63 protein-coding genes and 7 tRNA genes (2 of these 70 only partly in view) are annotated in these 56467 nt (G+C 37.2%); 32 read left to right on the forward strand and 38 right to left on the reverse strand.

Annotation, left to right across the window (positions count from 1 at the left end; genetic code table 11):
* From rpoB to WC707_00345, 12 genes are all read right to left on the reverse strand, one after another.
* Positions 1–537 carry the 5' portion of a DNA-directed RNA polymerase subunit beta gene (rpoB, locus tag WC707_00290; GenBank protein ID MFA6065608.1) on the reverse strand. 3789 nt of this gene lie to the left of the window's left edge, so the window shows 537 of its 4326 coding nt (coding positions 1–537); the start codon lies at positions 535–537; its stop codon lies beyond the left edge, outside the window.
* Positions 538–595: 58 nt separating this feature from the next.
* Positions 596–985 (reverse strand): 50S ribosomal protein L7/L12, encoded by a 390-nt coding sequence (rplL, locus tag WC707_00295; protein ID MFA6065609.1) that lies wholly within the window; start codon positions 983–985, stop codon positions 596–598.
* A gap of 61 nt (positions 986–1046) precedes the next feature.
* Positions 1047–1532: a 50S ribosomal protein L10 gene (gene rplJ, locus WC707_00300; protein ID MFA6065610.1), complete on the reverse strand. Its 486-nt coding sequence runs from the start codon at positions 1530–1532 to the stop codon at positions 1047–1049.
* A 22-nt stretch (positions 1533–1554) separates the two neighbouring features.
* Positions 1555–2247 carry a 50S ribosomal protein L1 gene (gene rplA / locus WC707_00305; protein MFA6065611.1) on the reverse strand — a complete coding sequence of 231 codons (693 nt, stop codon included), beginning with the start codon at positions 2245–2247 and terminating at the stop codon, positions 1555–1557.
* A 20-nt stretch (positions 2248–2267) separates the two neighbouring features.
* Positions 2268–2690 carry a 50S ribosomal protein L11 gene (gene rplK / locus WC707_00310; GenBank protein ID MFA6065612.1) on the reverse strand — a complete coding sequence of 141 codons (423 nt, stop codon included), beginning with the start codon at positions 2688–2690 and terminating at the stop codon, positions 2268–2270.
* A gap of 24 nt (positions 2691–2714) precedes the next feature.
* Entirely contained in the window at positions 2715–3242 is a 528-nt protein-coding gene (gene nusG / locus WC707_00315) for a transcription termination/antitermination protein NusG (GenBank protein ID MFA6065613.1), read from the reverse strand.
* Between the two features lie 36 nt (positions 3243–3278).
* Entirely contained in the window at positions 3279–3488 is a 210-nt protein-coding gene (gene secE / locus WC707_00320) for a preprotein translocase subunit SecE (GenBank protein MFA6065614.1), read from the reverse strand.
* A gap of 56 nt (positions 3489–3544) precedes the next feature.
* A tRNA-Trp gene (locus tag WC707_00325) sits at positions 3545–3620 on the reverse strand.
* Between the two features lie 203 nt (positions 3621–3823).
* Positions 3824–3900: transfer RNA gene (locus tag WC707_00330), tRNA-Thr, on the reverse strand.
* Between the two features lie 79 nt (positions 3901–3979).
* Positions 3980–4055 (reverse strand) — tRNA-Thr (locus WC707_00335).
* 27 nt (positions 4056–4082) lie between these two features.
* Positions 4083–4158: transfer RNA gene (locus WC707_00340), tRNA-Gly, on the reverse strand.
* A 12-nt stretch (positions 4159–4170) separates the two neighbouring features.
* Positions 4171–4256: transfer RNA gene (locus WC707_00345), tRNA-Tyr, on the reverse strand.
* 259 nt (positions 4257–4515) lie between these two features.
* Between WC707_00345 and WC707_00350 the strand changes: the two genes are divergently transcribed.
* From WC707_00350 to WC707_00360, 3 genes are all read left to right on the forward strand, one after another.
* Positions 4516–5295: a hypothetical protein gene (locus WC707_00350; GenBank protein ID MFA6065615.1), complete on the forward strand. Its 780-nt coding sequence runs from the start codon at positions 4516–4518 to the stop codon at positions 5293–5295.
* 90 nt (positions 5296–5385) lie between these two features.
* The gene (locus WC707_00355; GenBank protein ID MFA6065616.1) at positions 5386–6210 is read left to right on the forward strand and encodes a S49 family peptidase; all 825 of its coding nucleotides are present in this window, start codon (positions 5386–5388) and stop codon (positions 6208–6210) included.
* A gap of 109 nt (positions 6211–6319) precedes the next feature.
* The gene (locus tag WC707_00360; protein ID MFA6065617.1) at positions 6320–6925 is read left to right on the forward strand and encodes a hypothetical protein; all 606 of its coding nucleotides are present in this window, start codon (positions 6320–6322) and stop codon (positions 6923–6925) included.
* Between the two features lie 96 nt (positions 6926–7021).
* On the opposite strand, the gene WC707_00365 is transcribed toward WC707_00360, so the two are convergent.
* Positions 7022–8377, reverse strand: a complete 1356-nt coding sequence (locus tag WC707_00365) for a hypothetical protein (GenBank protein ID MFA6065618.1) — start codon at positions 8375–8377, stop codon at positions 7022–7024.
* A 94-nt stretch (positions 8378–8471) separates the two neighbouring features.
* On the opposite strand from WC707_00365, the gene pheT reads away from it, so the two are divergent.
* The 6 genes from pheT to WC707_00395 all read left to right on the forward strand — a co-directional run bounded on the left by pheT (position 8472) and on the right by WC707_00395 (position 14393).
* The gene (pheT, locus tag WC707_00370) at positions 8472–10799 is read left to right on the forward strand and encodes a phenylalanine--tRNA ligase subunit beta (protein ID MFA6065619.1); all 2328 of its coding nucleotides are present in this window, start codon (positions 8472–8474) and stop codon (positions 10797–10799) included.
* Positions 10796–11266 carry a signal peptidase II gene (lspA, locus tag WC707_00375; protein MFA6065620.1) on the forward strand — a complete coding sequence of 157 codons (471 nt, stop codon included), beginning with the start codon at positions 10796–10798 and terminating at the stop codon, positions 11264–11266. The genes pheT and lspA overlap by 4 nt, the downstream gene beginning before the upstream one ends.
* Entirely contained in the window at positions 11253–11717 is a 465-nt protein-coding gene (locus tag WC707_00380; protein ID MFA6065621.1) for a phosphatidylglycerophosphatase A, read from the forward strand. Before lspA ends, WC707_00380 begins: the two co-directional genes overlap by 14 nt.
* A complete protein-coding gene (locus WC707_00385) occupies positions 11707–12372 on the forward strand; it encodes a phosphoribosyltransferase family protein (GenBank protein MFA6065622.1) in 666 nt (221 codons plus the stop codon). The genes WC707_00380 and WC707_00385 overlap by 11 nt, the downstream gene beginning before the upstream one ends.
* Before the next feature lie 80 nt (positions 12373–12452).
* Positions 12453–13487, forward strand: coding sequence for a hypothetical protein (locus tag WC707_00390; GenBank protein ID MFA6065623.1), 1035 nt, complete (start codon positions 12453–12455; stop codon positions 13485–13487).
* Between the two features lie 30 nt (positions 13488–13517).
* Positions 13518–14393, forward strand: coding sequence for a peptidylprolyl isomerase (locus WC707_00395; protein ID MFA6065624.1), 876 nt, complete (start codon positions 13518–13520; stop codon positions 14391–14393).
* Here the strand turns inward: WC707_00395 and WC707_00400 are convergent.
* The 4 genes from WC707_00400 to glmU all read right to left on the reverse strand — a co-directional run bounded on the left by WC707_00400 (position 14379) and on the right by glmU (position 18667).
* Positions 14379–15617, reverse strand: a complete 1239-nt coding sequence (locus tag WC707_00400) for a ubiquitin carboxyl-terminal hydrolase family protein (GenBank protein ID MFA6065625.1) — start codon at positions 15615–15617, stop codon at positions 14379–14381. The two genes, WC707_00395 and WC707_00400, sit on opposite strands and share 15 nt — an antisense overlap.
* 76 nt (positions 15618–15693) lie before the next feature.
* Complete coding sequence (locus WC707_00405; protein MFA6065626.1) at positions 15694–15945, reverse strand: hypothetical protein; 252 nt, start codon at positions 15943–15945, stop codon at positions 15694–15696.
* Positions 15946–16019: 74 nt separating this feature from the next.
* Complete coding sequence (gene sbcD, locus WC707_00410; protein MFA6065627.1) at positions 16020–17249, reverse strand: exonuclease subunit SbcD; 1230 nt, start codon at positions 17247–17249, stop codon at positions 16020–16022.
* 8 nt (positions 17250–17257) lie between these two features.
* Positions 17258–18667 carry a bifunctional UDP-N-acetylglucosamine diphosphorylase/glucosamine-1-phosphate N-acetyltransferase GlmU gene (gene glmU, locus WC707_00415; GenBank protein ID MFA6065628.1) on the reverse strand — a complete coding sequence of 470 codons (1410 nt, stop codon included), beginning with the start codon at positions 18665–18667 and terminating at the stop codon, positions 17258–17260.
* Positions 18668–18839: 172 nt separating this feature from the next.
* Here glmU and WC707_00420 point away from each other — a divergent pair, with 172 nt between their 5' ends.
* The 6 genes from WC707_00420 (at position 18840) to rsmA (ending at position 23398) form a co-directional block, all read left to right on the forward strand.
* Positions 18840–19667, forward strand: a complete 828-nt coding sequence (locus tag WC707_00420) for an ankyrin repeat domain-containing protein (GenBank protein MFA6065629.1) — start codon at positions 18840–18842, stop codon at positions 19665–19667.
* Between the two features lie 92 nt (positions 19668–19759).
* Positions 19760–19851 (forward strand) — tRNA-Ser (locus WC707_00425).
* Between the two features lie 30 nt (positions 19852–19881).
* The gene (locus WC707_00430) at positions 19882–21141 is read left to right on the forward strand and encodes a hypothetical protein (protein ID MFA6065630.1); all 1260 of its coding nucleotides are present in this window, start codon (positions 19882–19884) and stop codon (positions 21139–21141) included.
* A gap of 20 nt (positions 21142–21161) precedes the next feature.
* Positions 21162–22211, forward strand: a complete 1050-nt coding sequence (locus tag WC707_00435) for a rod shape-determining protein (protein ID MFA6065631.1) — start codon at positions 21162–21164, stop codon at positions 22209–22211.
* A 9-nt stretch (positions 22212–22220) separates the two neighbouring features.
* Complete coding sequence (locus tag WC707_00440) at positions 22221–22589, forward strand: nucleotide pyrophosphohydrolase (protein MFA6065632.1); 369 nt, start codon at positions 22221–22223, stop codon at positions 22587–22589.
* Positions 22589–23398, forward strand: coding sequence for a 16S rRNA (adenine(1518)-N(6)/adenine(1519)-N(6))-dimethyltransferase RsmA (gene rsmA, locus WC707_00445; protein MFA6065633.1), 810 nt, complete (start codon positions 22589–22591; stop codon positions 23396–23398). The genes WC707_00440 and rsmA overlap by 1 nt, the downstream gene beginning before the upstream one ends.
* 7 nt (positions 23399–23405) lie before the next feature.
* Here rsmA and WC707_00450 read toward each other — a convergent pair whose 3' ends face one another.
* Complete coding sequence (locus tag WC707_00450; protein ID MFA6065634.1) at positions 23406–24047, reverse strand: hypothetical protein; 642 nt, start codon at positions 24045–24047, stop codon at positions 23406–23408.
* Positions 24048–24369: 322 nt separating this feature from the next.
* Here WC707_00450 and WC707_00455 point away from each other — a divergent pair, with 322 nt between their 5' ends.
* Both WC707_00455 and WC707_00460 read left to right on the forward strand, forming a co-directional pair.
* Positions 24370–25782, forward strand: coding sequence for a hypothetical protein (locus WC707_00455; protein ID MFA6065635.1), 1413 nt, complete (start codon positions 24370–24372; stop codon positions 25780–25782).
* A 26-nt stretch (positions 25783–25808) separates the two neighbouring features.
* Positions 25809–27653 (forward strand): hypothetical protein, encoded by a 1845-nt coding sequence (locus WC707_00460; protein MFA6065636.1) that lies wholly within the window; start codon positions 25809–25811, stop codon positions 27651–27653.
* Here WC707_00460 and WC707_00465 read toward each other — a convergent pair.
* Positions 27616–28836 carry a hypothetical protein gene (locus WC707_00465; protein ID MFA6065637.1) on the reverse strand — a complete coding sequence of 407 codons (1221 nt, stop codon included), beginning with the start codon at positions 28834–28836 and terminating at the stop codon, positions 27616–27618. The genes WC707_00460 and WC707_00465 overlap by 38 nt on opposite strands.
* A gap of 130 nt (positions 28837–28966) precedes the next feature.
* Between WC707_00465 and WC707_00470 the strand changes: the two genes are divergently transcribed.
* The 5 genes from WC707_00470 (at position 28967) to WC707_00490 (ending at position 32337) form a co-directional block, all read left to right on the forward strand.
* Complete coding sequence (locus tag WC707_00470; GenBank protein MFA6065638.1) at positions 28967–29641, forward strand: TIGR00730 family Rossman fold protein; 675 nt, start codon at positions 28967–28969, stop codon at positions 29639–29641.
* 78 nt (positions 29642–29719) lie between these two features.
* The gene (locus WC707_00475) at positions 29720–30190 is read left to right on the forward strand and encodes a hypothetical protein (protein ID MFA6065639.1); all 471 of its coding nucleotides are present in this window, start codon (positions 29720–29722) and stop codon (positions 30188–30190) included.
* Complete coding sequence (locus tag WC707_00480) at positions 30187–30654, forward strand: hypothetical protein (GenBank protein MFA6065640.1); 468 nt, start codon at positions 30187–30189, stop codon at positions 30652–30654. Before WC707_00475 ends, WC707_00480 begins: the two co-directional genes overlap by 4 nt.
* A gap of 25 nt (positions 30655–30679) precedes the next feature.
* The gene (locus tag WC707_00485) at positions 30680–31210 is read left to right on the forward strand and encodes a hypothetical protein (GenBank protein ID MFA6065641.1); all 531 of its coding nucleotides are present in this window, start codon (positions 30680–30682) and stop codon (positions 31208–31210) included.
* Between the two features lie 206 nt (positions 31211–31416).
* Positions 31417–32337, forward strand: a complete 921-nt coding sequence (locus WC707_00490; GenBank protein MFA6065642.1) for a transporter — start codon at positions 31417–31419, stop codon at positions 32335–32337.
* Between the two features lie 3 nt (positions 32338–32340).
* On the opposite strand, the gene WC707_00495 is transcribed toward WC707_00490, so the two are convergent.
* Positions 32341–33261, reverse strand: coding sequence for a transporter (locus WC707_00495; GenBank protein ID MFA6065643.1), 921 nt, complete (start codon positions 33259–33261; stop codon positions 32341–32343).
* Between the two features lie 79 nt (positions 33262–33340).
* On the opposite strand from WC707_00495, the gene ligD reads away from it, so the two are divergent.
* Positions 33341–34318, forward strand: a complete 978-nt coding sequence (gene ligD, locus WC707_00500; GenBank protein MFA6065644.1) for a non-homologous end-joining DNA ligase — start codon at positions 33341–33343, stop codon at positions 34316–34318.
* 54 nt (positions 34319–34372) lie between these two features.
* On the opposite strand, the gene WC707_00505 is transcribed toward ligD, so the two are convergent.
* The 5 genes from WC707_00505 to WC707_00525 are packed head-to-tail and all read right to left on the reverse strand — an operon-like array spanning position 34373 to position 36041.
* Complete coding sequence (locus WC707_00505; GenBank protein ID MFA6065645.1) at positions 34373–34681, reverse strand: hypothetical protein; 309 nt, start codon at positions 34679–34681, stop codon at positions 34373–34375.
* A complete protein-coding gene (locus WC707_00510; GenBank protein MFA6065646.1) occupies positions 34674–35027 on the reverse strand; it encodes a hypothetical protein in 354 nt (117 codons plus the stop codon). The genes WC707_00505 and WC707_00510 overlap by 8 nt, the downstream gene beginning before the upstream one ends.
* On the reverse strand, positions 35020–35373 hold the full coding sequence (locus tag WC707_00515; protein ID MFA6065647.1) for a hypothetical protein: 354 nt from the start codon (positions 35371–35373) through the stop codon (positions 35020–35022). The genes WC707_00510 and WC707_00515 overlap by 8 nt, the downstream gene beginning before the upstream one ends.
* Positions 35366–35530, reverse strand: coding sequence for a hypothetical protein (locus tag WC707_00520; GenBank protein ID MFA6065648.1), 165 nt, complete (start codon positions 35528–35530; stop codon positions 35366–35368). Before WC707_00520 ends, WC707_00515 begins: the two co-directional genes overlap by 8 nt.
* A 10-nt stretch (positions 35531–35540) precedes the next feature.
* A complete protein-coding gene (locus WC707_00525; protein ID MFA6065649.1) occupies positions 35541–36041 on the reverse strand; it encodes a hypothetical protein in 501 nt (166 codons plus the stop codon).
* 391 nt (positions 36042–36432) lie between these two features.
* On the opposite strand from WC707_00525, the gene WC707_00530 reads away from it, so the two are divergent.
* Entirely contained in the window at positions 36433–36948 is a 516-nt protein-coding gene (locus WC707_00530) for a hypothetical protein (GenBank protein MFA6065650.1), read from the forward strand.
* On the opposite strand, the gene WC707_00535 is transcribed toward WC707_00530, so the two are convergent.
* Positions 36945–38039, reverse strand: a complete 1095-nt coding sequence (locus WC707_00535; protein MFA6065651.1) for a Fic family protein — start codon at positions 38037–38039, stop codon at positions 36945–36947. The genes WC707_00530 and WC707_00535 overlap by 4 nt on opposite strands.
* 200 nt (positions 38040–38239) lie before the next feature.
* Here WC707_00535 and lepB point away from each other — a divergent pair, with 200 nt between their 5' ends.
* Complete coding sequence (lepB, locus tag WC707_00540; protein MFA6065652.1) at positions 38240–39121, forward strand: signal peptidase I; 882 nt, start codon at positions 38240–38242, stop codon at positions 39119–39121.
* Here the strand turns inward: lepB and dnaE are convergent.
* From dnaE to WC707_00565, 5 genes are all read right to left on the reverse strand, one after another.
* Positions 39118–42546, reverse strand: coding sequence for a DNA polymerase III subunit alpha (gene dnaE / locus WC707_00545; protein MFA6065653.1), 3429 nt, complete (start codon positions 42544–42546; stop codon positions 39118–39120). The two genes, lepB and dnaE, sit on opposite strands and share 4 nt — an antisense overlap.
* 65 nt (positions 42547–42611) lie before the next feature.
* A complete protein-coding gene (gene fdhA / locus WC707_00550; GenBank protein ID MFA6065654.1) occupies positions 42612–43799 on the reverse strand; it encodes a formaldehyde dehydrogenase, glutathione-independent in 1188 nt (395 codons plus the stop codon).
* The gene (locus WC707_00555) at positions 43786–44478 is read right to left on the reverse strand and encodes a hypothetical protein (GenBank protein ID MFA6065655.1); all 693 of its coding nucleotides are present in this window, start codon (positions 44476–44478) and stop codon (positions 43786–43788) included. Before WC707_00555 ends, fdhA begins: the two co-directional genes overlap by 14 nt.
* 57 nt (positions 44479–44535) lie before the next feature.
* Complete coding sequence (locus WC707_00560; protein MFA6065656.1) at positions 44536–45459, reverse strand: YicC/YloC family endoribonuclease; 924 nt, start codon at positions 45457–45459, stop codon at positions 44536–44538.
* Positions 45428–46150 carry a YebC/PmpR family DNA-binding transcriptional regulator gene (locus WC707_00565; GenBank protein MFA6065657.1) on the reverse strand — a complete coding sequence of 241 codons (723 nt, stop codon included), beginning with the start codon at positions 46148–46150 and terminating at the stop codon, positions 45428–45430. Before WC707_00565 ends, WC707_00560 begins: the two co-directional genes overlap by 32 nt.
* A 168-nt stretch (positions 46151–46318) precedes the next feature.
* On the opposite strand from WC707_00565, the gene WC707_00570 reads away from it, so the two are divergent.
* Entirely contained in the window at positions 46319–47329 is a 1011-nt protein-coding gene (locus tag WC707_00570) for a hypothetical protein (protein MFA6065658.1), read from the forward strand.
* Between the two features lie 11 nt (positions 47330–47340).
* On the opposite strand, the gene ruvB is transcribed toward WC707_00570, so the two are convergent.
* The 4 genes from ruvB to WC707_00590 are packed head-to-tail and all read right to left on the reverse strand — an operon-like array spanning position 47341 to position 49587.
* Positions 47341–48360: a Holliday junction branch migration DNA helicase RuvB gene (ruvB, locus tag WC707_00575; protein ID MFA6065659.1), complete on the reverse strand. Its 1020-nt coding sequence runs from the start codon at positions 48358–48360 to the stop codon at positions 47341–47343.
* Complete coding sequence (locus tag WC707_00580) at positions 48357–48734, reverse strand: hypothetical protein (protein ID MFA6065660.1); 378 nt, start codon at positions 48732–48734, stop codon at positions 48357–48359. Before WC707_00580 ends, ruvB begins: the two co-directional genes overlap by 4 nt.
* A gap of 5 nt (positions 48735–48739) precedes the next feature.
* Positions 48740–49195, reverse strand: a complete 456-nt coding sequence (locus tag WC707_00585) for a hypothetical protein (GenBank protein MFA6065661.1) — start codon at positions 49193–49195, stop codon at positions 48740–48742.
* Positions 49192–49587, reverse strand: coding sequence for a hypothetical protein (locus WC707_00590; GenBank protein ID MFA6065662.1), 396 nt, complete (start codon positions 49585–49587; stop codon positions 49192–49194). The genes WC707_00585 and WC707_00590 overlap by 4 nt, the downstream gene beginning before the upstream one ends.
* Before the next feature lie 62 nt (positions 49588–49649).
* Here WC707_00590 and WC707_00595 point away from each other — a divergent pair, with 62 nt between their 5' ends.
* The 4 genes from WC707_00595 (at position 49650) to WC707_00610 (ending at position 53504) form a co-directional block, all read left to right on the forward strand.
* Positions 49650–51725 (forward strand): DnaJ domain-containing protein, encoded by a 2076-nt coding sequence (locus WC707_00595; GenBank protein MFA6065663.1) that lies wholly within the window; start codon positions 49650–49652, stop codon positions 51723–51725.
* An 80-nt stretch (positions 51726–51805) separates the two neighbouring features.
* A complete protein-coding gene (locus tag WC707_00600; GenBank protein MFA6065664.1) occupies positions 51806–52417 on the forward strand; it encodes a hypothetical protein in 612 nt (203 codons plus the stop codon).
* Positions 52418–52574: 157 nt separating this feature from the next.
* Positions 52575–53075: a hypothetical protein gene (locus tag WC707_00605; GenBank protein MFA6065665.1), complete on the forward strand. Its 501-nt coding sequence runs from the start codon at positions 52575–52577 to the stop codon at positions 53073–53075.
* 219 nt (positions 53076–53294) lie between these two features.
* Positions 53295–53504, forward strand: a complete 210-nt coding sequence (locus tag WC707_00610; GenBank protein ID MFA6065666.1) for a hypothetical protein — start codon at positions 53295–53297, stop codon at positions 53502–53504.
* A gap of 44 nt (positions 53505–53548) precedes the next feature.
* On the opposite strand, the gene pssA is transcribed toward WC707_00610, so the two are convergent.
* The 3 genes from pssA to WC707_00625 form a co-directional block, all read right to left on the reverse strand.
* Positions 53549–54319, reverse strand: a complete 771-nt coding sequence (gene pssA, locus WC707_00615) for a CDP-diacylglycerol--serine O-phosphatidyltransferase (protein ID MFA6065667.1) — start codon at positions 54317–54319, stop codon at positions 53549–53551.
* Between the two features lie 55 nt (positions 54320–54374).
* Positions 54375–55568, reverse strand: coding sequence for an NAD(P)/FAD-dependent oxidoreductase (locus tag WC707_00620; GenBank protein MFA6065668.1), 1194 nt, complete (start codon positions 55566–55568; stop codon positions 54375–54377).
* 74 nt (positions 55569–55642) lie between these two features.
* A tRNA-Arg gene (locus WC707_00625) sits at positions 55643–55719 on the reverse strand.
* Between the two features lie 167 nt (positions 55720–55886).
* On the opposite strand from WC707_00625, the gene WC707_00630 reads away from it, so the two are divergent.
* Together WC707_00630 and WC707_00635 are read left to right on the forward strand one after the other, a co-directional pair.
* Positions 55887–56429 (forward strand): NUDIX hydrolase, encoded by a 543-nt coding sequence (locus WC707_00630; protein ID MFA6065669.1) that lies wholly within the window; start codon positions 55887–55889, stop codon positions 56427–56429.
* 19 nt (positions 56430–56448) lie between these two features.
* Positions 56449–56467 carry the 5' end (the start) of a hypothetical protein gene (locus WC707_00635; protein ID MFA6065670.1) on the forward strand. It continues 746 nt past the right edge of the window, so 19 of the gene's 765 nt are visible here — the first part of the coding sequence; the start codon lies at positions 56449–56451; its stop codon lies beyond the right edge, outside the window.

Genomic DNA, 56467 nt, shown 5'->3' on the forward strand with positions numbered 1-56467 from the left:
ATCACGAACAATTTTTGCGTCAGCTACTGTGTCATCCCATCCAATGAGCTGCATTTTTACCTTGAGAGGCATTGCAAATGTTTGTCCACTTGATCGACATTCATCTAGAGTCATGGGCAATTGAACCGTTACGCGAGATAAGCAATTTGTACACGTTTTATAACGAGCAGTTTTCTTGTTACAAAACGTGCATTCAAAGGCATCATTCAAGCGCGAGCAATCAGATTTTTTGCACGAAGAACAGCTCCATGTATAGCGATTGCTGATACCCGTTAAGCGTCCGCATGTACAGGCCCAATGACCTAATTCATAGCTTACATACTCAAGCGACATTTTATCGCCATAATCGATTGGAAAAATATCACGGAACACCTTCTCCAATCCGATCATTTTACGTTCTGAGGGTAAATAGTCTAACTGTGCAAACTCGTTAAATGATCTTGATTGAATTTCTATTAAATTAGGAACCGGAACTATATCGGTGATCTTACTAAAAGATCTACGAACAGTTTCCTTGCCCGTACGCAGGCTAGACATTAAGCTGCTCCTCGCATTACCAAAAAACTGTTAAACTATCAATTCTATTATGCAAAACTTACGAAAGCTTTACTTTCGCACCGGCTTCTTCAAGCACTTCTTTCATTTTCATTGCTTCGTCTTTAGAAATTGCGTCACCAATAAGGGTCGGCACTTCTTCAACAGCTTTTTTAGCTTCTGTAATACCTAAATCTTTTTTAACAGAACGCAATGCTTTGATAGTTTTTATCTTGTCAGGGCCAGCTTCAATAAGCTCAACCTTAAATTCTGTTTTTTCTTCTGCAGGTTTTGCAGCGGCATCAGTTGCTGCGCCCGAACCTTGTCCTGGCATAGCCATTGATGCGGCGGATACGCCAAATTTTTCTTCAAATTTTTGCACTAATTCTGCAACTTCCAAAAGAGAAAGGTTGCTAATGTCATTAATGATCTGTTCAAGTTTTGCGGCCATGTATTTTCCTATAGGTCTAAAATATTAAACACATTTATATTATATAGTATATTAGTATATACTATTGTTTGTTTTTTGATACTTCTTGTAATAACCAGGCGATTTTTATCATTGGTGATTTTAAAATTCCAGCTAATCGTGAAAGAACGAGCTCTTTAGATCCAATAGATCCAAAAAACTTGATTTTATTCGTTTGAATAATTTCATTATTCAAGCATCCCACGAGTACCTTAAATTTTTCATTTTCTTCAGAAGTCTTGCAGATAGTTTGAGCTATTTCTGGAGATTCTTCCTGTGAAAAAATGATAGCAATCTGATTTTTAAAATAAGGTTTTAGTTGTTCAAGATGAGAGCTTTCGCCAGCAGCTAATGTTAGCAAAGTATTTTTTGCTACCTTCATCGTGCCGCCCTGTTTTTTGATATTTCTACGAACAGCTTGAAGTTGAGCAACCGTCATACCCTTAATTTCTATTAAAAATGATCCCTTATTGTTTTTAAAATCATTTTTCAGAGATTCAATAACGGACTGTTTTTCGTGGTGGTTCATTGTGTTACCTTTTGTTATCCAATTATGATAGCTCATCTGGGTTTAATACAACACCAGGTCCCATTGTTGATGAAAGGGTCACTTTTTTGATGAACTTACCTTTTGATGTTGGCGGCTTTGATGCTGCCAGCGCTCTTATAAATGTCACTATATTTTCATATAAGTGCTCAGGGGAAAATGAAACTTTTCCAAAACTAAAATGAACAAGTCCATTTTTATCATTTTTGAAAAACAATCGCCCCTTTTTGAGATCGGCAACTACCAGAGCAACATCAAACGTGACGCTCCCTGTTTTTTTATTGGGTAAAAGACCACGAGGCCCAAGAATTTTGGCAACTTTACCAACAAGGCCCATAAGATCAGGAGTTGCAACAGCATAATTGAAATCCAACCAACCTGATTCTATTTTCTCGATAAGGTCATCGGTACCAACATAATCCGCACCGGCTTTTAATGCTGAATCAGCATAATCGCCCTTCGCAAATACGAGAACTTTAACTTTCTTACCTGTTCCATGTGGTAATAAAACTGAACCACGCACAGATTGATCACCCTTTGAAGGATCAATACCTAAATTGATATCAACGCCAACAGACTCATCAAATCGAGCATGTGCAACTTCTTTTACCTTTGCAACGCCCTCCTGGAAGGAGAAAATTGCTTTCTTCCCCAGTGCTTCGTGGGCTTTTTTATATTTTTTTCCACGCTGTGTCATTGTTTTACGTTTCCTTCCAATTAGACTACTTCTACACCCATGCTACGTGCACTTCCCGCTATTATTTTCTTGGCCTGCTCTATGTCGGTAGCATTTAAATCAGCAAGTTTGATTTTTGCTATTTCCTCAATGTCGCTCCAAGAAATTTTACCAACTTTTTCAGTATTTGGTTTTGCGGAACCCTTTTGAAGATTAATCTTTTTTTTGATTAATTCTGATGCGGGTGGTGTTTTGATTACAAAATCAAATTTTTTATCCGTATAAACAGTGATAACTACGGGGATTGTTTGCCCCTTTTTATCAGCAGTTTTTGCATTGAATTGCTTGCAAAATTCCATAATGTTAACGCCTTGTTGACCAAGTGCCGCACCAACTGGTGGAGCTGGCGTTGCTGCTCCGCCTGGAATTTGCAAGCGAACCGTTGCTTTTATCTCTTTTGCCATGTGTTTATAACCTATTTAGACTAACTACTGTTTAACCTGATCAAAATTCAATTCAACGGGCGTCATTCTTCCAAAAATACTTACCATAACTGTAAGTTTTTCGCTTTCTTCATCGATTGCATCAACAATACCGACAAATCCTATAAATGCGCCTTCAACAATTTCGACTTCTTTTCCAACATCGAATTCATGTTTTTCAAGGACGACCGCAACTTCACCTTTAACTTGCCCCAGAACGCGATCAATCTCTTTTTGAGAAAGAGGCGCAGGATTGTTGCCACCTAAAAATCGTAAAACACGAGGTGTAGAAGCCACCAATCGTATTGATTCTGGCGCTGACTCCATCTCAATAAGCATGTAGCCGGGAAACAGTTGCTGGTCTTGCGCTTTATTTTCAGCAGCAACATCAAAAAACTGCTTCATCTTTGCCGAAGGAATAAGAATTTGTCCAAACAAATGCGCTAAGCCTTTTTCTTCAATTCGCTTAGTGATATCTGTTTTTATTTTTTCTTCATATCCAGCATAAATTTGAACAACGTACCATCGTTTCATGAATTCAACCCATTTTATATTCGCTTTATACGGTCATTACAGACCATAGGTAAAAATATATTTAGTAAGCAAAGAGATTCCTTTATCTACGGCACCAAAAAAAATCGAAGATATTACTACAAGAACAAGAACGACTATCGTTGCCCCAGAGAAATCGTCAATTTTGGGCCATTCAATTTTAGACAGCTCAATTCGTACTTCACTTAAAAAGCGCATAATCCATTGCGCAAATTGCATACTTTTCATCAAAACACTCTCTTTTTTACCAATTTAGGATACAATTCAATATTTTCCTGACAGGTTGGCAGGCCAGGAGGGATTCGAACCCCCAACCCGCAGATTTGGAGTCTGCCGCTCTACCGTTAGAGCTACTGGCCTTTATAACCATCAGTATTTATATCACTTTGTTTCTTTGTGCACATTATGCTTGCGACAGCGCGAGCAGTATTTGCTAAGTTTTAAAAAACCTATAGCTCTTTTTTTATTAAGAACTTGCGAGTAATTCCGCTCTTTGCATATTTCACAAGATAAATGTGTCGTTACGCGATTCTTTGCCATTGAGTAACCTATATATGGGCCATTGGAGCCCGCGACCGGATTCGAACCGGTGACCTCTCCCTTACCAAGGAAGTGCTCTAACCAACTGAGCTACGTGGGCCATTGGCAATTTTTGCTATGTCTACAATATTCATTCTATTTTAAATCAAAAAAAAGCAAAAAACAACCTGAATTTTTTTTGGAGCTGGCGACTGGATTTGAACCAGCGACCTGCTGATTACAAATCAGCTGCTCTACCAACTGAGCTACGCCAGCATCTAAAGCCCCAAAGGATGCTATTTATGGAGCGGGAAACGGGACTCGAACCCGCAACCTACAGCTTGGAAGGCTGCCGCTCTACCAATTGAGCTATTCCCGCATAATCAATAATTGGTGGCGAGAATAGGATTCGAACCTATGAAGGCATACGCCAACGGATTTACAGTCCGTCCCCTTTGGCCGCTCGGGAATCTCGCCAACCCGTTATTTTTATTTCAATACCCTATAGCTTAGTGCTTTTCTCAAATGATTTCAACCCCAAATTGCTATAAAAATCTTAATTTTAAAAATTTTTTATATTTTTTTTTATATTTTTTATAAATAAACAGGTTTACTTGTTTTAAAAGATATTTATCATTAACAATATATCGAGCCTGGCAATTCGAAATTAATTATCGCATATACGTGCGCTTGTGTGATTTGTAAAATAGTAAGAAAGTGTTTTTTGTGGGAAATTATGAATAAGAAAATAGTTCTTTTTAGCTTATTAATGATCGCCGCATGTTTTCCGGTGCGTATTTTCTCTTGTTGGGATGACGATGGTAATTGTTTTCAGATATATCCTCCATCAAGTTCTGCCCGAGATAGATTGACAGACATAAGCAAAGAGCCTTTTAGTCGTCAGTCATTTGAAGATTTCCGAAGATCTTGGGCGCGATTACAACAATATGAGAATGAAACAATAGGGAAAGTGGGTCCAGTGCACCTCTGGTCATGGAAAAGGTCTAATATGTATTGGAAGCAGCGTTGTGTCTATGCCGATGATTCGCTTGCTATAGTAAAGACTATAAAAGAGCGCGATTCTGCTGAGTTAGAAAAAACTTTATCGGTAAGAAAGTTCGAAAAATATAAAAAACATGTTCCTAAGTTTGCCCCAGTTTTTTATGCAGGGGTTCTTTTGGTTGGTCTATGTAATCAACGGCATTGGTATAGTGGGTTGCTGGGCAATGCAAGTTTTGAGCTGGTAGTTTGCGGCGTTGCTTGTATACCTTTCATGAAGGCGTTTCTTGATTACGGGGCGCAGAAGGACCATGTTTTTTATGAGGGAGTTAATACGGAGCTGGCAGATATCCAGAATGTAGCGAAAGATTGGAAAGATCCAATCATATATACGCCTGATAGTGAGCCTCTGAATGGACGTGTTATGAGATTAGAGGAAGCGTTCGCGGCGGACCCTTGGTTCAGGTTGTACGCATCTCCATACCATAACGATTGTGATAGTAGTGGCGGGTCTTAGCATCGGCAACAGTATTAATATGCAAGCTATTTGTAGTAGTATGGTTACATAGTTTGAATATTTTTTATATATAAAATGGAGATTTTTAGAATGCAAAAAATAATAAAAAATATAATACTAGCAGCAGTTTTTTGTGGTTCGAGTATTTGCACAGCGTGGCAAGTCAAGCCGCATGTTATGCCGGAGAGTTTTGCTGTTCAGCATAAGCCGGAAAAAAAAGAAGAAACTAAAATAGGGGTGCTCAAGATACTTGGAGAAATTTCTATTGAAAGTGGTGAGAAATATACAGAAAGGCTGTACGATTTTGCGCATGATAATGCTATTAAAGCGATTTTATTGATTATAGATTCTGGTGGTGGCGCTGCGGGGATAGGTGATTTGGTTTTTAGAGAAGTTAAAGCGTTATCATCGATTAAGCCGGTGGTTGTTTTGGTTGCAGGCTGGTGTTGCTCTGCGGCGTATCATATCGCGCTTGGTGGCAATTGGATAATTATGCCTGCTTCGGCAACCGTTGGTTCTATTGGCGTGTATCATATGGTAGAAAAGCATACAAATTCCAAGTATACGGGCAAAACATATTCTGCGGATGTTGAATTTGATGTGGTATATGCTGGGAAGTATAAAGTTGCGACGCATCCCGATGCGCTGCCTCTAGATGAAGAAGGGCGAGCGCTGTTGCAAGAATCTGTTAATCGATTGTATAAAAATTTTATTACCGTTGTCGCGCAGGAAAGAAATTTATCGATTGATAATGCGCCAGAATGGGCTGAAGGACGTCATTTTGATGGTGCGCGTGCGGTAGAAAATAAACTTGTTGATCAAGTTGGTGGTTTTTCCGATGCGCTTGAAAAAGTGCGTGAGCTTATCACCACCCGCGGCGGTTCCGCTTCAGGCAAATTCGTGTTTGTCTATTAATATTTAAAATAAAAAACTATAAAATATGGTGGCGAAGTTATTGTAATTTCGTCACCATATTTTATAATAGATAAGTCTATTATTTTAAAATAACTATTTATAGGAATACATGAAAAATAAAGTTCTTTTTGCCGCATTGTTAATAATTCTACCATCTGTGGTTTTCTCAATGGAGGAGGGAGATCAAAAGAGAAAAATAACTGACGTTTTTAATAGTTTTATGATGATGGGGTCTTTGAGCCGCAGGACGTTAAATCGAGATACGAGTAAACGGATTGAAACAATTTGGAACAAGGAAAAACCTTGGATTGCGGTGCAAACGGATCAAGCCATCAAAGAAGATTTAGCATTAAAGCTTAATGAAACTTGCTATACGATTGCCCAGGATAATCCCTTTCTAAAGACCACTCCGCTTGAGCGTACAATCGAAACAAATACAGATGGAGTAATATTTTTTGCTGAGAAGTGTATTGGCTGGTCTGGCTTAGTAGCAGTGCCAATAATGTTAATACAGCGGAGTTTTTCTGATCGTTGGCTGAGCGCTACATCTATGATGTTGATTGCAGCCGTTGGGCTTTCGGTTGGTGCACATTGTATAGGAGAGGAGTTGGACCGTTCAGCAGTACGTCGCACAATGAATCCCGTGCTAAGCGATATGAAACGGTTTGTAAACGATTTGCAAGAGAAGAATCTCTTAGTGCCTACTAAAAAGTAATCGAGAAGAATAAAATATATTTGTTGAGAATTGCATAATTTATATCGGGGGGGGCGGTGGGTTGTATCACCGCCCCGAGTTTTATAGATTTATTTTTTAATCTTCGTCTTCGTCCCCATACATGGCTTTTTTTCGCGCGTTTAGTTCTCTACGTAAACGTTCTTCATTTGATTCAGTTTTTGCCGCGAATTTCTTTTTCTTTGCAGATAAGTTTTCTATCCAGAATTTTCTAGTGCTTTCTGGTATTGCTGTAGCTTTCTCTATATCGCTTATGCATAGATCAATAACTTTTGAAACTTTATTAACAAAACTTGTTTTGTTTTTTTCTATTTTTAAAAAATCTTCGCTTAATTCATTAAAAATCTCTGCTTCTTTTATGTATTTGGTATATTGTGCGTGTATTTTTTTTATTGTTTGGTAGGTATCTTGATATGGTTTTTGCTTATCGACAGGCAATGCTCTCAATAATTCCTTAAAGGCCATTAGGGTTGTTATATCAGGATATTCATTATACTCATTCAATAGTTGGAGTAGTAGTGCTTCTGCATAATTATCTTTTATTTCCTCTTGTCGTTTTTTTGCATCCTTAATTTTGTCTAATAACACTTCTGCGCTGTCTAAAATAATTTTATATACATCAACAATGCCGGTATAATATTGAAAGTTTTTGTTTAATTCTGCGAGGTTTTTACATATTATTTCGGTCTTTTCCCTTTTTGCTTCTTTACTAGTGACTGTTCTTCTGTATTGTATATTATCTTCGATTGTTTTAATAAGATGATCAAGTTCAGTGACGCTTTGTTTGCTTAATTCAGAGGCTCGGAAGTTTATTGAAAGGATTGCGTGTTCCAAGCCATAAAATGAAATGCTATCGTTCTGAATGCCGTTCTGAAGCTGTAGCGCAATACTCCTCTCCTGGAATATGATATTTTGCCTATAGCTATCGCTAGTTAGATCATTTTTATCAATGATGTCTTTGCATTCCTCGAAAAGTTTAAGCTTTGTAAGCTTTTCTATTTTCGCTTTTGTGCTTTTTATTTTTTCCTCGAATTTTGCATACTGTGCTTTTATTTCATTGATCTTTAATGGTTTTTCTTTTGTGTTGATGTTATCAAACTGAAATTGACTGGCGAGTATTTTTCTTGCCCCTTTTAACCTCTTTTCAACAATGAGGTTTAAGGCGAATAAGGTTTCTTGAGTTTTTTCTGTTGCGCTTAAAAAACCGATCATTTTTTCATTAAATAACTGTTTTATTGCTGGATATTTGCTCAAGGTGGCTAGGATAAATTGTTCAAGATCCATTTGCGCGGTGGGCATGGACTCTGCCAAGGCTTGGAGGTGCTCGTTGAGTAGCGCGAGTTGTGGAATGATGGTGATGGCTGTGGGTTCTGGTAATGATTTTATATGTTGCGATAAAAAAATAAATATAAGCAGTATTATTTTTTGCTTCATATATTCTCCTTGTCTATTTGATGCTTTTATGCTTTTGTCATATGCTTATAAGATAAGATTATTTCATGTGTATTTACAATAAAAAGGTCAGAAGATGAAACTATCACTTGCCTGGATTTTTGATCATATTAAAGGCTCATGGAAAGAGCATGATGTTAATGAACTCGTCGCCAAATTTAATGCCGTAACGGCTGAAATTGAGCAGGTAAAAAAGATTTCTTACGACTGGAGTGCTTTTTCTCTTGCCCAAGTTGCGTCGATTGATCAGGGTGTTGTTATTGTTAACAGCTCTGAGTGGAAACTGGAAAGTAAATTGCCGATGCGGCCTGATGCTGTTGTTGGTCAATGGTATTTGATTAAAAAAAATAAACGTATTTGTAGTTGGGCTACGCTCGAAGATATGCACGCAGCCAAAGAAGGCTTATTCCCCGCTGTTTTTTGCCCTGAACACGATATAAAAGGCGGTTGGAAAAAAACGATAGAATCAGAAGACTATATTTTTACCTTAGATAATAAGTCGGTTACGCATAGGCCTGATTTATGGGGACATCGTGGATTTGCCCGTGAAATTGCTGCCATGCTCGATATGCAGTTGATTCCAGAAGAACGTTTTTTAGTTGCAAAGCCTATCAGGCATTACGATAAAATTGTGCCGCAAGCAGCTCATGCGATTGCTTTAGAAATTGTGCCGGGTTCCGGTTGTAATCGCCTTGCAGGATTGTATATTAAAAATATAGTCAATCGGCCTTCTTTTATTACTATGGCGATAAGATTGGCCCGTATCGACGCTCGTCCCATTACGTCTCTTGTCGATTGCACTAACTATGTTATGTACGATATGGGGCAGCCAATGCATGCATTTGATGCTAGCAAAATTGAAAATAAAAAAATTATCGCCTGTTCAGCTCAAGCAGGACAAGCATTAACATTATTGGATGGTCAAACTATCTCTTTGCGGCCAGAAGATTGCATTATCAGTAATGGCGTTAGTCCATTGGCACTTGCGGGTATTATGGGTGGAAAAGAGAGTGCTGTTACACGATTAACACAAGAAATTTTGATAGAGTCAGCGCACTTTGATGCAGCGCGCATTAGACAAGCGGCTGTTCATTTTAAAAGACGGACTGAAGCTTCTGCTCGTTTTGAAAAAAATCTTGATCCGCATCAAAATACTCAAGCGCTGATGCGTTTTTTAAAACTGCTTGATGATATAGGTTGTGAATATGTTGGCGCCGATGCGATTATTTCTGTTGGTCCTCTGGTAAATGAAGTTATTATAGCAATTACGCATGATTTTATTGTCAAAAGAATTGGCGTATCTTTGGCGGTTGATCTTGTTGTTAAATTGCTTTCCAGGATAGGTTTTGGCGTGCAGGTAAAACAGGATCAACATACTGTTGTATATACCATTATTGTCCCAAGTTTTAGGGGAACAAAAGATATAGTTCGTAAGGAAGATATCGTTGAAGAAGTGGCGCGTTGTTATGGTTTTGCGGCTATTGCTGAAGTAGCTCCTCAGAGAAGCATGAAGCCTTTTGATACACATGCTATTTTTAAAATTCGTGATATTAAGCATCATTGTGCATATGCCCTTGGCATGCATGAAGTAAGTAATTATGCGTTGTATGATGAATATTTTCTTAAGCGATTATTGTGGCAACCGGCGCATGCTCTTGCTTTAAAAAATCCTGTTTCAGAGCATTATACAAGAATGGTTACCTCGCTCATCCCGCATTTACTTAAAAATGTGTACGATGCTTCGCGAGATGTTCAAGAAGTTTCATTTTTTGAATGGAATAATGTATGGATGTTTAGTGATGCACCTGTAGAACAAAAAAAATTAGCAGGGGTCTGGTTTTCACACAAAGAGCCTTTTAATTTTTATACCATAAAAGCTCGCTTGCAAACGTTTTTTAACTATTTGGGGATGATGGTTGTTTGGCAAAAACCACATACATTGCCTGGTCCATGGTTTAATCCATTGCAAACAGCAGAGTTGGTGTGTGATGGTGTTGCGATTGGGTATGCTGGTTGTGTGGCGCCCTTATTTTTGAAAAATATAAGTGATGGGCACGCATATATTTTTGAACTTGACGGCGATTTTTTGATGAATTATCGTCCACAGAAACAAGCATTTCAAGCGTTATCAAAATATCCTTCGGTTCATCTTGATATTAGCATGTTGATAGATAGTTCGGTTACTGTTTCTGATATAGAAATGTGTATTGCGCATGTTGATAGCAGAATTAAAGATATTATTTTATTAGATTTTTTTGAAAAAAAAGAATGGGGCACTCAGCGTTCTGTGACATTCCGTTATGTTGTTCAAGATGATCACAAAACTATGACCAAAGAAGAAATTGATATTATTATGCATGATGTTGCTAGCGCAGTAAAAGCGCTGGGAGCGCAGATTAGATGATGCAATTAATACGTGGCTTTGGCTATGCCATTCTAGCAACATTTTTTATACTTATTGATGTTTTTACTAAGCAATGGGCTTTAGCTCATTGGCAAATTTATTATGAGTTGACGCCATGGTTGTTCTGTGAAGTAACTTTTAATAGCGGCGTATCGTGGGGCTTTTTGAATGGCGCTGGTGTGTATGCATCGGCACTATTGATGGTGGTGATCAGTATAATAATAGTACTACTTGCTCGTCATGCATACGCTCGTTTTTTTCAGCGGTATGTTATTGTTGGAGAAATTATGGTCTTATCCGGTGCTGTGAGTAATATGCTTGATAGATTGCAGTATCAAGGTGTTATTGATTTCATTGGCGTGCATTATAATGGCTATTTTTGGCCTATTTTTAATATTGCTGACATGTTGATTGTTGGAGGAGTTGGTCTCATGTTTTTATCGTATTGTTGTGATGATGAAATTTAAAAGAAATATATATAATTTGTGTGCAACCTTGGGACCTATTGGCTATTTGCCGGCACCCGGTACGTGTGCAACAGTAGTATCTTTGAGTAGTGTGTATTTTGTTAAATATTTACAATTAACTTTATTGCAAGAATTTTTTTTATTATTTGTTATAACAGGTGCTAGTTATTTTATAGTATCGCAGGCGCTTGTTTTTTTTACGTCAGATGATCCTTCAGAAATAGTTCTTGATGAGCTTGTCGGCACTCTATGGGTTTTTATAGGCTTGCCTCTTTCACCATATGTTGTTATCAGCTCGATTATTATTTTTCGTTTTTTTGATATTACTAAATTGGGCATATCATTTTTTGAAAAATTGCCTGGAGCTGTCGGAGTGTTATCTGATGATATTGTTGCCGCACTGATAACCAATGGCATTATGCATATGATAGTGATGTGGTATGGTTTTTAACGATATTCCACATTTTTTATATACCACGATTATTGATATTTTATCTCCAGCGCGATGTGCCTCGTGTTTTATTTTTATGAAAGATCGGTTGCCGCTGTGTCATGTTTGTATTCAAAAAATACGGCCTATTATTACGTCGACCATTAAGCTTAATAAGCATTTTCAGATGCCTGTTATTAGTTTGTCTCATTATGAAGAGCCAATAGCCCCATTAATACGCGCCAAATATTATGGAGCACGTCATGCCGGTAAACAGCTTGCGGAACTTGTATGGCAGAGAACGCATGTTGCTTCTTTGCCCTGTGATTATATTATTCCCGTGCCGCTTCATTGGACGCGTTATGCTGCTCGCGGATTTAACCAGGCTGCGATCATGGCAGATACATTGGCTTATTTGAGTAATAAGCCCGTACTTAATGCGCTATATCGTCATAAAAAAACACGTTATCAGGCAGATCTTGATGCGGTTGGTCGTGCGCATAATCTTGCGCATAGTTTTTCGCTTGCTGTATCGCAAGAATTATTAAATAATAAACATATTATTCTGGTCGATGATTTAATGACAACAGGTGCGACCTTGCATAATGCAGCGCGCATTCTCCTTGTAGCAAAACCAGCTTCAATAACAGCAGTTGTTGCCGCGCGAGTTGTGTGAATTTTGATTTAGATTTTTTTCTATGATAACCTACTCACCAAAGATAGGTACATTTTTTTATGTTTTTAAAAGGGTATTTTATGAAAAAAATATTTGCTTATAAAAATGCAACATCGGCTATGATGTGTGCTTTTATGGTTTTTTTACCAGCATGTGATTGGTTCAAGGGCTGCACGGATAAGATGTGTTCTTCAACGCAACAATCCGGAGACAATGAGGTAGTGATTACCTTTAACGGAAAACCCGTAATTACCGGCGCTGATTATGAAAAAAGCATTCAGATGCTGATGCAAGCTCAGCCAGCATTTCAACAAATGTGGCCATTTATGGGACCGGATCAACAAGAACAAGTGTTAACTCAAATTGCTGAAAATTTGGCAGCAGAAAGAGTTATGCAAGAAGCTGTTAAGCGCTCTGGTCTTGATAAAACTAGTGAATTTAAAGATAATGCACGTCAAATTCACGAAGCTGTCGACCGCGACTTAGCAATGCGTACATTCCAAAATGAGCTTGTTAAAAACATTGTGATTGCAGATGAAGAAGCTCAACAATATTATGAAGCAAATCGTGAAAAACCAAATTTCAAGTGTCCACCATTTGTTAGATCCGGTGCCGGTGTTCGCGCGGAAGTTATTCTTGCTTCATCGTTAAAAGAAGCTCAAGATATTGCAGCTCAGGCAAAAAAGAACCCAGATTTTGCAGCGGTTGCAAAATCAGCTAACAAAACAGTTGTAGATCTTGGCGTGGTATCTCAACAAAGTATGGGTATTGATGCTGCCGTCAAAGCAAAATTATTGTTAGTAAAAAAATTCCCTACGGTGGAAGTTGTGACCGGTTCTGACAAAAAAGAATATGTTGTTAAGGCAATCAGTAAAAGCGATGAAAAGTTTGCTGATTTTGCACAACCAGAAGTTAAAGAAGCTGTAAAACAAATCTTACTTGGCGAAAAGTTTAATGATATCTTTAATAAGAAGATGAATGATCTTAAGGCTGAATATAACGTTGTTGTTAATAAAGATTATATAGCAAAGCGTATTAAAGCATCGCAGCCGCAAGAAGAAGTAGCTGCACAAGTAGAAGTAGAAGAAATAAAAACAGCGCCAAAGGCTGTATAATAATCTAGTTATTTTATTCAAGGGTGCCATATGCATACTTACTGCCATAAAGTCTTAATGTTATTATTACTTGTCGGTAATCAGCTATGCGCCCTTGATACAGTTCTTGATGAGATTGTCGCGGTTATTTATACCAGTGAAAAAAAAATTGTTGTAACTCTTTCTGATATTCGCCCAGGTCTTGATGGTACACTGCGTACCTTACGCATGATTATTCTAGAAAATTTAATGATTTTGGATGCAGAAAAATTAAAAGTACCTATTACTGATGAAGATATAGATCGTTTTATTGCTCACTTGCAAAAAGAAAATAACTTGACGCTGGATGCTGTACGGTCCCTGTTTAAAGAACTTGGGTACTCGATGGAAGAAGGACGTGAATTATTAAAACGGAAGCAGCTGGTTGATGCAATTTTGAGCTATCGTGTTCGAGAAGCTAAAGGTTTGGAAATTACGCGTGAAGATGTTATTGCCTATGACAATGAGCATCCTGAATATACCGAAGCGACGTATACCTTGATCCAGGCATTTGTGCCATCAGAAAAAATAACCAAAGAAGATATTGAACGGCTTCGTGATCTGGGCACTTTAGAAACTGCTGTTACGTGGGATAAACCGTTTACCTTAAAAGAATCCGATCTCGCTGCGGATCGTCAGTTTATTATTCATGAGCCTGTAGGATCGCTTGTTGAATTTGAAGAAGTTGAAGGTGGATTTGATCTTACTCGATTGGTTTCAAAGCAGCCTGCTCAGCGCATACCGCTCGATCAACGTTATGATGAACTTATGATGACGCTTAAAATGCAACGTTATGATGCACGTGTTAAAAGTTATCATCAGCAGCTGTTGTCTGAATATACTATTCGCTTTACTCACCCTGAAGATAAAAAATTAGTGTATGCCTAAAGCCAGAGCTACAAGATCATTATTCAACTGCTCCAGGGCATGATTAAATATAACAACTTCGGTAGCCTGCATTACATTTGTTACTATTTCTTTTTCTGGTAAGCGTTGATAAAACAATATATACGGTCGCCCGTTATCTCTTGCTTGCCAAGAAGTGTCAGTCAAAAAGAGCGGGCGTTCTTTTGTTATTCCGCTATCGTTACAAAGATACCAAGCATTATTAGATTGTGCGTAGGCAACATAGTGTCCACCGGATAATGTATCCCCATGTTGTACAATAACGCTGTTGAGCGTATAGCGCGCAGCTTTGTCCGGTTGATTTGTGTACAGGCCAAAATCACACGGATCTGGAATTGCAATCTCTCGCATTATTTTATGGCCGCCAGAGATATCATAAGAAAAAAGTTTTAATTGTACGATTATTATGTCGGGTAAGGGTTGTTGTAGTTTTCTTTGAATATATGACGTTGCTCCTGTGCCAGTACACGTTGCTAGATTTGTCTCCAGCTTTTCTTCTTCAGTATAATGCTTGAGGCAATCGTTAAGCGTAACAGCATCTTCTGGTATTGCTAGTGACAATATTTCAGCATGTTCTAATTTTGATTTTATTTCTGGAGTGGCATTATCTTTTTTGCAGGTTGTGATCGTTTCTGTTATAAAGCTGAAAAGAGCTTGTATTTTGGGTTGAAAAGCATCTTTAATATCTTTAACATTTTTAGCTTCTTTTGTAATATCTTTTGTCCCATTCTCTGCTTTTCCCGTTAAATGTTCGAGTAAAATATTAAGAAGTTCTTGAGCATCTTGTTGTTTGCGTAGATTGTCCGGATTTTTTGGGTCATCACCCATTTTTTTTATAATAAGCGGATCGATAATGCCATTATAAAAAGCATTGGGAACGCTTTCGGGAATTACTTTGACCTCGGGATCTTTTATAGAGCCTTGTATTATTTCAAAAACGGTTATTAATGCTGCTGATGGTGATCCTGTTAAATAGTTTTTTTGTTGTTCTTGAGGCATTATGAGCTTTTTGAGGGGCTCTAGATTATACAGAGCTTGTATCGTGGCGTTCATGTAACAAGAGTTGCCGCAGTTCGTGAGGCCTTTAGGGGCGCAAAATGTGGTGCACTCGGGCAGTTTTTTTGGTGGGGCTATTATAAAATTATGTAAACACAGGGAAAGAGTATAAAGTAAAAAAATAATTTTTTTGTGTGTTTTATGTATCATGACAACCCGCTTTTTTTATGACCGTTTTCAGCATAAAGCGGGCTATCATGATAAGACAAGATTTATGATAATAAATTTATTTGTAATTTTCTCGATTTTCTAGCTTGTATATAAATTTCAAGTCTTGCGCGGTCTCTTTGAGTTTTTCGTTATGTTTCTCATCGAACATGGCAGAATTGAGTATATGAGTAAGGGTGCTATGAGCGCGTACAAATCCTCGATGTATCATCGCGCTTTTTTTCACTTTTTCTGGTTGGCTGCTGTTGTCCATGGCGTTGCAGTTTCCAACAAGTAACATGGTTGCTATTGCAAGCATATGTATGATCATAGTATTTTCTTTCTGTAAAATTATTATAATAAAAGATTTATTGTACAGAATAGGTGCCGTGCGTCAAGCTTTTGTTATATATCTTTTTCTATTTCTAATTCTGATTGAAAGCGTAAAGCTTGTTGTATCAGTTCTTCTTGGCGATCTTTAAGTTCTGGTTTTGTAGAAAAGTAGTGACTGAGTAATGTTGCAAGATCCATATCAACGTTGACTGTAGCGCGGCGTTGTCGTATTTCTGGTGGACGAATGGGAAAAACACCAACAAGATACATTGCCGATGAACACGCAATTTGTATAGCATGCATATCTACTTTGTCCTTTATTTCTTTTGGAATGTGATACACGATTTTTATAATTGCGTCTTTAATGGGATATTTTTTTAATTCGTTAATAATTTGCTCGGTATGATTAGGTTCTGATGAAAGCGTTACTTCAATTTGTATAAAGGGGCGTTGAGGGGTTTTGATAAACGCATAGGTTGTTTTTTGTTTGTCATGCACGGTTACATGGCAAAAGCCCTTTTCTTCTTTACGTTCACCAAAATCTATACGTTCAGGTGATCCAGAATAAACAACGGGTATGCCTCCATTGTTAAGATTTTGGTGACGATGCAAGTGTCCCAGCGCAACATAATCAAAGGGTTGTATTGCCAATTGTGATGGTAAAAAGAGGGGGTCTGTCCCATAAATTGCACGTTTTTCTGATCCAGAAAATATGCCAGAACTTACGGTTAAATGTCCTGCAAGGATTGCGGGCAGCGAAGGATCTAATTCGTGAGCAAGTTGTTTAATAATAGTACAAACTGATTTTGATATATATGCAGTTAATGCCTGTGCATCATCAAAGATGGCGCTATTAAGCGCAAGTGTTGTACGTGATGGCCAGGGTATGCCAACCAATTGTACTGGGCCATTTTTTGTTTGTATAACAAATGATGAGGGCTTTGCAATAACATAAAAGCCGTCTACGGGTAGTTGTCCAAAAATTTCTAATGCATGCGCTTTTCCAAAGCTGAGTGGATTGTCATGATTGCCAATAATAATAATGACTGGAATATGTGCCTGAAATAGTCTTAAAAAACATCGTAATAGGAGGCGTTGCTGCGTTGGGCTTGGATTAGCTGTTTTGTAAGCGTCGCCAGAAAAAAGGAAAAAATCAACGCGTTGTTCGATAGCATAATCTATACAAAAATTCAATGCCCGCTCGAAATCCAAAAGACGTGTATGTATGCCAGTTGCAGCATCTATTTTGCCATAATTTTCCATGCCAAAATGGATATCTGCTGTGTGAATAAAATTGATCATGATGTGTATTATTCTGTTGTGAAATCTGATGATGTTTGTGCAGCAGCAAATATTTTTTGATCGATTTGCGTATAATTTTCTTTTATTACTTGCCGCGCTCGACCAATGGCCAATGCATAAGCGGGAACATCTTCTGTTATTACTGAGCCTGCACCCGTGACAGCACTGTTACCTATCGTTATGGGCGCTATAAGCGCATTATTGCTTCCTATAAATGCATGATCTTTAATAATGGTAGGATGTTTTTTGAATCCGTCATAATTGCAGGTGATAGTTCCTGCCCCAATATTAACAGATGCTCCGAGTGTGCTGTCTCCTAAATAAGAGAGATGCTTTGCTTTGCTTGCTTGACCAATCATAGTTCTATTTGTTTCAACAAAATTACCAATACGCGCCTGACTGTCTACGATGCTTTTTTGAACGTGTGCATAAGGTCCAATATGAGCATCACCATTGATAATAGAATCAGATATAATAGTGTAAGGGTATACGGTGACATTTTCTGCAAGCGTTGAATTGTTAATATATGAATATGCGCCTATAGTGCAATTATTGCGTATTGTTGAATTTCCCAAAATATGAACGCCCGCTTCCAGTACTGCTCCGCTTTCTATTGATGCTTGAGTATCTATATAGAGTGCTTGCGGATCTCGACAATAAACGCCATTGCGCATCCAATGATCAATAATTTCTTGCTGCTTTATGCGAGTAACTGCGGCAAGTTCTTGCAATGTGTTAACTCCTTGAATTTTTTCATAGGGAGCCTCTAGCATTTCTACTCTTTCATTGTTTTGGGTCGCTATATGGATAAGATCGGTAATATAGAGTTCTGAGGTTATTGAATTTGGTACAAGCTTTTGTAGTGCGTCTTGTAAAAAAGCGCGCTGTATGCAATAAATTCCAGCGTTAATAGGATGATTAATGTTTTCGTGTTTATTATAATTGCGTGCTTCAATAATTGTTATGCAACCGTTATTGAGTACTACTCTTCCATAACCATGATCAAGTGATGGTGGGACATGTGATACGATAAAGCTAATAGTCGCTTGTTGCTCTTTGTGATGTTTGCATAATGTGGTTATTAATTCAGCGGTTATAAGCGGCATATCGCCATTAATAATAAGAATATGTTCAGATTCTAAGAGATGAAGTGCGCACAGAACGGCATGTCCTGTTCCTCGCTGTTCTATTTGTTCTTGATATGTAATAGAGTGTGACGTAGATTTTTTTATGATATCTTGAATTTCATTTTTTTTGTGTCCAATAATACATGTCACGGGAAGATTACATTCTAAAAGAACTTTTATGGGATAGTTAATAAGTTCTTGTCCACATATTGGGTAGGCTAATTTACTTTTTTCGGTTTTAAAGCGTGATGATTTCCCCGCCGCTAAAACAAGCGCTTGAAATTGATTCATGATAGGTATACCTTTTGTTTTTCCATTGAATAATAGTAGGATATTTAATGTTTTTTTACAAGTTTATACTTTTGCATTGCATATAATAATACAAATATTTTATTATTAAGATATGCGTATGTATATATTATTATTACATTTGTTTCTTGTAATATTTTTTTCAACGAAGGGCATGCACTATTCGTTGTCCAAGAATCTCATTAATGCAGTTAAAAGCCAAGCTGTTGACAGCGTGAGAAATTTTCTTATTCAGGGTGCTGATCCCAATTGTTGTGACGTGCAGGGGATTCCTGCATTGCATCATGCTGTATATAGGGGGAATCATGTTATAGCAAAATTGCTACATGATCATGGCGCATTAGTGCATGTCACTGCATCGCAAAAAAGAACAGCGCTCCACTGGCTGGCACATTCCGGGGGCTTTTTAGACCATGTTGAGGCGTATGAAAAATATAAAAAAACTTTATCTTTTTTGGTTGATGCACATATTAATCTGCAGGCGGTCGATGAATTTGGTAAAACAGCTTTGCATCTTGCAGCAGAGTATAATAATGCGTGGGTTACGCGCGAACTTGTTCAGTATTCAATTAATGTTAATTGCGTCGATGATAAAAAATATACACCTTTGCACTATGCTGCAAATGGTGGTTGGGCTCATATTGTAAAAATATTGCTCGATCATGGTTCAGACCCTGAAATGTTGTCGCTCGATGGATCAACAGCGCTTCAAATAGCAGATTTTTGTTGGTACGATGAGGTAGCGCAATTACTTAAAGACAGTAAAACGTTACAATACCAGCTTGCTATGCCACAACCGACATTGTTAAGAACACTGATACGTTTTTTATATTGCACGCATAACGGCGATTCTGTGAAAACAGCATTAGTGGTCGCTCGACAATTTAATCATGTCGAAGATCTTTCTATTCTTGAAAAAAATGACGAACATGCTCAGAATTATTCCCGTGCCTATCTTAAGGGATATTTAAAAAAAGAATGAACAAGAAATATCTTGTTCCATGAGAATTTTCTTTTCAAAAAAATCAAATCATTTATTCTGTATATATACCTTTACTGCATAATAGTAAACATGGAGAGATGGCTGAGTGGTCGAAAGCGGCTGCCTCGAAAGCAGTTATTCCAAGAAATTGGAATCGGGGGTTCGAATCCCCCTCTCTCCTCCACAAAAAAGGGACAGGCTAGGATACGTGTTTATGTTTAAAAAAATACTCTGTGTAATATGTCTTGCAATACATATGTCTTTTTGGTCTTTTCTCGATGCAATGATCGATAACAAATATCTGGATCAATATTTGTTGTATAGGCCTTTTGTTATATACAACGGCGGCAAGCATCATTTTGATATTCAACCTTTTGTTATGACGGCACATTCGGCTTCAGGCGATAATAAAGATGAATCACCCGAACTTTTTGAGATCAATGGAAAATATGATCAGATCAAAATTGATCAAGCATTACAGTCGTCTGGTCGAACAGATACAAGCTTGTTGCGGTCTGATTTTCGTAATAGTGTTAATGCTATTCCCTGGTTTATGAGAGGGCGCTTCGAAGCGTACGGAATTGGATTTAGGGGAGAATATATGATTACCGACGCATGGGGGATCGGTGGTGTGTTATATGCTATTCATGCAAGTTCTCGTATGGAAATGGTTCAAAATAAAGAGGCGCTCAAGGGTATTGTTCTTGGGGCTGGTGATGCACAAGAATTACTTGTATTGAATGAGCGCATGCATCAACTATTAGGTGTTACGCCGCCATTATGGAGTAAAACAGCTTTTGGTGATATTGATGCGTATATCGTTGGTAAAAAAATATATGATTATGCTTACAAATGTAAACACATCGAATTAGCGGTAAAAGCTGGGGTTCTTGTGCCAACAGCGCCTTCGCGCTCTATAAACAATCCGGCATCAATTCCCTTAGGCGGGAATGGGCATTGGGGTATGTACGGCATGCTTGATACATATTTTTTACTTAAAGAAGATTTTAGTTGTGGCTTTTTATTGCAACTGAGTAAGCGTTTTGCAAAAACATATTGCGATCGCGTGCCATCTGGCCAGGAGCCAACGATATATGGTGCCATTGTTGAGCAGATTCGTACAGATCCCGGTCTAACGGTTGGCTTTGCTCCTTACTTTACTTTTGAACGAGTACGAGATGGTCTGGGATTTGGTCTCGGTTATACGTTGGTTTCTCATAGTGGGGATCAGTTGCCGGAGGTTTTTAAGCATTCAAATAATATTTCTGTTAACACTGATATTGTGGAGCGTATTTCGTCATGGAAATCTGAGTATGTAACTTTGAGAGCTTTTTATGATTGTGCATTTGACTGTGAGCGCGCGGGAGCTTCTCCTGTGGTGTCATTTATGTGGGATATTCCCGTTAACTGGTTAATTGCACAGCGATCATATAAAACTCAGGGTATTGCATTTATTGTAGAATCACGTTTTTAATAAGGTATAAGTTAATGAGTATGAAAAATAGATTGATAAATTTTTTCCCAGCGCGTCGTTTATTTAGTTTTTTTTCCAACGATTTGGCAATTGATTTGGGTACGGCCAATACGGTTGTATATGTGCCATTGCGTGGCATTGTGCTTGATGAGCCATCGGTGGTCGCTGTTAAAGTGCATACTAACCAGGTTTTGGCGGCTGGTCGACGAGCAAAAGAAATGCTCGGCAAAACGCCAGAAAGTATTGTTGCCTGTCGTCCGATGCGAGATGGAGTTATTGCAAATTTTGAACTTACTGAAAGTATGTTGCGCTATTTTATTCGCGAAGTGCATGACAATCGTAGAACGCTTGTTCGCCCTCGTATGATTATAGGTGTGCCATCAGGTATCACTCAGGTTGAACGCAGAGCGGTAGAAGATTCTGCAAAACAAGCAGGCGCGCGTGAGGTTTATACTATTATGGAACCTATGGCCGCTGCAATTGGCGCGGGCTTGCCGGTGCATGATCCATCAGGCAGCATGATTGTTGATATTGGTGGTGGAACAACAGAAGTTGCGGTTATTTCGCTTAAAGATGTTGTTTTTTGCCGTTCAGTCAGAGTTGGTGGCGATGAAATGGATCGCGCTATCGTGCAGTACGTTAAGCGTAAATACAATTTATTAATTGGTGAACGTACGGCGGAAATGATTAAAATAGGAATCGGTACTGTTCTTGTGGAAGAACCGATTGAAAGTATGGAAGTTAAGGGACGCGATCTTGTGACCGGTGTGCCCAAGACTATTAAATTGACGAGTACAGAGGTTCACGAATCATTATTAGAAACGGTTTCGAGTATTGTTGATGTTATTCGTGTAGCATTAGAAAATACACCGCCAGAGCTTTCTTCTGATTTAGTTGATAAAGGTATTGTTATGGCAGGTGGTGGGTCGTTATTAAAGGGCCTCGATAAACTTATTTCCCGTGAAACGGGTCTTCCAGTGAGAATTGCCGACAATCCATTATTATGTGTTGTTAACGGTGCTGGAAAAGTGCTCGAAAATTTTGATTTCTTCAGAGATGCTCTTAAATAGGAAAATTATATGCAAGATGCGGTTGCAACGTTAGAACAGTTAAAAAAAATAGCACATGAATTTGCCGATGAGCGTGAGTGGCATCAATTTCATACGCCAAAAAATTTGAGCATGTGTTTGTCAGCAGAAGCTGCTGAGCTTATGGAATTATTTTTGTGGGTAGAGAGCAAAGATTCTTTGGCGCAGGTTGAAGACAAAAAAGAAGCAGTTGAGCATGAGCTTGCCGATGTTTTTTTGATACTGCTTCTTTTTTGCAATCGCACCGGCATTGATCTTGCAGCAGCTCTTGAACGTAAGATGGTATTGAATAGAAAAAAATATCCTGTTGAAAAAGTTAAAGGCAAATCTGCCAAGTATACCGAGTATGAGAACTCATAATGAAAAAAGATTATCGTCCCCAGGTTCCTCAGGCTCCCCGCGCTCATGGAATAGCTTTAAAAAAACAGTTTGGTCAGCACTTTTTGCGTGATCAACATGTTATTGATAACATGCTTGATCATGTTCAGATAACCAATCAAACATCAATTTTTGAAATTGGATGTGGGGATGGATTTTTAACAAAATTTTTACTCCAGACCCCCGTAAAACAATTATGGATCTTTGAAATAGATCATGATTGGGCTACGTATGTGCAAAAAGAGTATGCTGATCCACGTATGACGATATTTGAGGAAAATATTCTTGATGTTGATTTTGCTCGTTTTGAGCAAGATCAGCCTTGGACGTTGTGCGCTAATTTGCCGTATCAAATTACTATGCCTTTGCTAAATTTGTTACAAAAAAACAGATTGTTCTTGCGCGAAGGGGTTATTATGATACAAGAAGAAGTTGCGCAAAAGTTAACGCAAACGTCTGGTCGCGGATATGGCTTTATTAGTTTATATTTTCAGCATTATTTCGAGCTTAAGTTGCTTAATAAAATTCATCCTGATGCATTCTTTCCGCCACCAAAAGTATTTTCTCGGCTTGTTTATTTTAAGCCGAATCAAAATCCTGAATATATTGAGCGAGAAGAGCAGTTTTGGAAGTGGATAAAGTTGTGCTTTCATCAACCTCGTCGAACTCTTCGTAACAATTTGAGTCATACGCACTATGATTTGTCTCGCATTCCAGAAGCCATACTACAATTACGCGCCCAGCAAATGAGCAAGGCTGATCTTGTTAATGTTTGGAAATTATTAATTTAGAATTAATTTAGCGTGTTAAGTTTTCTAGCTTTTCATGCATGGTGTGTAGCAATTTTCTTTGTGTGTGTGCTGTATAAGCCGGATAGATTATGCTGGTTATGCCGCATAGTATAGTTATAGGCATGATCGGTGCACTAATGATTGAAGGTACTGTATCTTTTGGAAGCAGCCACATAGATACTCCCCCCAGTAATATAATATTTGTGCGTTGTTTTTTAAAGTATGACCACCATAGATCTATTGTTTTTTCTGGTTTATATTTTTCTCTGTTAAACCTATTTTTCACATCCTGTAATGCCGTTTTTTCGGCAACAGTTGGAGAATTAAGTATAAAGCCATTAAGGGTGCGTTGAGATTTATTTGAAATATGATACCAAGGCTCTATCTTTGCATGGGGAAAAAGTTCGTTGTTAAGATTGTTTACTCTCGGCTCACTATTTATCGAAGTCTTGTCAGAATCGTTTATTGTGCTCGTTATAGCGTTGCCCATTGCTGTATCAAGATTTTCAAAAGAATCATTTGTTTGTTCATAAGTTGGTGGAGTAAGTAAATATAATACAACAAGAACATCTATTGCTTCAAAAAAATTTATTGCTTGTGTTAATGATGGTATTGATAATAAAAAATAAACAATAATACGTTTTTTCATGATGTAATTATGATCCATAATATGTTTGTTAAAATACTATTTGACAGTCTATTGTAATACTGGTAGTTTTGCCAGCAATTGCGTGTACATCACGCATATCAAAATGTATTATTTACAAGGATGACTATGCGTTATAATTATATCAAAAAAATAAAATATATGTTTTTAATGACAATGTATTGCCCGGATTTTTTTCTTAAGATACATGCGATTAATGATAACATTGGGTAAGTTTGTGCAAAAAAAATATTATTTGTCTGAGTCAACGTATGTATTTTGTTGTTTCTTCTACTTATTTTTTTATGGCGACGTTTGCTATGCAATGACGCTGTCGAGTGAAGATCAACAATTGTCGGAAATTATAAAGGCAGTGGAAGTTGTGCGTGAGAATGGTCGGATTCTTGGGATTGATTGTGATGGCAGACTTTTTGCTTATCCGTGTCAGAATGCGCACGATTACACCCGGTTGGATATACGTCCAATTGAACAGGCTGTGCTTGGGTTGCTATCCCATCAAAAGAATTCCACATCTAATAATGATTTTTTTGGTTTTTCTCAAATGGTATGGAAAATAGGGCCATTGCCAGATAATCCTACAAAAACTAAAGACAATAAACAATGTAGGTGGCGCGATATAAATGGGATGCTATGTAATAATAACTTATTTAGCAAGGACGCATCTTTGCAAGATTGGAATCAGGCAAGGGTGTTAATGCACGATGAAAAAGGATACTTAGTTTTGATGGAACTGTTTAAATTGTTGATAGATGCGGTGATAGACGGATGTCGTTACAAAATTGAGGAAGATTGGAAAATTACGCTTGCTCGATGCTTTTTTTTGGTTAAAAAATATGGTTTTGCTCATCAGGCAAAAAAGCATTGCCTTGAGCAAAATATATTACTTCGCGCGGCAGAACATGGCTGCTTTACAGTATTAAAGCTTGTTATAGATGAAAAGATGTATGACCGGAAATTTTTAGATCAAGCATTATATGAGCTCTTGCTCAATAATCATGGGTATGATACCAGCGTATGTAGAAAGAGTATTGCTATTTTAAGAGATGCGGGTGCTGATCATATTGCAGTGTTAGATCGTTTTAAACGCTATGATTATGAATATTCTAGTTTTGATAGAGCGGGCCGCTTTGCTTTTAATTATTGGTTAGAATCTTGTACATACGATCCTAATGAGTGGTTTTATAAAGATGCACATGGTGTTGAAAGATTTAAGCTATCAAATAACGTAATGACAGCAGAAAATGCCGCAGCTGTTTTTAGGCATCCGAATAGAAGAATACCGCAGGATCATGCGTTTGATGAAATTGAATATTTTAAAGAGAGAATAACGAGCGTTGTATCTATTTTTGATGTCCCTGGCTATGATGCTGGTGCTATGATCCCTTATCGAAAAGACATTTATGATTATGCAGTTCGTGCGTATATACTGGCCTTGGAAGCTCAAAAATATGGTAATTATAATGCCTTGAGGCGATATATTATAAATAAGAAATGTGAAGTTGATGGTCTGATTGAATCGCTTACAACAAGGCAAGCGCATTTGTTGGAGCCATCGGCGCAAGCTACTATCATTTCGCGCGATAGTTTGTTTGATAAGTGTTTTGTTTTTAACATAGGCGCATCAGAATTTAAAAAACATAAGTTGGCAGAATTCAAATCATATACGTTATTACAGCAGCGGGATAAGCGCCGCCTGGGTTTGTTGATGTTAGTTTAAGTATGTATATATGAGTTTTTTGCAGCATGAATAAGATTTTTATTTTACTGGTTTTATTTTTTTATGGCGACGTTTGCTATGCAATGACGCTGTCGACTGAAGATCAGCAATTGTCAAAAATTATAAAAAATATAGAAGTAAAAAGCGAAGAGGGTTGTAGCCGTGGGATTGCTTATGATGGACGCCATATTTATTGGGATTATCATCCTGGTGAATGGGTAGGAACGGCGACAGGACAAATTGGTGGTATGGAGCGATGGGTGGGAAACCTTGATATCCGCCCTATTGAAAGAGCCGTGCTTAATTTACGGCAAGAACCAAGAGAAAATAATTCTTACTATTCTTACTCATATGATGAGTCGCGCTATAGCAAGAAAAAATATAAGTTTGTTTTTCCATACATTGCATGGAATGGTGATGTAAAAATGCCCCGCCATTTGTGCGCGAGTATCACAAGGCGCACAAATCATCCAAAATCTGATTGTAAAGTTATTATTGAAGATAATAAAATGAAGCTCGGCGACATAAAAATGTTGCTTGATTATCTTATATTTGATCCAGCGGCTATGCAGTTAACGTATGATGGCAAAAGAATAAACCATGCCGTAAGGCAGGAATTAATTAGTAAGTATATCCCCATTGAGAATAAAATTGAATATACTTCATATATGCAATCTACGGATTTTTTTAAAAAAAATTTTTATGATTTAAAAAAATGCAATTATTCTATGGAGGAATTAAAAATATTAATTGAACAAGGCTTAAATTTGCACGCGGATATGACAGTTATTTTACGTTTATTTGTTTTAAATAATGATATGTTGTTTTCTCAGGATAAAAACTGTAGCTCTGGTGAGTATGAGCTCGCTGAGTGGCTTTTACATGAAAAGAATGGGCGTGATTATTTGAGTATTTTGCTTGCACAATCTGCTGAAGATATTTTTAAGAAAAAAAAATATTGTGGCAAAGATTGCTTTCAGGATTCTGGTAATTGTACGCTTGTTGATAATGACTTTAATGGAGACTTTAGTCTTTGGGATTGCGATGAAGCGGTATCTGTTTTTACAAGATGTTTTGCTTTGGCGGAAAAGTATAATGTTGTTGCTGATGCCCAACAATATATGGGTAATAGTATAAAGCTTGCAGTTAAAAATGGTTATATAGACTTGCTGCAGTTTTTTATAGATAAAAAATTATGTACGCAGGATTCATTAAATGAGGCATTGTTCTCGGCACAAACTTCTTACCACGTGCCTCTTAAAAAAGTTTTGAATGTTATTAAAGCATTGAAAGGCGCTGGAGCAAATAACTTTACCGAAGCGCTGAGGAAGGTTGAAAAAAGTTTTGATCTTGTTCCCTGCTTATTAGAATATGGCGCCGATCCAAATGTTTTATTTTATAGAGATGAAAAAGGCATTAAAAAGCTTAAGCTTCCTACGTATCGTTACTCTGTTATAACAAAATCTTTACAAGCGTTATTACTGAGCCCCAAGAGAATAATAGATAATGATGAACCTTCTGATACTGAGTATCTAAAGGCTGAGGTGCATACTATTAATTCAATTTTTGATAAAAAGAAGAAAGTTCAAAAAGATCTTTATAATTACGCAATACATGTATACGGCTTAGCATTTGAAGCTCAAAAGACTGGCAAATATGATCAGTTGAAATGGTATATTTTACAAAAACATCAATCTGAGCGAGTTGATCTATGGCGTATATGGTGGCAAATTATAACAACCTCTTATGCTGCATTAAAAAATGAACCTGCTGCGCTACCTGTTAAAAGAAAGAATCTTGCTACTTTTAAGATAGGGCAAAAAGAATTTAATTTTAATCAATTGGCTCAATTTCAGCGTGTACGTTATTGAGGCTTTCATAAGCCAATTGAACGGCGTTGTGCATATGTTCTTTTTGTAGTTCAGCGGTGTAGTTTGATGGTCTGTGTTGTCTGGCAGTGGCTCTCAATTCATCGATAAAATTGTCCGAAAAACAGTGTATTTCTTGTTTTTTAAAAACATGTCTTGTGCGTAAAAACGTTTTTCCCGTATGCGGGTGTAGCTCGAGTACAAGGTTTTTTTCTTGAGGATGAGTGGTTGTGATTACTTGTAGTAGGGCTGGTGTCAAGCAGGCAATAGGCAATGGATGCAGCGGAAAATGTTTTCTGTACGATGATTTTTTATGTTCTGGCCAGCCGAAAAACCATAATTCGCTATGCCCAGGGGAGCGATTTATCTGTACTTTTTTTTCTGTGCTGTAGCGTGGGTAGGTATAACATTGTATTTCGATTTGAACGAGATGATCAGGTAAGGTATAGCGCGAGCAGGTATAAAAACGGCGTTGTGAAAAAAAACGTTTAAAAGAAAAAAAATCCATTCTTTGAACACGGTCATGGCGTGAATAAATATGGTATATTTTTTTGAATAATTGATGGCAAATAAGATAGTCGGTTTCTTTTTGTACCGGGACGCCGAGCAAAATCATTTCATCAATAATAAACGTTTCGTGAGGAAATTCTGTGTCTCTGAGTGCTCCTAAATAAAGAGCGGCATTGCCTCCGTGGCTATAACAGACGAGCCTGATTTTTGGTGTAGAGCTTTTTGTCGCGTATTGTTGTAAGAGAGTTGCAATGCTTGTATGTAAATCTCGCGCTGAGTCATATCGTACGCCGGGGCTAATAAGCCCTGACCAGCCAAAAGTATAGTAAGTGTTTTTTTCTTTTTTTGCAGAGTCAGTAACCCTATCAAAGAGGCGTGCGCATAATGACGCAGCATTTCCGGGTGTATTGTCGAATATGTTTATGGGATGAAGCCCTCGATGTTGAATCGGCTGATTTTTATAGAAAATTGGATCATCTCTGATGAGTTCTACGGTTTTTTTGTAAGCACTGTTTGATATATCATTTTGTAAGAGTTTTATAATGGTGCTGAGGGCGAGATTTGCTCTGAGGCCAATGGTCCCGTGTATAAAAATAGTGATCCATTCTTCTTCAGAGAATAAAAGTGATGTGCTCATGCAGATGATGATAAGAATAGATATGACACGTATACGCATAGTAGCCCCTTTACAATGCTTCGTTATAGTTAGTATATCGCGCGCTCATTGAAAGGGTGAAGAGAATTGTTTTAAAATAATTTTTGATGGGTTGCGATATGCAAAAATTGGTATAAAAAAGGGAAAAAATATGGAATGGTTAAAACGACTATTATCAACAATTCGTTTGGGGCTGCATTTTTTTAGGGTCGGTTTTCAGGTTATGTATGGCGCTTGGAAAATTACGCGATTGCCGCAGCCAGTAGTGAGTATTTTTGGTGGGCATTTATTATCAAAAGAAAGTATATTTATTGAGCAAGCTCACAAAATTGCCAGCATTCTTGTTGAACATAAAATTTCTGTTATTACGGGTGGTGGGCAAGGGATTATGGAGGCCGCAAATTCTGGGGCAGCGCACCAACGTGATAAACGTATACGCTCAATGGGTATTGGGGTTGCCGGGCTTCCTGGTGAAAAATGGCTTAATCGTTATGTTAAAGAGTCTATTATTTTGGATTATTTTTTTGCTCGTAAATACTTATTAACCGAATATTCTATGGGATTTGTTATCTTCCCTGGTGGTCTTGGCACAATGGATGAGTTGTCCGATTTAATGAATCTCGTTGAAACTAAAAAGCGATCGCCGGCGCCCGTTATTTTGTTTGGAAAAGAACACTGGACTTTGTATATTGATTGGATTGAGCATGCAACTAAAGAAGGTTTAATTGAAGAATCTGGTGCAAAAAAATCTTTAATACTTACTGATGATGTTGATCATGCAATTGCCGTGCTTGTTGCTTATTGCGCAGAGTGCGTAAAAGATTAATTTCGTTTAAAAAAAAGATTGTTATTTTTAATATGATATACTTATATATCGTTATTTGTAACTTTTTTAAGGATATATATGAAAAAAATAATAGCATTTTCTTTAATGTGTTCATTTGGTATTCGGGCTATGAAAGAAAGTCCTCGAAAGCCTTTGGAGCGATTATCAGCGCGAGGCCCGATGTTTATCAATCATAAGTATTCTTTTGCAGAAGGCTCAAAAACGCCTCATGTTTATCATGCTTATCAACCTGATTATGTTCATTTGCAACTTGTTCCAACTGTTATTGTAAGAAATGTACTCACTGTTATTAATGATATTGATAATATGCGCGAAGAGGTTAAAAAAGGGAGTCGTATTGTTGAGCAGCAGCCAGCTCATGCTAGTCTTGCAAGAGCTTATTTTTTTGTTTCTCTTATGGATCGACAATATGTTTTTACTGAAGGCAAAGAGCGAGATCTACTTGCGTCAAAAAATTTGCTTGATTCTAAAAAACGTAGAGTTAAACGAGAAATTGCTAAAGCATTTAAAATTTTAGGAAAATTGTGATAAAAAAATACACGAAAACATTAGTAGCATTTTCTTGGTTATGCATTTCAGGCGCGTGCGCCGTGGAGCAAACATTTGTGTCGATTATCGTTCCTGTTAAAGGGCCTATGTTTTCTCATTGCACATATTCTTTTATTGAGCCTGAATGTGTAGTGAGGTTTTCTTCGTATCAGCATCCAGAAGAAATAGCGCGAAAAACATTGAAGGTGCTTAATGAAATACATTCCATAAGGACCATTGCTATTGATGGTTCTGAAAAAACACCACTGTATGCAAAGTTGGCACTAGAATATTTTTATTTATCGGTTTCAAGCCATAATTATGCCTGCAGAAAAGAAGGGGCTGCGCGGAAGTTGCTTGATGAAAAGCGCTTACTTGATAATGAAGGTAAAGTTAAGCAAGAAATTGTTAATGCTTTTAAAATATTTAAGTTGTCGTTCGATTTTCCAAAAACAAATAAGTAATTTTTTATTAATTAGGATATTTTAAATGAAAAAAATAATAATTTTTTCTTTGCTCTGCTCGTTTGGTGTTCGGGCTATGAACGAAAGTCCTCGAAAGCCTTTGGAGCGATTGCCGGCACGAGGCCCGATGTTTATCAATCATAGGTATTCTTTTGCAGAAGGCTCAAAAACGCCTCATGTCTATCATGCTTATCAACCTGATTATGTTCATTTAATTAAAATGTGTCATGAGGCCAGACAGTATGATTTGCGCGTGGCTTTGGCTAAGAAAACGCAGTATAAGAAAATAGCCGATGATGCAAAATCTTTGCTTGATAATCTTAAGTTAGAAATTAATAATAAAAATAATTCTCCAATGATGATAAGTAGAGCTCAAGCCACTCTTTCTGAGTTTATTAAATCATGTGAAGATAGAACGTATAGTTGTACAAATAAAAGAGCCATTGCTATTTTTGATAGCTTTAAAATGCTTGATTCTAAAAATAAAATCAAAAAAGAAGTTGTTCAGGCGTTGCAGAAGGCTGGACTCATGCCGAAACAACGAGCTACTAACTAGTTAGTCGGTAGCGGTTTGGATTACATATCCCAGTTTGTGTAAACTTGCGCGGCGTAAAGCCATAAAATTTGAGGCGTTTGCCGGTTACTGAATCGGCAAATGCCTTTTTTGCAAAATATAGGGAGGCTTGCGTATTGAGGCATGTTTTGGCAGGCTAAAAGGGTTTATGTAAAAAGATAAAAAATAGGTAGTAGTGGTGGGTGTTTATGAATTTCAAAAAAATACTGTTTTTAAGTTGCAATCTAGTTCTTATGTGTCCCCTTTTGCAGGCATATGAATTGCCCTATGTGAATCTAGGCCTGGATTCTTTTCTCAGCGGCGGGCCAGTTCGCCCAAAGCCTGGTTGGTATGTCGAGCAATATTTAGAATATTATGACGCTCATAAATTTGTGGATGCTTGTGGTGGGTTATTGGGCGGGGTTCCATCGCCTCGTTTTAAAGTATGGGTGGGGATTACTGAGCTTATTTATGAACCAAATTGGGATGTTTTGGGTGGGAAATTTGGGTTTGATAGTTATATTCCCTATTTCTTTTCTTCAACCGTCAGCAAAAATACGTTGGATATTCACGATAGTGGTAGAGGTTTTGGAGATCTGGGGCTTGGAATGTATATTCAGTGGAATCCCATTATGTTTCGTGGGCGGCCCATATTGCAAAATAGATTAGAATTTTTTGCGTCGTTTCCGACGGGAAAAGTGTTTGGTTCTGTTAATACGCTTAATCCGGGCAATAATTTGTTTTTTATAGATCCCTACTGGTCGGCTACTTTGTTTCTTGCGGATAAATGGACCCTGTCTTGGTATCTTTTTTATCTTATATGTGGCAAAAATAGAACGACTCATAGAAAACCAGGTCATACCATGCATACCAATTATAGTTTGGCGTATGAACCCATACAAAATTTGTATATAGGTATTAACGGCTATTTTCTTCAGCAATTACAAGATACGTCTCTGTGTGGAAAAAAAATACCGAGTAGTAAAGAGCGAATATTTGGAATAGGTCCTGGTGGCTTGTATCAATTCCCTCATGATATGTATCTGTTTATTCATTTTTATGTTGAACGTTTTGCAAGAAACAGAACTGAAGGCGTGAGCTTTATTACACGCTTTGAAAAAATATTTTGATTTTTAAAAGTGTTTAACAAATCTAAAAACTCCTTTGGTTCCTTTGGCTCGATTTTTTACTTTGCTTTCAAAATATAAATTCCAAAAGAAAAAAAGATCTTTGTTGGCAACATATAATGCGCCGGGTCCGGCAGCAAATACGCGCTCGCGACTTTGTGGAACAGTAATGCCATTTTGTTTGTCATCATTGAGTTGTTGTAAATAATAACCATTTAATCCGATCCATAGATTTTTAACGATCTGATACTCGGTAGTATAATTTAAATGTATAGCATCGCCGCCTTGCACGCAGGTTTTTTTATTAAGCCCATTCCAAAGATAATGAAGTCGCCATGATGCAGCCCAATTTTCGGTAAAAAATAATGTTCCGGCCCAATAGGGATTAACAAAGATAAATCCATTGCCCGGGTTGATACTTTTTTGCCAACAATTTTTGCCGATAGGAAATGATGCAGCAAATTCTAATCGATGTACCAATACCGTTCTATTATTATGCTTAATTGGGTTAAATTGTATAAAAAGCCCAAGATAAAGATCGCCAAATCCTCGCCCGCTGTCTGTTTTTCCAAGATTGTTTTTTGATATATGTGAGTATGCAACTGCAGGCAATATGATATCTATGCCGGGTTGCCCCTGTAAAATATTCGCATCAAATTGATAGATTATTTGAGTATTAATAAATACTTTATTGATCTTTGGCGATGGTATGCCGTTCAATAATTTACCGCAATTATCTAAAATTTTATGAGCATTATAATAAATAAAATATTCTTCCCAATATAAGCCGGGATTTGGTCGTATAGGCCCGCCATCAAGAAAGCTTGTTGATCCCAAATTAAGTAATGGTTCTCGATTGCTGTGCAGGGGCCATATGCATGCGGCTAAGATGATATAAAAAATTAAAAAATGGTTAAAAATCTTCATATCTGTAGAGTATCGCATATGACTATTGCTTGACAATATATTGCTGATGTTATCAATATATTTTCAAAAGGGGATAGCGATGCAGCCTACATTTATCAAACCAATGCTTGCAACACTCACCGATGATTATTTTTCTCGTAATGATTGGTTATATGAACCTAAATTTGATGGCGAGCGTTGTCTTGCTTTTAAAAAAAATGGCAAAGTTCGGCTGTGTTCTCGTAATAATAAAAATATGAATCTTACGTATCCAGAGCTCGTTACAGCGCTTGAAAAACAGCATGCGGATAATTTTATTATTGATGGAGAAATTGTGAGTCTTAATGCAGCAGGAGTTTCTGATTTTCAGTTACTCCAGGGCAGAATTAATGTACATGAATTAGAAAAAATTAAGATAAAACAGCAAGAAGTTGTCATTGCTTATTGTATTTTTGATCTGATGTATGTTGATGGACATTCTATCTGCACCATGCCACTGCATGCTCGTAAAAAAATACTTAAAAAGCTTTTTACGTATAATAAAATTTTGGTATATACAGAGCATACAGTTGGTGGTGGCGTAGCTTTTTTTAAAAAAGCCTGCGCGCTTCATTGGGAGGGGATTATTGCAAAGCGTGCTGATAGTAGGTATGTTACTGCGCGTTCTCGCGACTGGCTTAAATTTAAATGCAGTATGGAGCAAGAGCTTGTTATTGTTGGATATACCAAACCAAAAGGCGCGCGAAAATACTTTGGCGCATTATTGGTTGGTTATTATCAAAAAAATATTTTAGTGTATGCAGGAAAAGTTGGTACCGGTTACAGTCAAGAAGTATTAGAAATGTTGGGAAAAAAATTGCATAAGCTCGAAGTAAAAACATGCCCGCTGGCGCAGTTTGATGAATCAGAAAAAGATGTGCATTGGGTGCGTCCGGTGCTTGTTGCAGAATTTAAATTTGCGCAATGGACTTCTGGCGGCAAGCTCCGCGTTGGTCGATACAAAGGCCTTCGTGACGATAAAGCCGCCAAAGATGTGGTCAAAGAGACGTCACAACCCATTGGCCCCGTTAAAAAATAATCAATATTTTAAATACCCCCATGAAGATTATCATAGGGGTATAAAGAAAATGTCCTAATTTGTACCGCTATCTTTCTTTTCACGAGTATCATTTATCTTGAAATAATAGAATATATCTTCATTATATTTATTTCTAAATATATTAAGTTGTTCTATGTTTTCAAATTCATATCTCTTAAAGATACCAATGAGATTCTCTAAATCATCTCGCTTTATCCTCTTTGATTTAATAGTTAAATAATACGCATCAATACTAGTAACACAAGTTAGTAATGATATCCATTCAAATAGGAAATGTTCATCATTGATATGATAAAATCCCTGCGGAAATATTTTTATTTCTAATGGCTTTCTCTTACTCATATTTACCACCCGCCTCTGTGTCTTCTTTGGAAATATCGCTATTTGCACCGCTGTCTTTCTCTATTCGCGTATCAGTAATACCGTGGCGATCGAAAATACATTCTGTGTATTCATTTCTAAACACATTAAGTTGTTCTATATCCTCAAAATTATATCTTCTAAAAATACCTGTTAAATTCCATAAATCCTCCCTAGATATTCTTTTAGATCTAATAGTAAGATAATATGCCTCAATTTTTTTCACACATTTAATTTTAGCTATCCACTCGAACAAGGCATGCTCATCATTAACATGCCAAAATATTTGTGGAGCTATTTTTATTTCTAATGGCTTTCTCTTACTCATAATTACCACCCGCCTCTGTGTTTTCTTTCCCAATATCGCTATTTACACCACTGTCTTTCTTTATTCGATTGTCAGGAATTCTTCTCAGGTCGAAAATATCCTCATTATATTTATTTCTAAATACATTAAGTTGTTCTATGTTCCTAAAATTATATCTCTTAAAAATACCTATTATATTTCTTAAATCATCTCTAGATATCCTCTTAGATCTAATGGATAGATAATAAGATTCAACTTTAGTTATACATTTAATTTTTGATATCCATTCAAATAATAGATGCTCATCATTAACATGCCAAAATATTTGTGGCGCTATCATTATTTCTAATGGTTTTCGCTTACTCATATTTACCATCCACCTCTGTGTTTTCTTTCCCAATCTCTAATAGCTTGGTCCCATTTTTCTTCTTTTGTTGGTTGATAAGGCGTTGAAGGCACGTACCACTTAAGATTAAGGTGTAATAAATATATGGAGGCGATTCTAATAAAAATAATAGCCCCACGCAATCGCCTTTATATATCTTCGCACATATCTAAAAGCCAGATTGGATGAATCTCTTCTTTAAAAACTTTTTGATAATTTTTTACAAATGCCTGAAAATCCGCGCGTGCTTCTTGTACTTTTTCTGGACTTTTCTGCATGTCAGTTTTGGGCATATGGTGTATAAAGTGACCAAAATATTTATTGCAAAATTCTGCATATTCATGGGTAAACAAGATAAATGTATGCCACAGATTATCAACATGTTTGCTATACATCCCCATCCCCACATCACCCTTAGTCTTAACTCCAGAAAGACTCAGATATCGTTTTAGTTCTTTCTCAAGAATAATCATATCTTCATCGGTATACTTATGATCTTTTTTACACCGCGCAATTATGTCAGTCATAGGATATGCCATAATATTGTGCATCACCGCCTCACTATCTATTGCCTGCTTAGATGCATGGCTATAAAAATAAGCAAGTGCTAATAACATACATGCAGTAAAAAATAATATTTTTTTGATCATGATATCACAAACCTCACTAACTAAAAACTTCACGGCTGGAATAAGGTCCAGCCGTGAAAACAAAAATATTTACGTTTTTACACAACTCCACAAAGTACTTGGCAAGTTTTACATGGACAAGTACAACTAATGAACTCGCAGTCCGACTTCACGTCTAAGGTCCCCGATGCAATCTTATTAGCATGTTTGGCGAGTTTTTCTGTCACTAATCCGTAGGCTTGCGATACTGAAGCACCAAGTAAAATTAGAATAATTAACGATATTTTCATATATAACTCCTCGATAGTTAGGATTGGCGAGAGCGCCCCTTGTATTAAAAAAATAATTTGTATATTTTACCTTGAGAAGATAAAGTACATGAAGTATGTATTTTATAAAAGCAGGAGAGTTTATGAAAAAAATATTCTTATTATTATGTCCATTGACATTGTTGTGCATGGAAGAAGGGTTAAGTCTCATAACTGATGCGCCTCTAAAAACGTTGAGAAACTCGATTATAAGGAGTGATAGCCGCGCGGTTGAAGCTATCTTGTGCCAGAGTACCAGTGAAACTAAGAATGCTTATAGGCAAGAATTTGTTAAGCGATTAGCACTAGAAAAATATAACCTTATCGAATTAGCCCAAAATGTGTATAAAGTCCGGCAGTCGAACAATAATGCACAGGTGTTGTGGCTAGGGCCTGTGCTTTTGAAAGGTATCCTTGATGGTCTTTATTGTGTCGGTCAGTTTACAGGAGATGAGAGTGCTACTAGTTTTCCCGTCAATTCAAAAATATACAGTGTTACCAATATCGTATTTGACATGGGTGTCTTATGTAAGTTGGGGCATGTATTGTACAAGGCTCCGGGTAATCTAAGAAACGCAGAGCGTATTATGGATATATTGCAAAAAAATATAAGCAACTAATATTCTTTTTCGAGAATAGTAAAATAATGGGCGAATTTAAAAAGTTTGCCCCTTTTTTGTTGATTTTCTTCTATAATAATATTTTGTTGTAGAAAATCTTTTATAATGGCGTTGGCTGTGTTGTATGAAAGATGAAGTTGTTGTGCTAATTCGCTGATGTTGATAATGGGAAAATTGAACAAAACTGATAGAGCGCGTAATTTTTTTTCATCAGTCATATTGCTAGTAAGGTCGTTCCAGAGAGATTCAATTTCTTGCGCGCGTTGGTAGGCGTCGATGGAACTATCTTTAATAGCTTTTAAATAAAATATAATCCAATTTTCAAAATCACCATCAGTTCTCACTTTATCGAGATGATGATAATACTCAAGATGATGTTTTTTAAAATAATATGATGGGTAGAGAATTGGTTTTGATAATAAATTGCTATCTACTAACATAAGTACAATTAATAATCTGCCTATGCGGCCATTGCCATCCAAGAATGGGTGAATGGTTTCAAATTGTACATGTGCAAGCCCAGCTTTGATAAGCGGTGGTAGAGTTTCATCGGTATTTATATAGTATTCAAGATCGGATAACAGTTGCGGTATGTACTGTGTTGGCGGTGGTACGAGGTTGCCAACTTTGACCGCTTGTTTTCTATAATTCCCCGGATTTGCTTTATCACCTTCTCCAAGATTCATTAATACATAATGTGTGTTAAGAATGATTCGGGAACTAACGGGTAGCCCTTGATTTATCATCTCGAGCGCTGCATATAATGCTTCGGTATAATTCATTACCAGTTGCGTGTTTTTATTCGGTTTTGATTCCAGAATATGTTGTGTAAAAACATCAATCAATGTTGTTTGAATGCCTTCAATAGAAGATGAAAGCAGCGCTTCTTTAATAATATAGGCTTTTATAAAACGCTGTTGATTGGGCAATCTATGCGCCATTTCGTTAAGTTTGCCAAGTTGAAGCATCGCTTCGCCATACAGTGCAGCTATTTCCGCCGACATAATAAACGGTGGATTTTGTGGCGGTAGCGCCTCTGGGATAAAATACTTTATAGCTCCAAGTTGTTCATATTTGCCAGTAATACGCATGCAATGGCCCTCGTTATTTCAAAAAAACACGGTTTACTGAAATAACGATATAGCTTTTTAATTCTTATTTCAATAAAATACCTTAAATTGAAATAGCAATTCACAAAATATTAATTTTGAGTGTCTAGAGAATTTATTTTTTATTGTATATAATCTACGTATATAAAAAGTTTATTACTATACAAATGCAGGACATTATTATGATAGCACGGGCACGACGCTGGTATGACAATCAAAATCAACTTATTCAAACGGGTATTTTATTAATTACGATTTTTATAATACGCACATTCGTTTTTGGATTATACCAAGTGCCGAGTGGTTCTATGGAAACGACCATGCTTGTTGGGGAGCGTTTTATAGCGGATAAATTTACTCCGCTCTTTAAAACAATTAAGCGTGGTGAGATAATATCTTTTAATGATCCAAATTATGCTTATTCTGATAATAGAATTATTAATCTGTGGCAACATTATGTATGGGGGCCAAGCAACTGGACCAAACGTGTTATCGGTATCCCCGGCGACCATATTCAGGGTGTTATTGAAGAAGGTAAACCGGTTGTTTATCTTAATGGAAAAAAATTGGATGAACCGTATCTTAATAAATATCCAATAATAGCTCTGTGGACATCAAAACTTCATTTTACTCATGGTTATTGGATTGGAGAAAATTCACCAGTCCATCGTTCTTACGATCCAGCAAAGCCATACAATGAACAACCATTTTATCAGATTAATCCTCACTATATTGTTAATCATCCGCAAATTGCCCAAATCTTATATCCTCAAACACCAGGTCCTCAGGAGAATGATGTTTTTGATGTAACACTCCGTAATAATGAATATTGGGTTATGGGCGACAATAGATTAGGCAGTTGGGATTCTCGTGGTTGGGGCAAACTTAATGGCAATCTTATTCATGGTAAAATTGTTTTTCGTATTTTTTCGTTTGATACTCCCGTATCACCGGTAGATAGTTTTCTTCCATGGACGGATTGGATTCTGATTGATCTTGTGCTTCATCCGATTGAATGGATTAAGAGAATTCGATGGTCACGTTGCCTTCAATTTGTTGCTTAAAGATACACTTTGATATCAATGTTGAGCTTGTGAAGTTGAATAAGTTGATCAGCATCGATGGTAATTTTTGATCGAGTTGCAATTTTGTAGAGTTTATCCCGCTCCTGAAAAACAATTTCCAGTGGAATTTTACCAGCAATAAACATAGTTTTTAGCGTTTTAATGCTTGCTTCATCAAAATATTCTGGCAGGCGACACGTTATTTTTGAGATGGTTGGCCAATTTTGCAGAACTTGTGTCAGAGGCATGCATTCATGCGCCTTTATTTTGCATACGGTTGATGTCGCCGTATCAACGATCCCCTTTACGACATAAATGGTATGGTCGTTAAAATAATGTTCAATGCGGGTAAGTAATTTAGGGAAAATGATAATTTCTGCCTTGCTTTTAAAATCCTCTAGTGTAGCAAAGGCCATTTTGTCACCTTTTTTGGTCGTTATAATTTTATAGTTTTTTAACAGTCCGCATCCAAGAACAAGCATGTCTTTTTTTTGGATGGAACTTGCAAAACTTTCTATGTTAAACCAGGAAAAGAACTGCTTATATTGATCAAGCGGCTGAGCGCTCATGTATATTCCTAAGACTTCATGCTCTTTTTCAAGTTTTATGGTATCAGTCCACTCGGCAAGTTGGGCAAAAGTAAAGAGCTCCTGCATTGGCTCTTTTGAATTATGGTTGGTATCAAACAGACCAAGTTGCCCCGTTAATGCAGCCTTCTTTTTTTCAAGCGCTCTATCAATAATTTTTGATAGATCTTCATGTTTTTGGGCGCGATTGCCGGGTAAGGTGTCAAATGATCCACTGCAAATAAGACTTTCTAGCACGCGTTTGTTGCAGGTGCGCAAATCAATGCGGCTGCAAAAATCTAACATATCAATAAACGGTCCATGTTGTGTTCTATTTTCTATAATGCTATCAAGCGCAGCCAAGCCAACGTTTTTTATGCCCTGCAAGCCAAATCTTATTTTATTATCCCGCACCGAAAACAATATCTGTGAATGATTAATGTCTGGGGGAAGTATCGCAATATCAAGTGATTGCGCTTCTTGTATGTAAAATGCCATTTTTTCGCTATCATGGGACTCTAATGATATAAGACATGCCATAAATTCTGCTGGATAATGTGCTTTCAGGTAGGCAGTTTGATAGGCAATGAGGGCATAAGCGGCAGAGTGTGATTTGTTAAAACCATATCCGGCAAAATATGCCATAAGTTCAAAAAGTTCCGCTGCTTTTTTTTCGTTAAAATTATGTTGAATCGCTCTTCCAACAAAAAGTGTTTTTTGTTGTGCCATTTCATCGGCTTTTTTCTTGCCCATTGCTCGTCGTAAAAGGTCCGCTTCTCCTAATGTATAAAAAGCAATGGTTGATGCAATTTTCATCACCTGCTCTTGGTATACAATTACCCCATACGTTTCTTTAAGGATGGGTTCAAGTTCTGGGAAGAGATATACAATCTCTTGACGGCCATGTTTTCTTTCGATGAAATCATCGACCATGCCAGATCCAAGTGGTCCTGGTCGATAGAGTGCGTTTACCGCAATAATATCTTCAAACACTGTTGGTTTAAGCCGTTGCAAAACATCTTTGATCCCCTCTGATTCTAATTGAAATACGCCGGAGGTAATGCCACGCGCAAGAAGAGTAAATGTTGCAGGATCTTCTAATGAAATTTTTTGTACATCTATTTCGATACCATGCAAGTCATGAATGAGATTAACAGCCCGCTGTATGAGTGTTAAGTTTTTCAGCCCAAGAAAGTCCATTTTTAAAAAACCCAAACTTTCTAGTTCCGTCATTGCATATTGGGTAACAAGATCATGTGTCTTTGGCGGAACATACACAGGAAGTACATCGCTAATAGGTTCAGGTGAAATAACAATCCCAGCAGCATGTTTTGACGCATGTCGCGTGAGTCCTTCAAGCCGAATTGCTATATCAAAAAGATGCGCAATTTGAGGTGAATTACTTCGTAATTCTTGTAATTTCTGTTCCTGTTCGAGTGCATCTTTTAAGGTTATTTTGAGTTGTTCAGGAATTAAGTCTGTTAACATATTAGAATCTTCAAATGAAAATCCTAGTACTCGAGCCACGTCTTTAATAACACCTTTTGCCATCATGGTACCAAAGGTGATAATTTGACACACTTTGTCATGACCGTATTTATCACGAACATATTGAATAACTCGGTCTCTGCCTTCTATGCAAAAATCTATATCTATGTCAGGCATAGAAACTCGCTCGGGATTTAAAAAACGTTCGAAAAGTAGATTATATTTTAATGGATCAATATCTGTAATTTGTAGCGCCCAAGCAACGAGCGATCCGGCTGCAGAGCCTCGCCCTGGACCAACAGGAATTTTTTGCGCACGTGCCCATTGTATAAAATCACTCACCACAAGAAAGTATCCAACAAATCCCATTTTTATAATAAGTTCAATTTCAACGCGTAATCGTTGCGCGTACTGCTCTTCTTTTGCATGATCAATGCGTTGTTGCTCGAATAAATGGGCGAGCCCTTTTTGGCATAATTTTTCAAAATAGGTTTCTTGTGTATACTCCGTGGGAATTTCAAATTGTGGAAAATATAATTTTCCTGTTTCAAAGGTAAAATTACATCGATCAGCAATAGCACCGCTTGCCCATATTGCTTCGGGATGATCTTTAAAAATTTCTAACATTTCGGCTTGGGTTCGCATATGAACTCTGCAATCACCAAATGTAAAGCGGCCTGAATCTGTTATTTTATGATGCGTTTGTATAGAAAGCATAACTTCATGAGCTTCATGATCCGCAGCACTTACATAGTGACAGTCTCCTGCGGCAACAACTTGAACGCCGCGTTGTTGACTAATATCGAAAATTTTTTCATTGAGAATTTTTTGATCGCGTTGATCTTCTGGTTGTACTTCTAGATAAAATCTTTCCGGTCCAAATGTACGCAAATACCAGTCTATTTTTTTGTTCGCTTCTTCGTAATTATTGTTCATGAGTAGTTGGGGAATATGCCCACCTAAACATGCTGTTGTTATGGTAAGTCCCTCAGAATATAACGCTAAGGCCTTATAATCTATTCGTGGCTTAAAATAAAAACCATCGCTATAAGAAAGCGCTATTAACTTACATAAATTTTTGTATCCGATAGCATTTTCGACTAATAATATGCAGTGATAATATTTATTTTGAGCATCTTTTACCGTAATATCTTCCGTTAAGTATGCCTCCATGCCTAAAATGGGCTTTATACCAGCTTTATGTGCATGTTTAAAAAATTTTACTGCACCAAAAATATTGCCATGATCAGAAATGGCAAGTGCTTTAAAGTTATTTGATTTACCAAATTCTATGAGCTTTTCTATGGTAATAGCGCCATCTAATAATGAATAATCAGTATGTAAATGTAAGTGGGTAAAATGAGCAGACATAACGTGGTATTCTCAGCAAAAAAGTTTAATTTTTTATGATAGTACTGATTATATACCACAATTAATTACTTTTTAAGTGTATTCCATGGATCAAGAATAAATTTTTTTGCAACGCCCTTATTAAATTCCTGATAAGCCTGTGGCGCATCGTCTAATGAGACGATAGTAGCGTTGACCGCATCGGCTATATGTATCTTATTATGAATGATGCATTCCATAAGTTCTCGATGATAGCGCATAACCGGTGTTTGTCCGGTAAAGAATGAAAGGCCCTTTGACCAACCGAGTCCTATGCGAATGCCTAATGTTCCCTGGCGAGCTTGCGGATCTTGCGCACCAGGATCTCCGGTGACATATAATCCGGGAATGCCTAATGCTCCACCAGCGCGCGTGACGTCCATAAGCGTATTTAATACATTTGCGGGCTCTTGTTCTGCATGTTGCGCGCCACTGCCGTGTGCTTCATATCCAACGCAATCGATTGCGCAATCAACAGAAGGAGTACCAAGAATTTTTTCTATGCCATCAGTAATATTTGATGTTGTAGTGAGATTGATAGTTTCAGTTCCATATTTTTTTGCATGATCGAGCCGCTCTTGATTATTATCACCAATAATAACACATGCCGCTCCACGCAAGTGGCACGATGCTGCGCATGCGAGTCCAACAGGGCCTGCCCCGGCAATGTATACCGTTGAACCTGGTTGTACACCAGCTCTCAGTGCGCCGTGATATCCTGTAGGAAAAATATCAGATAAAAGTGAAAAGTCTTTTATTTTTTCCAAAGCCATCTGCTTTGGAAGTACTAATAAATTGAAATCTGCGTAGGGGATCATGACATATTCTGCTTGTCCGCCAATCCATCCGCCCATATCTACATAACCGTAGGCAGCGCCCGGACGCGCCGGATTAACGTTGAGGCAAATATGTGTATCTTGTGCTTTGCAGTTTCTACAGCGTCCACACGCGACGTTAAAGGGAACAGAAACAATGTCATTTTTCTTAATATATAGTACGTCACTGCCGCATTCGATAACTTCTCCTGTTATTTCATGCCCTAATACTAATCCTGATGGTGCTGTTGTTCGCCCGCGTACCATATGCTGGTCGCTGCCACATATATTTGTTGTGATAACTTTAAGAATAACAGCGTGTTCGCATTTTTTCCCGTTAATTTCCAATTTTGGATAATCAATAGTTTCTACTGCAACTACGCCGGGCTCTTTGTAAACAACAGCTTTATTTTTTATCATATTGTGATTGAGCGATATTTTTTTGTATATTGCCAAGAATAACGCCAAGGTATTTTTCTGGGCCGCCGAGCCATTTTATAAGTTGATCTTTTTTTGTGCGGCCTTGATTCGAGTTTTGGAACATGCGATCAAATTGTGTTGTAAATTCTTGTGCCAATATTCTGACATCTTTTTGTGATGGATTTTTCCCTAATTTTTCAAGCTTATCGGCAAAATATATATATTGGTCTACCAGTTCTTCATACTGCACGTCATAGGGTGATGGTGAAGAAATAGTCTCACGCGGGTTGCCTTTAAGTATATTAAGCGCAGCTTCAAAATCATGGACTTTTTGCTTGATTAGAGGTTGCGCATATTTTGATTTTTGGTTGCGTAATTGCTTAAGTGTTCTTTCGTAATAGTTTATATCATATCCATTCATAAGAACTTTTGATGCACGCGGAAGTTCCTGTTTAATTCTTGTAATGCGAGCTTTCCATTGGCTTTTCCCTGCATTTTTTTCTTTTGGGTTATTAAGAACTTTTTGTAAAAGAGTATCAAGTTGATCAAGCTTTTTTTGATATGTAATTCCATCAGGCGCGACTGATTCTTTAATAATTTTTGTGATATCTCTTTGATAATTAGCAGCTAATAGTGGTAGGCCGCTGGCAAAAATTATGAACAAAATTTTTTTCTTCATGAGTGGTCTCCTTCTGTGACCACCTTATTACAGTTGCGTTGTGCAAAGCAATAGTTTTTAAACAATATTTTGCGCCTGTTCGCGTGCCTTTTCTAATTCCACTTTAATGTTAATAGCATTGGTGCTTATGTCAGAATCAGAGCATTTTGCAGCCAGTGTGTTAATTTCTCTTAATAGTTCTTGCATGATGAAATCTATTTTCTTGCCCTTTTCGCGGTCCTGTGAATTAACAACCACTTCTAAATTATTAAGATGTGTTGTAAATCGCACGATTTCTTCATGAATGTCCAATTTATCAAGTTGCTGTGCTATTACTGCAAGGTATTGTTCTTGGTTGTCGCCGCCAAGAAATTGTTGTAAGTTTTTGAGCAGCATTTCTTTGCGAGCTTCAAGTACCTCTAAAGCGCGAGGCTCAATTTTTTTAAGTTCCTGCTTTAATATGATAATTCTCTTATTTAAATCGGCTTCAAGCGCTTTGCCTTCTCGTAATCGATCTTCTATAAGCGCAGACAATACCGTGTCGCATGCCGTTATGATGGCTTGTTCCGTTTTTTTATCGAGCGGCATTTCCGGCGTTTCAAAAATTGATGGCAAGAGGAGTAGGTCGCGCACTTCAACAGAGCCGTGCAATCCAAATGTTTCTTTGATGGAATTAAGCGCGTCAAAATAACTTTTAATGAGTGGCAATACTGGCTGTATCGTGCCTTTGAGAAGCGCTATGTTAGAAGAATAAATAGTGAGAAATATTGTTCCACGAATTAATTCACGCTTAAGTTTTTTTGCAATATCGGCTTCAAGGAGAGCCAATGGGTATGGCATTTTATATGTTGCTTCAAAAAAACGACCATTAATTGTTTTTAAACTGATAGTGATATTAAGTGCACCCTCTTGGAGTGGAATATTGAAGGTTTGCGAAGCAAATCCCGTCATGCTCATGGTCATAGCATTGTTACTCAAGGTTGGTATAAACATTTTGGACATCTTCAAGTTCTTCAATTGCCTCTAAAAAGTCAAGAGCTTTGTCTTCGGCTTCTCCTTCAAGAACGAGCTTATTACGAGGTACCCAGCCAAGTTCAGCTTCGTTAACTTTAACAGCATTCTTGATGAGCATATTTTTTATATCGTCAAGCGCGCGAGAATCACAAATAATGGTAAATGCGCCATCTTCGTCTTCTGCTGCGATATCTTTTACATCAAAATCTATGAGTAGTTCAAGAAGCGTATCTTCTGTTTGTCCTGGCGCTGTGCATTCTATAATGCCACTTTTATCAAACATCCAGGATACAGAGCCATTTTCTGCAATTCGTCCGCCTTTGCGAGAAAATGCATGACGTAATTCTGCAATGGCCTTATTTTTATTATCGGTTAATACGTCAACGATGATAGCAATATTTTCTGGACCGTAGCCTTCATAGCTATGCGCTTCGTATTGTTGACCTGGCAATTCGCCAGTTCCCTTTTTGATGGCGCGCATATAATTTTCTTGAGGCATATTAATATCTTTTGCCTTATCAAGTAAAAAACGTAGGCGTGGATTGCCTGATGGATCGCCGCCGCTCATACGCGCAGCTATAGAAATTTCTTTAATAAGTTTTGTAAAAAGCTTCCCGCGTTTTGAGTCAAGAATTGCTTTTTTATACTTTATTTGTTTCCACTTGGAATGTCCTGCCATGATTAGCCTTTGTTATGTATAAAAATTTCTGATGATACTTATAAAAATAATAATTTATAGTTTTTTTGTCGATTTTTTTATAGATATAATTTTCTTGAACAACGATAGTTTTCTAGTATAATAATTTATGTAAAAAAATTTTAGTATATATTATAAGGGTTAAATACTATGTGTAGTTTAATATTTCCGTTATTATTATTTCTTTCTATGTCAGTTTATTCGATGGAAGATGTCTCTTCAGCAGAAGTTAATTCTAATTATGATGACAGCATGTATGTAATGCTCTATCGTGATGAAATATATAAAAAGCCAATAATTGAATATTCTGAAAATTTGGATGTTGCCTTTTCTCCACAATTGGAAAAATTTGCGTTTGTTAATATGAGAGGCATTTTTTTAGAAGGTCTCTCTACTGATATGACTGCTCTCGCATCTCGTCGTCAATTGGTAAATAAACAATATGAAGATCCTTTTAGTCTTATGTTTTCGGAAGATGGTAGGCAAATAAGTGTCATTGATAATAAAAAATCTCAAGAAACTATAGATGTTTTTGATACCACTACTGGTGAGCGGTTGTGGAGCAAGAATGTGCAGAAGATACCATATATTGCTAACGTACGTACCAATCGGGACGCGCCAGTTAACAGTAAGCTGATGCCTTCTATTCATAAAACTATCGTTAAATTGTTCGTGCGCAAAGGCGTGCTCAAGATACGCTATAAAAAATCAGATGAAATAGCATCCCGTATTGAACAGGTAATTGGGCTCAGTCAAGATCCTCTTCTTGCAAGAGATAGATTTAATAAATTTCAGAAATATGTGGGTAAAGATATTATTGTTCAATCGATTGGCTTAGGTCACGTTGGTTTGAGCGGTCATATGGAAACAGGTGAATGTTGTTCTGTTGTAAATTTATACACTGGTAAGACTGTAGCACATACTAGCCCTTATCAGATGCTTCAAAAAAAAGAAATTACTCATAATAATAGTCATCTTGCTATCATTGATGACGGGGGTCTTAACGTTTGGAAATTGTCGTCGCATAATCTCATTGCGGCTAATGCATTACCAGCTACGGCAGAACCAGATTCGCTTATTTTATGCAAAAGTTTTGATGATAATGTTTTATTAGTGCAAGATATCTCATCCGAACAAACGTATAAATTCACGCTTTCCTAAAAAATATATCTTTAAAAGAGTGTTTCTTGCCCGAAAAATTTCTTTTTAAGGCGTGGCAGAATTTTATAAGGTATAATTCTGCCACGCGAAGACTTTTCTAAATATCCCATACGAATAAGATAGGGTTCGTGCACTTCTTCGAGCGTAGTGCTGTCCTCGCTCAGAAGCGACGCGAGTGTTTCTAGGCCTACTGGACCACCATCGAATTTTTCTATCATAATTTTTAAGAGTGCATTATCCAGCTGACTGAGCCCCGTTTGGTCTATACCCAAAAACTGTAACGCTCGTACAGTAATTGTTTCATCTATGATATTGTTGTTTTCAACTTGGGCAAAATCACGTACGCGACGTAATAATTTTTTTGCAATTCGCGGTGTTCCTCGTGCAGCTTGAGCAATGAGAAGTGCTGATTGTGATGATATAGGCGTTGCAAGATAATGAGCGTTATCTTCAATTATCATTTGTAGCTCTTGGTGGGAATAATAATCAAGGCGCTCTAATATGCCAAAGCGGCTGCGCAGCGGTGCAGAAATAAGTCCTGTCTTTGTCGTTGCTCCAATAAGAGTAAATGGTTGAAGCGGTAAATTAACGGATTGCGCTCCGGCGCCTTGGCCGATAATAATATCGATTCTAAAATTTTCCATGGCGGTATAGAGAACTTCCTCAACGGCTGTTGGTATGCGATGGATTTCATCAATAAAAATAATATCTTTTTTCTTAAGGCTGGATAAGAGGGCGACTAAATCTCCGGTGCGCTCCAACATGGGGCCGCTACAGATTTTTATATCAACATTCATAACTCGTGCCATGAGTGTGCATAATGTTGTTTTGCCTAGCCCTGGAGGACCAAAAAAAAGCAAATGATCTAGCGGCTCATTGCGCAATTGTGCCGCATGGGTATAAAGCGCTAGCTTTTTCTTAAGTTCGTCTTGCCCACGATATTCTTCAAATTTTTCTGGATTAAAATCAAGATTGTGTTCAGCGTAATTATCGAGTGATATCATTGAAAGGGGTATGGGGGGTGTTTTCATAGCAAGCTTTCTGACGGTTCTGGTAAAATTATAACGCGTGATTTTTTATATATGATTGCGTGTGTTAATGGATCAAGCATATGCACTTCTATAGAAATTTTTTTTGGTTCAATGTGTGTATATAGTATACATGAATTTTTATGGAAGGGGGCATGCGTTGTGTGTTTTTTGTTTGTTATAATAATTGTTACAAGTTGCTCATCTTCTAATAATAATGCGTAGCCATAATCCAAAATAATTTCACTTTCGGTTCTGTGTGTCATGGATGCTGTGATATAATGAACTGTTTCTGATGCATACTCAAGTTGTCGCATACTGGTAATTGATAGTGCAATCATGATAAATGAGAGCAGGGTAAGTACTAGTATTTGCATGATAATTATCGACTTTCAAGCGCTATATAATGCTCCAAAGAGCAATTGTTTTTTTTTGTTATACAGGTAATGCCTGTATCGGTGATATCGGTGAAGGTAACATCTATGTTATCTGCAAGAGGTGTTTTTTTCATGCGTACCCATGTGTGTGAAGCGGGAGCGTAGATTCCTTCTTGAGCAATAAGTTTATTGTTTTTGTAGAGCAAACTACAATTATTTAAGGGAGTGTCCCAAATTATTTCTTGTGGAGTTGTTTTTTTCCAAGCAATACATGGTTGCTGGGTGATTAATTGTAAAATTTTCTCCTGTGTCATGGCAAGATGGATATACGTGTCTATGGTGAGCGACATTTTTTTGTTGTAGTTGTATACGTTATAAAAAAGCGTTGTAATTGCTAATGAAAAAAATATGAGACAGGCTGTATAGATGAGGCATTCCAATAACGTAAATCCATATTTCATACGATAAATCCCGCAAGTGTTGTAGCGTATGTTATTGTTTTTTCTTGTACAGTAACACGATACGCTTTTATATTTTTTGGGTGAGATATTTTTTCTTCTGTCGTGATAATAGTAAAATTATTATGAGGTGATGGCGATGTTGGTATTTTTTTTGTACTTCGTATGCGATGAGCGCAAGAATGCGCAATATACAGAGCTTGTATATGATTGATAATTCTTTTTTGGTGCATAATTGCATTACCATAATATGTTGCAAAAAAAGTCGCAAATAGCGAGAGTAATAAAAGCGTTATTAATGATTCAATGAGTAGAAAACCAGCATTTTTTTTGGTGGCATTGTGCTGTGATAATTGACATTTATGAGCACTAATATTAAAATTAAAAATAGTCATATTTTGATTGCTTTTTTTGATATATTATTATTACATGCACGTAGATTACTTTGAGGATAACAATGATACAATATATTTTTAGTTTTCTCATATTATTGTTGATAAGTATACAATTGAACTGCATGAATCAACAAATGCCTCCTATGGGCCCTATGCCACAAAATGGGCAGGTTGCATTGCCGGGCGGCATGACTATGAGCGAAGCGGAATTTAAAGAGATGCTTGATTTTCTTGAGACGCTTGATGAAAAAGAATTGCAAGAGCTTGAACGCATTGGCCGCGAAGCACTTGTAGAAATGGGAATAAATCCTGATACGCTTGAGCAGGTTGGTCCTGCTGGTCAGCCAACTCTTCCAATGCCAACACCCGAAGCTAAAGTTACGCCCCCTATTAAAGAACCCGCAAAGCCTGTTATTGCGTCAGAAAATATCGAAGAAGTTAAAAAAATAATACAGCGCTTAATTGAGTTGTTGGGTTCGCTCAGACAAAAGATTTCTCAAGATCCGTATGAAACTCCAGTTCAAAGAGCATTTAATCAGGATCTTGCTTCCCTTATTTATTATCTTAAGCTTATTAATAAAAGTCACCATTATGATCGCCTTTTTGATGCTGAGTATGCATTAATTATGCAATATATTAAAGAATTGTATGAAGTTATCGCATCTCAAGAGCCATTGTTTACGGTGAGTCCTATTATTGATTATGAGTATGATGATCCGTATGAAATATTACGCGTTACGTATGATGCCGTTGATGCTGATATTAAACATGCATTTGAAAAAATATCTGAACAAAAGAGTCCAGAAAATATTAAGAAAAGATTGCTAGAAGAGGGGCTTGCCGGCAAAGATTTACAAAGGCAGGTTAAGCAAGCTCAGCTTAATTTTTCTATTATTAAAGATGCATATGAAAAATTAAGTGATCCAAAGACAAGAGCGCAAATTGATCGTGAACGGCAAGCGCTGTATGCGCGACAAAAAAAGCTTTCTCATGTTGCACAAGAAGCGCTTAATAATATGATGACAGCATTGTCGCAGGCATTTTCTGGGCAACGCTTGAACGCATTGCTCGAAGATTTTTTGAAAAAATATGAGCCTCAAGAATTAGAACTCAAAAAAAAGATGGATAAGGCTGAAAAAGATCGCTTTGCTGAGCAACAAGCGCGTGCAAAAATTCAGCCGACAAGAACGCCTGGTACGTATGATGCCAAAGTTCGCTACGGTCAACCATCAACGTCTTCTGGAGCAGGGTATAATCCATTTGCGAGTGCCGCTCAGTCTCCATCATCGACGCCTGATGCTGCGCATCCAGTAGCGGCTGATGAAAAGAAAAAAGCTGATGCTGATAAGAAAGGCGGAACTACTGCTGGTAAAAAAGATAAAAAAGACGATAAAAAAGAAGATAAAGACAAGAAAGACGATAAAGAAAAGAAAGATAAAAAAGCTCCTGCTCATAAAGAAGGCTATGAAAAACAAAAAACAAAAAGTGCTCAAAAGTCTCTTGATGATCTTATAAAAGACGAGCTAAAGTGCGCCGAAAAATTTGTTAAGGCAGTTGATAATGATGTTCAATTGATGATAGGAAAACTACCTGACTACATGTATTCAATTGAATTTAAAACAAATGTAACGGGTAAGTCGCAAGGCGTAGGTGACTATGCACATGATGAATCTCTTAATGGAAAGCTCAATGATTTTATAAAAGCATCAGGTCTTGCTGATTTTGCTGCGACGACAAAGGTTCTTGCAAAAAAAATTGGTTCAGAAAAAGATCAAGATAAGCTAAAAAAATATCGTGAAGAGCTTAACCCGGTAATTAATATTCAGGATGCTGTTAATTCTTTGGAAGATGCTCTTAAAAAGAGTACAGCTCTTGAGCGTGATAAAGATGGCAAAAAAGAGGTACGTAATCAAGTTAAGGCTGTAGTGCATCTTGGCGGTTCTTTTGATAACCCAGGTCCGCTCAAGATACTCATGGATGAAGTTGGTTGGCTGAATAAAGGCTTGAAGAAAATGATTGCAAAGCTGCCTAAAGTTGAGGCGCCTCAGCCAGAGGCGCAAGAAGAGGGCGAGCAGCCTGCGATAGAGACTACAGAAGAGTCAGTCGCATCAGCTGAAAGTTTGCCGATTGAAGTGTAACTTATAGTAAACTTGCAAAAAAATCCAATTTGTATAAACTAATATTATTAAATAAAATATAATCTAATAATAGGGGTTTTATGAAAATTGGTTCTTTCGTTAAATTATTGGTGTACATTGGCGTTATAGTGGGTATATTCAGTTTGGGTTATCGATTATTACGTAATAAACATCAAAAAACATCTCAAAAAATATCTCTTGGTTGCAAAGTTTTTAGTAAAGTAGAAAGCATAGAATGCTTTGGCAAAGATGTAGTGAGCCAAGGTTATAAGCCGCTACACATATCTATTAGCAATACCACGCAGCGCTATTTAAAGTTTGCTCAGAATGATATTAGTCTAAAAACAGTTCCCGCAGAAATTGTAGCAAGAAGTGTGTATTCAAGCACGGCAAAGCGTATTCTCGGTTGGGGCATCGCATGTTTATTTTTCCCTATATTGTTCATACCAGCTATTATTACGTCAGTCTCTTCTTATTGTGCTAACGATGCATTAACCAATACGTTTATAGCAAAATCTGCTACAGACAGAATAATTGCACCAGGTTCTCATTATGACGGTATTATCTTTGTGCCGACTGATGATTATAGCAATCGCTTTACTATTATGCTTTCTGATAAAGATTCTTCAGAAAAAATTGCCTGCAATGTCGACATGGTTTGTGGTTTTTCCCATAAATTATACAAAATATAAAATTGCATAGAACAATTGTGTTACAACATATCTGAAGAACAGCATGTGTTGGGCGCGGGCAAAAAACTATTCCCCATTACGCATATAGAATTTGTAAAAAAATCACTCATAGTTTATTCACTCGGAATCACGCATCCGTACAGAATAGGAGGTTAATGTGTTTTGTTGGAGAATAACAAAATATAACCCTCGATATCGTGATTATAATGAGACTTATTTGAAAGATGAGTGGACATGCTATTCAGATATAGGAGCAAATTTTGAGGGGAAAGAGCTTACTTTTCAAGAATATCTAGAAAAAGAAAATGCTTATATTCAAGCCGTTATTCTATTTATAGAATGTTTAAATATAGCATCACTGAAGGTTGTTGATTTAGAACAAGGCGGAAAACGTTACAAAGCGCTTGTGTTGGCAGAAAATGGCTTAGATAAAATTGTAAATAATGAGTTTGTAAATAAAGAGTCTGTTGTTGTAATCATTCGATTAATTTTAAGAAATAAAATGTGGTGTAAGTTGGAAGCTAAAAACATGTATATTCATTTTGGTTACGATTATTATATGTATATCGGCAGTTCAAGCCCATCTACAGAAAATATTACATCTATAGAAAAATTAGGTCTTTTTGTTGAACCCTGTGAATCGCCATATAGTGATTAAAATAAGCAAATAAGTTATTTTTTTATTCGAGCCATTTATATATTTTATAATCGTCGCCGAGCATGAGAATGGTCTCATCCCTGCCAGCAGCGATTATGCCGAATACTTTTACAATCAACTTTTTTATTTCAAAATGAAACAATTGTTGAAAAGCATGCTTTATTTAAGCTATTATTGATGGGTAAGTAGTGATTAATAATTTAAAAACAAGAGGGTTTTATGAAGAAAAGTTTATTTCTATTCGTTTTTGTATTGATTTCGGTAGGTGAAGCATATTCCAAGAATGTAATGTGCACATGTAAAGATGGACGATCTACGCCCGTAACCTATCGTGCTGTTTTTATAGGGGGTATGACGCATAATGTCCCGTCTCTGGAAAAATGTAAGGAGTTTTGCGGAGCGGACAATTATGAATCAATTGGAGATTAATGGTCCAAAGGATATTACAAACTTCTTTTCATGCCAGAAAAGTATTAGGCAAAGAATCTTTTTTTAATTTCTAGAACGCAGCTGGAGATAATGCCCCAGGCAATGTAGCCGACCAGAATAAAAACAAAGAGTGGGTAACCGCAGCTGATCAACCAAGAAAAGACTATGATCAAACTTGCGAGCTGGATATATCCATACGGGAATTTAATGCGGTAGCGCTTTAATGCGGGGAATTGCAGTGGCGATATCATTAAAAATGCAATAACGAGCATACTGATGTGTAAGCCAATTGGATGGAAAAATATTTTTGCCGGGTGAGCCATAATCCAAGGACGGTATAAAACGCAGCTTGCTATCAAAAAAGCAGCCATAGTTGTAGGTAAGCCAATAAAATTGAGTTGTTGACTGTCTGATGTTGTATTAAAGCGGGCTAATCTTAAGAGCCCTGCGCATAAATATAAGCCGATAACCGCCAAGCCGAGTGTGCCGAATGAGTCATTAAAAAGTGTATATACAAGAATGCTCGGGGCCAAACAAAAAGAAACTGCGTCACAGAGAGAATCAAGCTCCATGCCCAAATAGCTTGAAGATCCGATAGCTCGTGCTAGACGTCCATCAAAAGCATCCATAAAGGCGGCAAGTAAAATATAATATGCTGCGCTGTTATAGTCGCCCTCGAATGACTTTACGAGAGACAGAAAGCCGAAAAAAGCGTTTAAAAACGTAAAACAATAGGGAATAACAAAAAGTGATTGTTTGTACTTTTTGGTAGTGTTTTTGGTTGCGCAATAGAGGCTTTTAAGATGCATTGTCATGCCATGTTCCTAAAATTGTTTGATCGCTAGATCTACGTGTAATTATATCAAATCTTCAACGTGATGTGACAGTATTAGTATATTGTTTTTTTAAGTGAGCTGCTTTTATTAGTTTACCAATAAGCAAAAAACCGCGCAAATCGTTATGCTGCGAATGTGCTATGCTTTCATAAAAGTTTTCATCGTGATCATATGTTAATTGTATAGGCTCTTGAGTGCTGTATGCGGCATGAATAACGGGTATCCCATCGATAGTTGTGTTGGTATAGGGGGTCATTCCCGGATAACAATTATTTTGTCCTGCCATGCTATAGGCGGCATGCTTTCCTTGTTGCACTGCGTCTCGCCAATGGCGTGTTGGAGTTTTTTTTCCGGTTATTATATTGTTTGCCATAATACAGTCTCCGCCGGCAAAAATTGAGGGAGCCGACGTTTGTAGGTAATTATTGGTGACAATATAGCCATTTTCAAACTCTATACCGGTATTTTTAAGAAAGTCGGTTGCGGGTGTTGTGCCCATGGCCATTATAATAAGATTTACGGAGTCGATTGTGCGTATTGTGTTATTGGGTGAACTCAGTGTTACATGGTAGCCAGTTTCCTGGTGCTGTATATTCGTGACCATGCTGTTTGTGTAACAGGTTATGCCATCTTTTTCTAATTTTTTTTCAAGAAATGCAGAGGCTTTCGCATCAGCAAAATGAGGCAGTATGTGGCTATTCTTTTCTATTATCGATATTTTGTGTGCATATTTTTTTAAAAAACTGATAGATTCAAGCCCCGTGATGCCAGCGCCCACAATGACAGCGTGATTAATGGTTGTCTCTAAACAATATTGTATAATTTTTTGGCAGTCTTCTAACGTATGAATTGTAAATATGCCCGGTGTATCTGCATATTCTGGTATAGTTCGTGCGAGCGTGCCTATTCCCAAAAAAAGTGCGTTATAATCCAGTGTTTGCGTGTTCCCTTGCGTTACGCAGGTAATTTGTTGTCGTTCACTATCTACTGAAATAACCTCAGTATTATACATCCAGGTGATCGATGCTTCTTGCGGCAGCATAAAATCAAGATTAAGCTTTTCTTGAGTTATCTGTTCTTGCATATAAGAAAAAAGCAGGCATTTGTTATATACTTTCGGCTCTTTTGATATACACATAATATGTGCTTCTGGATCAAGTTGGTGTAGCGTTGCTACCGCGCTGATTCCCGCCGCCGATGCGCCGATAATAATATAGGTTTTTTGCATGATTATATTTTTTTTGTAAAAATTTTGTGGCGCCAAACTGTCGTGATGTACTAGCCATAGTTATTTGCACAGACTGGTGCGCCTGACAGGAATTGAACCTGTGGCCTACAGATTAGGAATCTGTCGCTCTATCCGACTGAGCTACAGGCGCATTCTATAAATTATATCTATAAAAGATACCAAACTATTAAACTCTTGTATATTCAACCACTTTAAGCATTTTTCAACCTTATTTTAACTTGACTAGATATTTGTGCCCCTGTACAATAGATTTTCTATTGAAAATATTTTAATTTTAATGAAATCAGGGGGAATTCATTGAAGAGATCGAATGTAATAGTATTATTAAAAAAGTATAATCCGTCATGTGACGAAGAAATTGCGTTTAAAGCACGCATGCTTTCTTTTATAGATCAGAATATTAATTGCTTTGAAAGATCATTAGAAATTGGACATATTACGGCTTCTTCTTGGCTTTTAAATAAAGATGGTTCTCATGCGCTTCTGTTGCACCATGCAAAGCTTAATAATTGGTTTCAGCTTGGTGGGCATTGTGATGGAGATACGGATGTTTTGGCGGTTGCTCTTAAAGAAGCTCAAGAAGAATCAGGAATCCTGCACATTGTTCCTGTAGATACTGATATCTTTGATATCGATATTCATCTTATCCCTGAAAATAGTCGTGAAAAAGCGCATTATCATTATGATATACGGTTTTTACTACAAGTGGTCAGCGATGAAGTAGTCATACAAAATAGAGAGTCAAAAGAATTACGATGGATAGAAAAAAGAGCGGACACATTGCCAACTCAAAACCCATCGGTTGTTCGAATGTTTAATAAATGGATTCAAAAAATTTAAAAATTTAAGGACAATAAATATGAATATTTATAAATATA

It is taken from the genome of Candidatus Babeliaceae bacterium (genome assembly GCA_041660765.1).
In the GTDB taxonomy this organism is placed as follows: domain Bacteria; phylum Babelota; class Babeliae; order Babelales; family Babelaceae; genus JBAZVR01.

Bases quoted from the DNA above. Each gene is read 5' to 3' on its own strand.
- rplL (MFA6065609.1), bottom strand. From the start codon at position 985: ATGGCCGCAAAACTTGAACAGATCATTAATGACATTAGCAACCTTTCT.
- rplJ (MFA6065610.1), bottom strand. From the start codon at position 1,532: ATGAACCACCACGAAAAACAGTCCGTTATTGAATCTCTGAAAAATGAT.
- rplA (MFA6065611.1), bottom strand. From the start codon at position 2,247: ATGACACAGCGTGGAAAAAAATATAAAAAAGCCCACGAAGCACTGGGG.
- rplK (MFA6065612.1), bottom strand. From the start codon at position 2,690: ATGGCAAAAGAGATAAAAGCAACGGTTCGCTTGCAAATTCCAGGCGGA.
- nusG (MFA6065613.1), bottom strand. From the start codon at position 3,242: ATGAAACGATGGTACGTTGTTCAAATTTATGCTGGATATGAAGAAAAA.
- secE (MFA6065614.1), bottom strand. From the start codon at position 3,488: ATGAAAAGTATGCAATTTGCGCAATGGATTATGCGCTTTTTAAGTGAA.
- WC707_00350 (MFA6065615.1), top strand. From the start codon at position 4,516: ATGAATAAGAAAATAGTTCTTTTTAGCTTATTAATGATCGCCGCATGT.
- WC707_00355 (MFA6065616.1), top strand. From the start codon at position 5,386: ATGCAAAAAATAATAAAAAATATAATACTAGCAGCAGTTTTTTGTGGT.
- WC707_00360 (MFA6065617.1), top strand. From the start codon at position 6,320: ATGAAAAATAAAGTTCTTTTTGCCGCATTGTTAATAATTCTACCATCT.
- WC707_00365 (MFA6065618.1), bottom strand. From the start codon at position 8,377: ATGAAGCAAAAAATAATACTGCTTATATTTATTTTTTTATCGCAACAT.
- pheT (MFA6065619.1), top strand. From the start codon at position 8,472: ATGAAACTATCACTTGCCTGGATTTTTGATCATATTAAAGGCTCATGG.
- lspA (MFA6065620.1), top strand. From the start codon at position 10,796: ATGATGCAATTAATACGTGGCTTTGGCTATGCCATTCTAGCAACATTT.
- WC707_00380 (MFA6065621.1), top strand. From the start codon at position 11,253: ATGATGAAATTTAAAAGAAATATATATAATTTGTGTGCAACCTTGGGA.
- WC707_00385 (MFA6065622.1), top strand. From the start codon at position 11,707: ATGGTTTTTAACGATATTCCACATTTTTTATATACCACGATTATTGAT.
- WC707_00390 (MFA6065623.1), top strand. From the start codon at position 12,453: ATGAAAAAAATATTTGCTTATAAAAATGCAACATCGGCTATGATGTGT.
- WC707_00395 (MFA6065624.1), top strand. From the start codon at position 13,518: ATGCATACTTACTGCCATAAAGTCTTAATGTTATTATTACTTGTCGGT.
- WC707_00400 (MFA6065625.1), bottom strand. From the start codon at position 15,617: ATGATACATAAAACACACAAAAAAATTATTTTTTTACTTTATACTCTT.
- WC707_00405 (MFA6065626.1), bottom strand. From the start codon at position 15,945: ATGATCATACATATGCTTGCAATAGCAACCATGTTACTTGTTGGAAAC.
- sbcD (MFA6065627.1), bottom strand. From the start codon at position 17,249: ATGATCAATTTTATTCACACAGCAGATATCCATTTTGGCATGGAAAAT.
- glmU (MFA6065628.1), bottom strand. From the start codon at position 18,667: ATGAATCAATTTCAAGCGCTTGTTTTAGCGGCGGGGAAATCATCACGC.
- WC707_00420 (MFA6065629.1), top strand. From the start codon at position 18,840: ATGCACTATTCGTTGTCCAAGAATCTCATTAATGCAGTTAAAAGCCAA.
- WC707_00430 (MFA6065630.1), top strand. From the start codon at position 19,882: ATGTTTAAAAAAATACTCTGTGTAATATGTCTTGCAATACATATGTCT.
- WC707_00435 (MFA6065631.1), top strand. From the start codon at position 21,162: ATGAAAAATAGATTGATAAATTTTTTCCCAGCGCGTCGTTTATTTAGT.
- WC707_00440 (MFA6065632.1), top strand. From the start codon at position 22,221: ATGCAAGATGCGGTTGCAACGTTAGAACAGTTAAAAAAAATAGCACAT.
- rsmA (MFA6065633.1), top strand. From the start codon at position 22,589: ATGAAAAAAGATTATCGTCCCCAGGTTCCTCAGGCTCCCCGCGCTCAT.
- WC707_00450 (MFA6065634.1), bottom strand. From the start codon at position 24,047: ATGAAAAAACGTATTATTGTTTATTTTTTATTATCAATACCATCATTA.
- WC707_00455 (MFA6065635.1), top strand. From the start codon at position 24,370: ATGACGCTGTCGAGTGAAGATCAACAATTGTCGGAAATTATAAAGGCA.
- WC707_00460 (MFA6065636.1), top strand. From the start codon at position 25,809: ATGAATAAGATTTTTATTTTACTGGTTTTATTTTTTTATGGCGACGTT.
- WC707_00465 (MFA6065637.1), bottom strand. From the start codon at position 28,836: ATGCGTATACGTGTCATATCTATTCTTATCATCATCTGCATGAGCACA.
- WC707_00470 (MFA6065638.1), top strand. From the start codon at position 28,967: ATGGAATGGTTAAAACGACTATTATCAACAATTCGTTTGGGGCTGCAT.
- WC707_00475 (MFA6065639.1), top strand. From the start codon at position 29,720: ATGAAAAAAATAATAGCATTTTCTTTAATGTGTTCATTTGGTATTCGG.
- WC707_00485 (MFA6065641.1), top strand. From the start codon at position 30,680: ATGAAAAAAATAATAATTTTTTCTTTGCTCTGCTCGTTTGGTGTTCGG.
- WC707_00490 (MFA6065642.1), top strand. From the start codon at position 31,417: ATGAATTTCAAAAAAATACTGTTTTTAAGTTGCAATCTAGTTCTTATG.
- WC707_00495 (MFA6065643.1), bottom strand. From the start codon at position 33,261: ATGAAGATTTTTAACCATTTTTTAATTTTTTATATCATCTTAGCCGCA.
- ligD (MFA6065644.1), top strand. From the start codon at position 33,341: ATGCAGCCTACATTTATCAAACCAATGCTTGCAACACTCACCGATGAT.
- WC707_00505 (MFA6065645.1), bottom strand. From the start codon at position 34,681: ATGAGTAAGAGAAAGCCATTAGAAATAAAAATATTTCCGCAGGGATTT.
- WC707_00510 (MFA6065646.1), bottom strand. From the start codon at position 35,027: ATGAGTAAGAGAAAGCCATTAGAAATAAAAATAGCTCCACAAATATTT.
- WC707_00515 (MFA6065647.1), bottom strand. From the start codon at position 35,373: ATGAGTAAGCGAAAACCATTAGAAATAATGATAGCGCCACAAATATTT.
- WC707_00525 (MFA6065649.1), bottom strand. From the start codon at position 36,041: ATGATCAAAAAAATATTATTTTTTACTGCATGTATGTTATTAGCACTT.
- WC707_00530 (MFA6065650.1), top strand. From the start codon at position 36,433: ATGAAAAAAATATTCTTATTATTATGTCCATTGACATTGTTGTGCATG.
- WC707_00535 (MFA6065651.1), bottom strand. From the start codon at position 38,039: ATGCGTATTACTGGCAAATATGAACAACTTGGAGCTATAAAGTATTTT.
- lepB (MFA6065652.1), top strand. From the start codon at position 38,240: ATGATAGCACGGGCACGACGCTGGTATGACAATCAAAATCAACTTATT.
- dnaE (MFA6065653.1), bottom strand. From the start codon at position 42,546: ATGTCTGCTCATTTTACCCACTTACATTTACATACTGATTATTCATTA.
- fdhA (MFA6065654.1), bottom strand. From the start codon at position 43,799: ATGATAAAAAATAAAGCTGTTGTTTACAAAGAGCCCGGCGTAGTTGCA.
- WC707_00555 (MFA6065655.1), bottom strand. From the start codon at position 44,478: ATGAAGAAAAAAATTTTGTTCATAATTTTTGCCAGCGGCCTACCACTA.
- WC707_00560 (MFA6065656.1), bottom strand. From the start codon at position 45,459: ATGTCCAAAATGTTTATACCAACCTTGAGTAACAATGCTATGACCATG.
- WC707_00565 (MFA6065657.1), bottom strand. From the start codon at position 46,150: ATGGCAGGACATTCCAAGTGGAAACAAATAAAGTATAAAAAAGCAATT.
- WC707_00570 (MFA6065658.1), top strand. From the start codon at position 46,319: ATGTGTAGTTTAATATTTCCGTTATTATTATTTCTTTCTATGTCAGTT.
- ruvB (MFA6065659.1), bottom strand. From the start codon at position 48,360: ATGAAAACACCCCCCATACCCCTTTCAATGATATCACTCGATAATTAC.
- WC707_00580 (MFA6065660.1), bottom strand. From the start codon at position 48,734: ATGCAAATACTAGTACTTACCCTGCTCTCATTTATCATGATTGCACTA.
- WC707_00585 (MFA6065661.1), bottom strand. From the start codon at position 49,195: ATGAAATATGGATTTACGTTATTGGAATGCCTCATCTATACAGCCTGT.
- WC707_00590 (MFA6065662.1), bottom strand. From the start codon at position 49,587: ATGACTATTTTTAATTTTAATATTAGTGCTCATAAATGTCAATTATCA.
- WC707_00595 (MFA6065663.1), top strand. From the start codon at position 49,650: ATGATACAATATATTTTTAGTTTTCTCATATTATTGTTGATAAGTATA.
- WC707_00600 (MFA6065664.1), top strand. From the start codon at position 51,806: ATGAAAATTGGTTCTTTCGTTAAATTATTGGTGTACATTGGCGTTATA.
- WC707_00610 (MFA6065666.1), top strand. From the start codon at position 53,295: ATGAAGAAAAGTTTATTTCTATTCGTTTTTGTATTGATTTCGGTAGGT.
- pssA (MFA6065667.1), bottom strand. From the start codon at position 54,319: ATGACAATGCATCTTAAAAGCCTCTATTGCGCAACCAAAAACACTACC.
- WC707_00620 (MFA6065668.1), bottom strand. From the start codon at position 55,568: ATGCAAAAAACCTATATTATTATCGGCGCATCGGCGGCGGGAATCAGC.